Origin of the sequence: Oleidesulfovibrio sp., assembly GCF_047973035.1 — a bacterium.
Lineage (GTDB): Bacteria > Desulfobacterota > Desulfovibrionia > Desulfovibrionales > Desulfovibrionaceae > Oleidesulfovibrio.
In genome coordinates this window covers 1-57,671 of sequence record NZ_JBKEBF010000031.1, presented here as the reverse complement: position 1 = coordinate 57,671, position 57,671 = coordinate 1, and the positions used below count along the sequence as shown (strand labels likewise).

Genomic DNA, 57,671 nt, shown 5'->3' with positions numbered 1-57,671 from the left:
GTTTGACAGAGCCTCGTTGACTCTGGCTGTGGAATATTCGGAGTCAGAAGAAGCGGAAGGTTCTGTAGGTGCAGAAGGCAGCGCCAGCACAACCAAGCGGTGGCGCCCAAGCCTGCGCGGCACATACGAGCTGTCTGAGCGGGCCGTGCTTACCAGCGGGCTTGTGTATGACACTGAAGATACTGACGATGGTGAAACCGAGCGTTGGTACTATGACGCTGCTTTGTCTTACGAGATGTTGGAAAACATCAAGGCGACGCTTTCGTACAGATACAAAAGCGTGGATGAACCGGGCAGCAACCCGTGGAATTCAAACAGGATCATGGCCGAAGTCGGCGTTACGTTTTAATGTATGCGTGACACCTTCTTTCGGTAGCTGTGCAAGCTGAAAGGAGGAGGTCGCATGCGCAACGCACTTACAGTCGATGTGGAAGATTATTTCCACGTCAGTGCGTTTGACAAGAGCATTCGTCCCGAAGACTGGGACTCTCTGCCGTCTCGCGTTGAAGCCAATACGCTGCGTATTCTCGAATTGTTCGACGAACATTCGGTACGCGGAACCTTCTTCATGCTCGGATGGGTTGCAGAACGCCATCCATCCCTTGTCCGGCGTATTGCAAAAGCCGGACATGAGCTTGCCTGCCATGGATACGCGCACAGACGTATCACTCAACAGACTCCCGATATTTTTCGTAATGATGTCAGCAAGGCCAAAAAAATGCTGGAAGACATCAGCGGCAGCCCCGTGACAGGTTTCCGTGCTCCCAGCTGGACTATTACCCGCCAGACCATGTGGGCACTGGATATCCTGAAGCAACTTGGATTTGTATATGATTCCAGTATGTTTCCCATTCATCATGACATTTACGGTGTGCCCGACGGTGAACGTTTTCCGCACATTGTGTACTGCGGTGGTGGTGCAATGGCGGAGTTTCCGCCCAGTACCGTGCTGCTGAAGCTGGGAAAGCGTACAGTTAATGTTCCTGTCGCCGGAGGCGGTTATCTGCGTTTGTTGCCGGCACAGCTTATAGGACAGGCTTATCAAACGCTTAACAGGCAGGGCCAGCCCGCTGTGCTGTATTTTCATCCGTGGGAAATTGATCCCAATCAACCCCGCATAACAGGGCCGGTGCCTTTCAGGTCCCGTTTCAGGCATTATCTGAATCTGGGCCGGATGGAAAAGAAATTGCGCTACCTGCTAGTGCATCACTCCTTTGCTCCGATGAGAGAAGTGCTTGCAGAGGTGCTGGGTGAGGGCCGCATGGCGCAAGCCTGCAAGCTGGCAGAATCTGTAAGTTCCGGAGACGAAGCCCGTGTCTGATTTCATCGCTGCCGACGCACCGCGTAACAAACCTGATTTGTTTTCGTACATTGCCAGACATGTCGTTGCTCCTGCGTGGGCAGTGTACGAGCATACTCCTTATCTTAAGCATCTTAAGAAACTTCAGGTTTCTCCGTATCGCCCCCTTGACGACGTCAGGCAGGAACAATGGCAACGGTTGCAGACGATGCTGCATCATGCGGCAGACCATGTTCCCTATTATCGTGACCTGTGGCGCGAGCGCGGCATTGAGATCAGCTCCGTGCGCACGTGGGAAGACTTTTATCGTTTGCCAGTGCTGGAGAAAGATCATATCCGCCGGCACGGGCGCCGGATGCTTGCAGACAACGTACCCGCTGAAAAACTGGTTTGGACCAAAACATCAGGCTCTACAGGTGTCTCGCTGGAAATTGCAAAGGACGAAGCCAGTCAGCAATGGAAGCGGGCATGTACAGTACGGCACGACATGTGGTCGGGCTGGCGACTGGGTGAGCGTATCGGCGCTGTCTGGGGAAATCCTGAAAGCCAGCAGCATTGGCGCCTGTGGCTGCGCAATCTGTTGCTGCAACGGATGACCTTTCTGGACACGCTGCGTATGGATGAAGAGGCCATGCGTACGTTCCACAGCAAGCTGCTGCGCGAAAAGCCCATTGCGCTCTTCGGGCATGCTCATTCTTTGTATCTTTTTGCGGCCTTTATGAAGGCCAATAGTCTGGATGGCATTTACCCGCGCGGCATTATCAGCACTGCAATGGTGCTGCATGACTTTGAGCGGGCAACCATTGAAGAAGTCTTCGGGTGCAAAGTGACCAACAGGTATGGCTGTGAAGAAGTCAGTCTGATTGCCTGCGAGTGCGAAGCGCACAGCGGCCTGCATGTAAACATGGATACGCTTATTGTTGAGTGCGTGGATGGCGATGGCTGCCCTGTACCGCAGGGCGAATCCGGTGCTGTGGTTGTGACAGACCTCAGTAACATGGGCATGCCCATCATCCGCTATCGCGTGGGCGATGTGTCTCGTTTTCTTACAGAGCCTTGCTCCTGCGGGCGCAGCTATCCACGGCTTGCTGCTGTAGAGGGGCGTATAGCCGACTACGTTCGTACGCCGGAGGGTGAGTTTATCTCCGGCATATCGTTGACCGAAAATTTTGCCATGAAACTGACAGGCGTCAAGCAGCTGCAGATTGTACAGGAGGAACTTGACCATCTGCTGTTCCGTATTGTGCGCGGTGAAGACTGGCAGCCTGAGTCAGAAAAGGTGCTGGGTGGTCTAGTGCAGGAACGTTTCGGCGGCTCCATGCGCTTTGATATGGAGTTTACAGACTCCATTCAGTCTGAAACCAGCGGCAAGTTCCGGTTCTGCATCTCAAAACTGGCTGACAAACCGTTTTCACCAAGGGGCTGATGATTGTGCTCTCTGTTTTTTTCAGCCTGATACTTTTGTTTTCCAGCCTTGCTCTGGCGTGGTTGTTTTTGCTGTGTGTTACTGGTTGGCGCCGGTTTGTCCGTCGCCCTGTGGCCGGTCTGGATGCCGCAGGCGAAATGCATCAGGCAGAGAAAACAGGGAAGAGTGAGCAGCCCGTGCGCTTTGCCGTGGTGATTCCTGCTCATAATGAAGAAGCAGATATTGTGGCAACTGTTAAGGGTGTGCTGGCGCTGGATTATCCGGCAGAAGACTTCTGTGTTGTTGTAGTGGCTGATAACTGCACCGACAATACTGCTAAAGTTGCATACGAGGCTGGTGCTTCTGTGCTGGTACGCAACAACGATGTGCTGAAAGGTAAGGGATATGCTTTGCGCTATGCCTTTGATGCCTTGCTGGGAAGCCGGAAGCATGACGTTAGCTCCAGCCATGACCTTTCTGCATGTGTTGCCTTATCTGGTCTGGATGCTGTTGTAGTACTGGACGCCGATACACTGCCCTGTGCTGATATGCTGCATATATTTGCAGCCGGACTGCATCAGGGAAAGCAGGTGCAGCAGGCTGAATACGGTATTCTGAATCCTGATGCGGCAGCGCTTACATGGCTGCTGCACGTGGGAAATGTCATGGAGAATATTCTTTTCCATGAAGGACGCATGCGGCTGGGACTGCCTACCGTGCTGCGCGGTAACGGAATGTGTTTTGCCGCCGAAGTGTTGTGTAACCACCCGTGGCAGGCTTTTTCGATTACGGAAGATACCGAATACACACTGGAACTGCTTCGAAACGGCATCCGTACAGAATATGTTCCGCAGGCGCAGGTTCTGGCAGAGAGTCCTGTAACGGTTGAACAACTGCGTATGCAGCGGCTTCGCTGGGCTTCCGGCAATGCCGGACTTTCACGGCGCGAAGCTTTTGTGCTGATGCGTAACGGTATGAAGCAGCGCAATGTTGCACTCTTTGATGCAGGCTGGAGCATGATTGTGGGTAGTCGCCCGTTGCTTTTGCTTTCTGCGTTGATACCGTTTGCCGGTGGTGTGCTTACCGGCAGCGCTTTTATTGCATGGTGGGGCTTTTTCCTGCTGGCTGGTCAGGGGGTACTGCTGGCGGCAGGCATGGTGAGTGCGGGGTTGAACAGCAGACGTATGCGGTGGTCGCTGTTTTTACCGGTGGTTGTTTTTGAGCTTGTTTCTGCAACGCTCAAAGGTATGCTAGGGGTAAAAAGAACAGTCTGGCAAAGGACAAAGCGCATATGATTGTTTCCTGCGGGGCGATGTTTGCCACTACTTCTTCAAAAGGCGCTCAGAAATCCGGTGTGGTTGGAACATCAGACTATGACAGGCCGCTGACAGTAGCTCATTGCATTGCAACAAATTTTTACGGCGGGCCGGAACGGCAGGTGCTTACGCATCTTTCGTGCCTTCAGAAAGCCGGTATCCGTCCTTTGCTGATTCCTTTTTTTGAAGAAGGCAGACGTAACGAACTGTATCATAACGCTGTTGAACTTAACGTTCCTGCGGTGCCCTTGCTAAAGCAGGGGGCCTTTAATCCCGCGTTGATATCAGAGCTGGCAGAACTGCTTTGCAAGCACGGCGTACATGTGCTTGTAACGCATGGTTACAAGGCTAACGTCGTAGGGCGGCTTGCAACATGGTGGGCCGGCATACCGGAAGTGGCAGTCTCGCGCGGGTGGACTGCAGAAAGTCGAAAAATCCGTTGCTATGAATGGCTGGATAAACGCTTTTTACGTCTGGCACAGCACGTTGTGGCTGTTTCCGCAGGCCAGCGTGAAAAGGTCGTGGCCTGCGGGGTTCCGTCCTCTAACGTCAGCGTTATTCACAACGCCATTGATCTTGATTCGTATCCGGAGGCCCACGGTAAGTTACGCCGTGAACTTGGAATTTCACCGCAGGCTCCTTTTGTGATTTCTGCAGGCAGGTTATCGCCCGAAAAGAATCATGCCGGTATGGTCCGTGCGGCTGTGCAGGTCCTTAAACACCATCCCGATGCTGTGTTTGCTGTATTTGGTGAGGGGCCGTTACGTCAGGCGCTGGAGCAGCAGATTCGTGATGCCGGACTTGAACAGCGTTTCCTGCTGCCCGGTTTTCGCAGTGACATGCGCAGCATCATGCACGAGTGCGATGTATTTGTGCTGCCCAGCTTTACAGAAGGTCTGCCCAACGTTGCTCTGGAGGCTGCCGCCAGTCGTAAGCCAGTCGTATGCACCCGCGTAGGCGGCTCGCCGGAAGTTGTGCGGCATGGGTATAACGGCTTGCTGACAGAGTCAGGCGACGATGCGGCACTGGCCGATGCCGTTTGCCGTTTGCTCGGCGATGCAAGCCTGCGCGAACGCATGGGGCGGAGTGCCTATGAGCGGATGCAGAATGAATTTTCTTTTGCCAGCCAGACAAGCCAGTATCTGAACCTGTACCAACGTATTACAGGTATCGGTTGTGGTGGCGGCGGTTGCCGGTTTGAAGTCGCGCACCAGTCTGCCGTAGCTCCTGCTGAAATGCGCGTAGCCACTGTGCCGCAAGCGTCACCTGACAGCGAAGGAAATAATATCTGATGGTGCAGAACAAAAAAAATACGTCGCAGCAGGAAGAGACGCATAGCGCGCTTGATCCGCAGTCTGACTGTGCCTCGGAGGCTGTGGCGGAGCAACTTTCCGGCAGTGCCGGTGATGGCAACAGCGGAGCGGGGCTGAGCGCTGATGCTGTTGCGTCTGAATGCGAAGAACTGAATGGACAGGTTGCAGCTGAGCTGATTTTAGCAACAGAAGCCAAAACTGAGGCAGGCTTTTTTGAAAAAGGTTTGCCTGATGATGCAGATGGGGCTGTGTCTTCAGCACATGAGGCAATCAGTCTGTGCGATTTGGACGATGTTGATGGCGGCGACACCGGCGATGCCCAAGTTCTGCCGGAAACACCTCCATGGCTGTCTGATGGCCCGTGGCCATTCATAACGGTTGTCATGCCGGTACGTAATGAAGAGCGCTTTATTGCTGATACGCTCTGCCAGCTTGTCCGGCAACAGTACCCGACGCAACGATACGAAATTCTGGTGGCAGACGGTATGTCTACTGATGCCACGCCGTCCATTGTACGGGCTCTTGCAAAGGAATTTCCGCAGATACAGTATGTTGAAAATCACGGCATTCGTTCTGCGGCAGGACGTAATGCGGGGTTCAGGCAGGGCAGGGGCGATATTTTTTTGGTGGTGGACGGGCACTGTCATATCCCTGATGCCAAACTGCTGCATAATGTCGCGCAATGCATGCACGAATTTGAAGTGGACTGCCTTGGCCGTCCGCAGCCTCTTGATGCGCCGGACCTTTCTTCATTTCAGCAGGCGGTTGCACTGGCGCGGGCATCGCGTATTGGGCATGGGGCGGATTCACTTATTTACAGCGACTATGAAGGGCCCGCCAGCCCTGTCAGTAACGGTGCTGCGTATACACGTGCCGTATTTGAAAAGATCGGATACGTGGATGAACGTTTTGATGCCTGCGAAGATGTTGAATTCAACTACCGTGTGGAGCAGGCAGGCTTTCAGTCTGCCACCAGCCCGCGACTGACAGTGCGGTATTATCCGCGTGAAGACGTGAAAAGCCTGTGGCGGCAGATGGTACGCTACGGTGAAGGGCGGTATCTGCTATGGCGGGTGCACCCCGAAACCTTATCGTGGGCGGCTCGGATGCCTGCGCTTTTTACTGCGGGCGTTTTGTCATTTCCCTTATGTGTGCTGTTTGCTTTTGCAGGTTGGAAGCTGCCCGTTGGTCTGTGGCAGGTGGGGGTGGTTTTGTATGCTCTTGCCGTGTTTGCCGCCTCCGCCATCGAGGCTCAGCACGGGGCTCCTGTCCTGCTTAAACGCTTACCGGTGATTTTTGCCACAATTCATCTGGGGCTTGGTTTTGGCTTTTTACGTAGTGCCGCACGCGAACTGCGAGCAGCGTATGGACCCTGGAAGGCCTCCAAGGCTGCGGGATTGCGACACAGGATGCGGAAGATGCTGCGTGTGCCGGAGCAAAAGCCGCGAAGCGATGATCGGATCAGAGTGGGGATGATCATAGACCGGATTGAATCTCCCACTGCTGGTACCGAAAAACAGCTTCTTATGCTGATTGAAGGACTGGATCGTTCGCGCTTTGCCCCTGTGCTGTATGTGTTGCAGGACTCACAGTGGTTACGCAGTTCATTTTCTCTTTGTCCTGTACGCGTGGCGGATATTCCTTCTTTCAAACCCGTTGGGGCATGGCGCAATGTCCGCAGAATGGCGCAATGGTTTGTAGAGGATGAAATAGATATTCTGCAGATGCATTTTCGTGATGCCACAATTGCAGGCAGCGTGGCTGCAAGGCTGGCACGCGTTCCACGAGTCATCAGTATGCGTAAGAATCAAGGGTACTGGCAGAACTATGCAGAGCGGATACTGCAACGGGTTCTCAACCGTTGGGCGCATCGGTTTGTAGCGAATTCTCATGATACCGCCCTTCGTGCGCAGAAAAGCGAAAAGTTGCCGGAACAGATGGTTACTGTGATTCCCAACGGGTTTGCGATGGACGTTGTTTTGCCCCCCATTGGTGCACTTGAAGGTTCTGCCGCATCCGGAATTAGTTGTGGTGAAGAGAAGCCGGCAGGGCAGCATGAGGATGCTGTATCCCCACGCGAGGCGGAACGGCAAACACGGAAACGCGCCGCGCGGGAATTGCTCGGGCTGTCTTTGGATGTTCCTGTGGCAGGTATTGTTGCCAACCTGCGACCGGTAAAAAGCCATGAAGTTTTTTTAAAGGCGGCTGCAAAGGTTCGGAAAAAGCTTCCTCAGGTCCGCTTTGTCCTTATCGGTGACGGAGACAGAGCGCAGGATCTCCGGTTGCTGGTGCGTAAGCTGAAGCTGAATGATTCCGTACTGTTTGCAGGGCGTCGTCCGGATGTGACTACACTGCTCCCCGCCTTTGATATCGGGGTGTTGTCGTCGCGTTCTGAAAGTTTTTCCAATGCGTTGATAGAATACATGGCCGCGGGCCTGCCTGTTGTTGCCACGGATGTGGGTGGCGTGCGCGAAGCGCTGGCAGAATCTTCTGCCGGTCGGATTGTGCCTGTCGGCAACGTGCGTGCTCTGTCGGCCTCGATGCTGGCACTACTGACAGACGAAGCTGCTGCGCAGCGTGCTGCGGAAGAACACCCGCGAATTGTCCATGAGCGTTTTTCGGCGGTGGGCTATGTGGCCGCATATGAAAGTTTGTATGCGCAGCTCATGAATGAGGCCGCCGCAGAAGCGGAGAATGGTTGCAATGTTGCGGCATCAGACCATGGCGAAGACGTTAGCTCTGACCGGCAAGCGAGGGCTGATGTGCATGAAGGCGCTGACAGCGCTGTATCTGCAGGAGAAGCCAGTCCGGGGCCAGATCTGTCCGAAAGCGGGAAGACGCGCGATGCAGGTTGTGGCTCCAGGATTTTTGATAATGCTGAAATTCCGGCTGACCGCATGACTCCGTCAGGTCAACCCGTTGGTAATGATGCTGCAAAAGGCAGTGGAAGAAAAGGGAGCTTGAAAGGATGATGCTTAACAAGCAAGTGGCCTGCCTGTTGGCAGCAGCAATATTTTGTACGGCTATAGTGACCTGCGGTTTTGCTCCTTCTGTTTCGTATGCGGCGCCGCAGCCTGAGCCTGTATTCACGGCCGGTGAAGTACATTCCGGCGATGGAATGGCAGAACTGCTCTGGCAGTGGAACGATGAAGTTGTGAAGCTGGAAGGCGTAAAAGGGCTGAAAGTCTACCGCCTGCGTACAGGCGACGAGATGGCGTTCCGCGTAGATCCTATAGTGCTGGTCAAAGACTGCGGCATGGATACCTCGTTGCGGATTGAAGACCTGCAAAACGGCAGACAGTACGTGTACTTTTTGCACACATATAATGCGGAAGGAAAAGAACTGCCGCGTGCCATGCTGCTTGCCCGTCCGGGGCTGGACCCGCAAGGTGTGCCGCAGGCGGTTAAGAATTTGTATGCAGTATCTGGTAACGGTGCCGTGGGCATTTTCTGGGATATTCCCGAAGAGCGCGATGTGGTCGGCTACGAGTTCTCGCGCAAAGCCCGTGGTGATGCAGACTACACCCTCCTTGCCCGCTTCCCGCTGTTTGTGAAGGGCAAGATGGGGCAGGGCGATAAAGCTGCTCCTCTGCCGATTCAGCGCCCTGGCTTTTTTCGCGATGTGACTCTGGCTGACGGGCATGATTACTGGTACCGCATCCGAGTGGCAGATTCGGAAGGCAACCTTAGTGTCGCCGCTGAAGTCGGCCCTGTCCGTACCTCCGCTGCCCGTCCTCCGCTTGCGGAAGATGTGCTTTTGATTGCCCGTAAAGGAGACGATGCTTCCCTGCGGGTGGCCCGTCATTACGCTGCAAAGCGTAACATACCGGAAAAGCGCATCCTACAGGTATCCATTCCCAAAGGTTCCCATCTGTATCGTAATCATCAGGTCTTGAATCCCGTACGTGAGCATCTGCTGAACTCTACCGAAAACGGTATTCCGCTGGCTGCGCAGGTGCGGGTAATTGTGCCGTGTTACGGCATCCCGCTGCGCGACGGCAAACGTGGTATTGATTCAATGTTGACGGACCTTTTCGATCGCTACACCTGGGGACGGCAGATGGGCACGCCCAACCCCATGTTTCAGAAAGACGGTAATTTTGACCCCAGCCATGGATTGTATCTTGTGACCCGCCTTGATGGTGAAAGCGAAGAGGCAGCCAAGGCTCTGGTGGATAAAGCTGTTCAGGCAGAAAAAACAGTAAAGGTAGCTGAAACATTTGCAGTGGTTACAAAAGAAAAGCTGGTAACAGGTATTGAAGAGGCAGCAAGCCGTCACAACGTTGCTCTGGACTTTAAGCCCCTTGCATATACGCGGGATAATGATCTGCCGGAAAACACCATGTGGTTTTATGGTTCGGGTCATCCGTACAGAGCGTTGCGCAAAACCCAGTGGCCTGTGGGGGCTGTTGCGGCGTTTCTTAAGTCCGATACCCTTGCCCGCCTTAGTGCTGATGCGGACTACTGGGTTCCCGGACTGTTGCGCGAAGGTGTGACGGCAACCTTTGGTGCTGTGGCAGAACCCTATGTGGAAGGCTACACACGCGGAGATGTGTTTTTTGATCGCTTCTGGAGCGGGAAATATTCATTCGCCGAAGCTATGTTTATGGCAACTCCCACTGTGCGCTGGATGATGTGCGGAGTCGGTGATCCGCTGTACAGACTTTCCGGTAACGAGCAATAAAAACGGGGAAAATATATGAATGATCATGGAACACGCCACAGAGTAGTGCTTGAACCGCGAAGCGGGGTACGCAGCATTAACGTAAAAGAACTCTGGGAATACAGAGATCTGCTTATGTTTCTGGTATGGCGCAGTATTCGGGTACGGTATGCCCAGTCTTTGCTGGGAGTCGGCTGGGCCGTTATTCAGCCTCTGTTTTCCATGGTTGTTTTTACTGTGGTGTTCGGCAATCTTGCAAAGGTTGATTCCGAAGGTGTTCCATATGCTGTGTTCAGCTTTACCGCGTTGGTGCCGTGGACATATTTTTCAAACGCACTTGTGGAAAGTGCGGGAAGTCTGGTCGGCAATGCCAACATGATACGCAAAGTTTACTTTCCGCGTCTTGTCTTGCCGCTCTCTGCCGTAATTGCCAAGCTTGTGGACTTCGGTATTGCCATGATCATGCTGCTTGCCATTATGGCGTGGTACGGCGTGGCTCCCACCTGGGGTGTTATTTATCTGCCTCTGCTGGTGTTTTTTATGATGGCTACTGCCACGGGCATAGGCATGTGGCTGACTGCGCTTTCCATTCAGTACCGCGATGTTCATTACTCTCTTAACTTTGTAGTGCAGCTGCTTATGTACGCCGCTCCGGTTGTGTACCCCGTCTCACTTATTCCGGTAGAGTATCGTCTTTTGTACGGTTGCAATCCCATGGTCGGCGTAATCGAAGGGTTCCGTTCCGCGTTGCTGGGCACCGTTCCCATGCCTTGGGACTTGCTGGCACTTGGAGGCAGTATCGCGTTGTTTCTGTCGTTCACCGGTGCTCTTTACTTCCGCAGCAAGGAAAAAATCTTTGCCGACGTGGCATAGCGAATGGTTGTCAGCTTTGTGGTCTTTTATTTTTAACCTGTCAGTTTGAAAGAATAAAACGGCGACTAGCTCTATGCTGAACGCAACATTGGGTCATGAAGCTATCCGGCAATGCATGACGCAACCTGTTTTTTTGCTGGCTCGGAGCGGGGCCGCGGGGCTGGCGCAGCTGCCGATGCATGTGCGCAGCGCGCTGACCTATTGTGATCCTGCTGGAGCGAAAAAACAAAGTGAGCGTGCCGGAGGCAGCCATGTGCCGCTTCTTGCGTCGGGGCAATCGTCGCATGAGCGTGGGTACAGGTTGGAAAACGGCGGCGGGGTGTATGCGGGCTGGCTCTGGGATGGAGAAACCTTGCACCTCTATGCTGATCGCTATGCCCTGCACCCGATGTACTATTTTTATGCTGACGGAGTAATGGGTGTATCGCATTCGCTACCGGCACTGCTGGCTGCCGGGGCCCCGGCAGAGCTGAATATGCGCGGCCTTTCGGTTTTTTTACGTATCGGTTTTTTTCTGGGACAGCACACGCCGGTTCTCAGCATTAAGGCGTTGCCTGAAGGAGGAGCCGTAACGTGGCAGCCTGCCCGTAATGACGCAGAACCGCGGATTATGGCAACCCCGCTGCTGATTTCTGCGAATGATCCGCAAACAGGCAGACCGGCTGCGGATACGGATAAGGGGCGTAAGGATTACATAGACGGGTATATTGATCTGTTCAGGCAGGCCGTATCCCGCTGTGTTGCAGTTTCCGGAGAACGTATCGCGCTGCCGTTGAGCGGAGGTAAAGACTCCCGCCATATTTTTCTGGAACTTTGCAGGCAGGGGCGCAAGCCTGATTGCGCGTTGACTGTACTGCATTATCCGCCCCGGGCTAATGATGATGCGGACCGTGCTGCGGAACTCGCAAGCAGGGCGGGCATACGGCATGAAGTTTTTGCACAGCCTGAATCGCGGCTGACAGCATGGTGGTGCACCAGATTGATAACCGGCTTCTGCACGGATGAGCACGACTGGGCACATGTGATCAGCACCCATCTGGCGGGACGCTACGATACGGTATTCGACGGGCTGGCAGGGGATACACTGTCAGAGTCGCGCTTTGTTACTGCTGAACGCCTCGGGATGTTGGGCCGCAGGCAGTACGATGAACTGGCACTGCAACTTGTCAATACTCCGGCTGTGTTCAGTGAACAGGCAATGAGGGTGTTGCTCCTGCCTGAACTAATGGACTTTATGCCGCGGGAACTCGCCGTAGGCGACCTTTCTGCTGCAATAAGACAGTGTGCTGATGACAGGCATCCGATACAACGGTTCTTTTTTGCCAACAGGATGCGCAGGGAAGTCTCTTTGCTGACGTTCGGCGTTTTCGGGGCGCAGTGTCAGGCGCTGACACCGTATCTGGATGCGGACCTGTATGATTATCTGAGGATGTTGCCGCCGGAAGTGCTGTACCCGCAGGGGTTTCATAAAGAGGTCATAGCTACGGGGTACCCCGACTATGCGGATATTGCTTACGAGCGTAAAGTGGCTCCATCTGTCAGTGACGTGCAACACAATATTTCGTTGTTTAGAGAGGTTGCAGCTGTCGGAGTGTTCCGCAAGTCACACCTTATGCGTAACCCAAGCCTCTGGCTTCGGTTTGCCAGAGGCGGGTTGGACAAACGATATGCCGCAACTACCCGCTGGTATGTTTTAATGGCTGCGTATTTGTATCAATTGGAAGAATTTATCACTGCCTGCCGGAAGGGAACTGTCCGGCTTTCATACTAGTTCGCTCCGGCAGCTGGCCGGAAAGGATTTCAGGTTGTTATGACACGTACTTCTGTTTTTACAACTTCTTTTACTGCGCAGGACGATGTGCGGGGTGTTGTGGTTGTGGACTCCATTCTGAACGGTACGAGTTCGGGAGGTGTGCGCATCACACCTGATGTTGATGAGCGTGAGGTGGCAGCTCTGGCTGCCGAGATGACATATAAATATTCTTTTTTCGGTTTGCCCCGGGGCGGAGCAAAGTGCGGCATTACCATGCCTGCCGCTTTGCAGGGACCGCAGAAACTGGCTGCTCTGGAAGACGTCGGCCGTCATCTGGCACCGTTGATAAGAGCCAATATATACAACCCCGGCATGGACATGAACTGCGGGCCGGATGATTTGCGCGCCATCTACCGTGGTGCGGGAATTACCCTGGGCAGACTGACGGATACTTCTTTGTACACTGCCGTATTTGCAGCAAACGCAGTTATTGCTTGCCGCAACGTGATGCAGGGGCAGGATGCACCACCCACTACCATTGCCATAGAGGGTTTCGGTAATGTGGCAACGCATCTGGTGCAACTGCTACCGCAAAAAGATTTTCGTATTATCGCCGTGTCGACAGCCTCGGGAGCTGTGGTGAATGAGCAGGGATTGAACATTGATGAATTGCTGACTATGCGCGCCAAGCATGGCGATGCTCTTACCGCACACGTTGCAGGTACGCAGCTTACGCCCAAGGAAGCTCTGCTGCATCTTGATGTGGATATTCTGATACCGGCAGCCCGCGTGGGCAGCATTGATGCTGATAACGTTGCGGGTGTGCAGGCAAAGCATATCGTTCCTGCAGCCAATGCACCATGTACGCCGGCGGCATTGGATAATCTGTTCGAACGGGGTGTGACTGTGCTGCCCGGTTTTGTCTGCAACGCAGGCGGGGTGCTGGGGTCCTCGTTATTTGACCGTGGTGTACCACATGCACAGGTGCAGGATATTGCTGCCGGCCCATACCGCAATGTTATTGAAACGTTGCTGCGTCAGTGCCTCCGGACAGGGCAATCTGCCGGAGAGCTGGCAACTGCAGTGGCTGAAGCCCGCTATCAACGCGCAGCAACACGAACTGCTTCCATGAATTTTTCAGACAGATTGAAGCGGCTTGTCATTCGTAAGTTTGCGTACCGTATACCAAAGGTGCGCCGCTGGCTGGAAGGTGATGTGGCAGCCGTCTGTATTGTCGACCTGACTGCTCTGGCAGATGAACTGGCCTCATTATAGCTGAAAATTGCATGTGGTTTTATATGGTTTTGTAAGGAGTACACATCGTGGAGCCCGTAGTCAGTGTGATAATGCCTGTATACAACACCGAAGCCTATCTGGCTGAGGCCGTTCAATCTGTATTGGATCAGGATTTTACAGATTTTGAATTGCTTGTGCTGGATGACGGTTCTCCCGGTGATGCCGGTGCCGTACTTTCACAGTTTGATGATGCGCGCATCAGGTATCTGCGGCATGAAAACATGGGCCCCGGATACACACGTAACAGAGGTATACGCGAAAGCCTCGGTCGTTATGTGGCCTTTCTGGACTCTGATGATGCATGGATGCCGGATAAACTGTCCAGACAAGTGGCATTGCTGGATGCACAGCCGGAGTATGACGTTGTGTACACGCAACGTCGGAATATGGATGCTGAAAGCCGCCCTGTCCACGGGCATACCCCGCGCCTGCATAGCGGCTTTGTGTTGAACGAACTCTACGTTGATAGTTTTGTGTGCATGTCCTCCACCATGGTGCGGCGCAGTATTTTCGAAGACGTCGGCTATATAGATGAAACGCTACGCATGAGTGAGGATTTTGAATTCTGGCTACGGGTGGCATGCCGCCATCGATTCCTGGCAATTGATGAGCCGTTGGTCCGTTATCGTGTGCATGGCGGGCAGGTTTCGCAAAAAGTAGCCGAACGTGTGCGCGTTGTGTGGGAAATCCGGGCAGATTTTAACAAGCAGTCCGGTCAGTTTGTCAGCAGGCGTGCGCGGATGCGTGCCCGGGCTCTGCATTTTGCCGGCAGAGCTACAAGAGCTGCTGCGGCAGGCAATAAAGGGCAGGCCGTCTGGTTGTACTTGCGCGCCTTGGCACATTACCCGCCTGATGAACCGGCATGGCGGGGCCTTATTAAGACCCTGCTGCCACAGGTGATGCTGCGTTCGATGCGTAAAACACTTAAACGTGAGGGCTCGGTATGATCTGCGCAGCTTTGCCTGCGGCAGCTGCTTCATTGCAGGCCACAGATGAAAGCAGACGTATTACCGTGATTCTGCGTTATGATGATTGCAGTGCTGTCAGCCCGACTGACATTGAACTGCGTGTACTTGAGAGTGTCAGACGGCACGGGCTGAATTGCGTTTTTGCTGCAATCCCGCAAGTCCATGTACATGATAGCGGCTATAAAGGTGTGCAGGCGGCGCAAGGCGCTGACGAACAGGAAAACTGCGCGGAAGAGGTCACTGACGTACGTCCTCTGCCGCAAGAAAAATCTGCCCTGCTGAGAGAGTTTGTCCGGTCCGGAACCTTGGAGATAGCTCAGCACGGTTATGAGCATCGCAGGTTACAGAATGCTTCTGTGCGAGGTGGCAACACGGAGCTGTTTGGCAGAGGGCTTGAGCTTCAGCGGCAGATGCTTGCCAGCGGAAAAGCCGCTCTTGAAGAGTGGAGCGGCCGGAAGGTTACTTCCTTTGTGCCCCCGTTCAACAGTTACGACAATGACACTCTGGCAGTGCTGGAAGAACTTGGATTTTTGAATTTTTCTGCGGGGATGCTTGATGCTGTTCCTGAATATTGCAAGTTGTCTGTGCTGCCGCATACATGCAACTTGCTGCAGTTGAAAGACGCAGTTGCAAGAGCCCGTGTATCTTCATCTGCACAGCCTATGGTAATGCCGTTATTCCATCCGTTTGACTTTACAGAATATGACAGTCGCAAGGGCTGCATATCGCTGGATGAGTTTGATTCGCTCATGGCATGGCTTGCCGCTCAGCATGATGTTGATGTGGTTACCATGCAGCAGGCAACAACACAGGGAAAGAACGGCACAATGACCGGCAACGCGGTGCAGACAGATGCCTCTGCTGTGTCACTGTATGATGTGACACGACATATGGCGCACAGGTGCTTTATGCTGTTTTCGCTGCACCCGCGGGTTGCTGCCTCTGCTGTTCCGGTCGGTGCGAGGCTGGTTCTGCCCCAGCCGGAAGAAGCTGCTTTTTTAAGGCTGCGCCTGCTGCTTGCCACTATTGCGGGGTATCTGGTTGCATTTGTTATGGGGCTTGTTGCGGGCAGGCTCAGTGGTACGCAGACTTTGTTTGAGCCGCAATGGGTTGCAGGGATATTGATTGTTGTTGCCGGCCTCTGGTGCCTGATGCTGTTACGCCGTCGTTCTGAAATTTATTACAACGCTGCACGGCTTACTGTGTTTTTTTTCAGTTGTATTGCCGGAGTACTGTTATGAAAACAGCACCCGCTATCAGTGTGATTATTCCCGTTTATAACTACGCTCACATGCTGTCGCAGGCATTGGACTCTGTGAAGGCACAGACTTGGAATGATTACGAAGTGATCGTGGTGGATGATGGTTCGACAGATAATACTGCTGACGTTGTGAGCGGGTATGGGGACAGCGTACGATACATCTACAAGCAGCGCGGCGGTGCTGCCAGTGCACGGAATGAAGGCATCAGGCAGGCAACGGCCGGAATTGTAGCATTCCTTGATGCTGACGACGAATGGGTGCCGGAAAAGCTGGCTGTGCAGATGGCTTTTTGGGAAGCTAACCCCCAGTATGATATGATTTACTGTGACATGCAGCATGTTGTGCGTGGTGAAAAGGTACACCACTCGTATCTGCATGAGCGTGATTACAAGTACTTCGGCAGCGGCTGGAAATACACTGACCTGCTGCATGAAAGTTTTGTGTTTACTCCGTCCGTGCTGGTACGCAAACACTGTTTTGATGTCGTAGGGTTGCATGATGAGACCCTGCTGACATGTCAGGATCTGGATATGTGGCTGCGTATTGCGCGCAGTTTCCAATTAGGTTTTGTGGATGAGCCTCTGGTTATCCGGCACGAGCATGGCCACAATAATACGCTGAATGCCGAGCGGTTTCATCTGAACCAGATTAAAGTTTTTTTGCGTAACGAGGCGGAAAGCGCGGATGAAGAAGTGCTGGCTGTGCTGCATAGCAGACTGTACATGCAATATTTCGGACTGGGGTATTTTTACTTCGGTCAAATGAGAATGACAGAATGCAGGACAGCGATGCAGCAGGCTATACACTACGGTGGCTTTAGACGGCAGGCACTGAAGTATTATGTACTCAGCCTGATACCGAAGTTTGCTTTGCGCATTCTGGGCAGGGCTACAGGCAGGGGGCCCTGTGCGTAATATGGTGCTGCCTGCAATGCTTGCGGGCTATCTTTTTCTTTTGATTTTTCGTCCGTACGAATTCTGGCCCATTCTGGGAACGTTACGCATCGAACGTGTATACATGCTGGCCTTTATGGCTGTAGCTTTTCTTACTCCGAACAAGCGTTTTATCAGCAGCCCTGTTAATTATGCTGTAGCCGGATTTTGTATGGCACTGCTTGTTTCCGGCCTCGGGGCGTATAATGGAGAAGCTGCCTATAAACTTATTGAAAATTATCTGAAATTCATCATTTTTTATGTAATGGTGATTTTATCTGTCCGTAATGAAAGAGATTTTCGTTTTATTCTGTTTGCGTTCATTGCCATTATGGGAGTGTATGTAGGCAAGTCTATGTGGGAATTCTTTCTGCATGACAGATATGTGTATCGCATGGGCATCAAACGTCTTGTGGGCGTGGACATAACGTATGGAAGCCCGAACGCCTTTGCTGCCAGCATCTGCTATTCGCTGCCGCTGCTCTGGGCTTTGTTGCGCAGCCAGCTGGGAACCAAATGGTTGCGCAGAGGATTGTGGGCGTATGGCGGCATGGCGCTTGTGGCGATTCTGTTCACCGGTTCCCGTAGCGGTATGGTTACTGCCATTCTGTTTTTTTTGCTGGTTCTGCTTGGTTCTTCCCGCAAATTCATCGGCATATTTGTAATGCTGGCAGGTTTTGTCGTCTCATGGGATTTTATGCCCGATTATCTGAAAGAGCGCTTTCTTTCTACTTTCGGATACGGCGATGTTACCGGCGGGGCTGTGGAGTCTGCCGAGGGACGAATGGAAGGTTTTAAACAGGGGATGCTGCTTTTTAAAGAGAATCCGTTGATCGGCTTTGGACCGGCTAACTTTCCTTTCGGGTGGCCGGGCGAAGAAGTGGGGCATAACGCGCATAATATATACGGACAGCTTGCAGGCGAGTTGGGGCTCGCCGGAATTCTCTCTTTCGGTTCATTGCTGCTGATTATTTATCTGACAACCAGACGTATCCAAAAAAGGTTTCCCAAGGTGATGCACGCACTTGCGCTTCAGGCTGCCGAGGATGGTATTGTGCAGAAAGAACGTGCGCACTCTTCGGCCGCGCAATCTTCTGTCTCCAAGTCATCTACCTTATCTCGGAAGTACCGGATGAAGGGAGAGCCTCCTGCAAGTCGGAAAGACGATGATACCGAACCGGAACATGATCGGAGTAGAGAACACTCCGTCAGTCCTAAGCAAAGAGAATATGCTTTGCATGACGAGGCGGCGGATGGGCAAAGACATGCTCCGCGCTATAGAATGAAAGGTCAGGGGCAAGGCGAACAGGCTTTGGCAGATGACGCTGCTACATCTGAGGTTGCAGGAAATTTACGGGGGACTGCAGCAACTGTGACTGTATCCAAAGACCGTCGTAAAAAGCGTAAGCCTCTGGGTGCTCCTTTGGTTGCCATGCAGCATCTGGGTTTATACCCGCTGGTGGCACGGGCAATTACGCAGACCATAATTCTGATGCTTTTCAAGGGGTGGGCTGACCACAACCTGTACAGGTACTCTTGGCTCTGGCTGGCGGCATTAACTATTCTTACAGCACACTTTTTTACGCAGGAGGTTCGCCGTTATGCCAGGTCGTAAGCAGCTTCTTACTGTTGTCCGGTGGCCTGTAGGTGGCATCCGCACTTATATGCGTTATGTGTACGGTCACATGAGTGATGCATGGCGTGTAACTATTCTTGCTGTCGACACACAAGAGAGCGAAGCCTTGAAGCATGATGCACAAGCTATGGGCGCGGAACTCATTTTTTGCGGGCACGGTTGCCACCATGCAAAAGGCCATCTGCCGCTTTTGCAAGCGACCTGGAAACTGCTGGCGCAGCGTCGTTTTGACCTTGTGCAAAGTCAGGGGTTTACAGCCGCCACAATGGTTGGTGCAGCAAATATGTTTTTCAGAGTCCCTCATGTACTGACTGTGCACGGAGTGCTGGAAGAGCGTCTGCTTACTGGCTGGAAAGGGCAGATTAAGAGGACAATAGCTAACCGTACAATTTTGGGAGCGGATATGGTGTACGGGGTCGGGCGTGATATTCTGGAGCATCTGCATGAGCAGGTGCCGGGGTTTGATCCGGATGGCCCCAAGGCCACAGTAATTCCCAACGGCATTGAAACTTCATTGTATACAGTCACCGATGCAGTAAAAGGGGCTTTTCGTAAAAAAGCCGGACTGGCGACAGGGCAGTTTGTTTTTGGCTCGCTGGGGCGTTTTATGCAGCAGAAGGGGCTGGATTGCCTGATAGAGGCTGTAGCAACACTTGACGCCATGCGAGGCGGGGCTGACGCATATTCGGTAGTTGCAGTGGGCTCCGGAGATTACCAGCATATGTATCAGGAATTGGCAAACCAGAAAGGGGTGGCGCATCGTTTTGTGTTTATGCCCTTTCAGGCTGATGCCGCAGAAATTTATTGTGATCTTGACGCGGTTGTGATGCCGTCCAGATGGGAAGCATGGGCACTGGTGCCGATGGAAGCCATGTGCAGCGGAGTGCCTTTGATTGCCTCAGACTGTATGGGATTGCGGGAAGCAACGGCAGATACGCCATCCCTACAGTTTCCTACGAATGATGTGGAAGCGCTGGCAAATGCAATGGCTGCACTGCTGGATGATGACGGTTCCATTAGAAAATCTTTCTCAGACTTCAGGCCGGAAGCCGTACGGCGGTTTGATGTACAGCAGACTGCCCGATGTGTGGAGGAGCTGTTTGATGGAATGTTGAAGGGTTAAAAAGCCCGGCAGCATGAATTAGTTGCAAACGGCTTGTATGATCTGAATTTGCGGCACGGCACGATACGCATAAACGAGGGGAGCACGCCTTCGATCAAGGGGAACAGGATGGATGCTATACGTGAAATACGCGATACCCGCTGGTATCTGCTGTTGTTTCTGTTGCTCATTGCAGCGGTATACCATGGCATAATCTATGACATGGTCATGGACTGGGAGCGCGACCCGAACTACTCCCACGGCTTTCTTGTACCTTTTATTTCCGGCTACCTGTTGTGGTTGCGGCGGGATTTGGTGCGTACCAGTCCTGTGGCTCCCGCAAACAGCGGTATAGCTATTCTGCTTTTCGGCATTTTCATGCTGCTTCTCGGGTACGGGGCAACAGAATACATGACTATGCGTACTTCCATGCTGGTGATTACGGGAGGCATGGTTGCCTTTGTGTACGGGTATCCGTTGCTCAAAGCCGTGCTTGTGCCATTGGGGTATCTGTTTTTTATGGTGCCCATTCCCTACATCCTGTACGACGCGGTGGCTTTTCCCCTGAAGCTGTTTGTTGCCAAGGTGGCAGTGTTCGGTCTGAAGCTGTGCAACCTTCCCGTACTGCGTGAAGGCAATGTGATCATTTTTCCCAACATTACGCTGGAAGTTGTGGATGCGTGCAGCGGTATGCGCTCATTGATGAGCCTGCTGGCTCTTTCCACTGCATACGGGTTTATGTTTTTGAAAAAGCCGTGGCAGCGGGTGATTATTGTCATCGCCGCCGTGCCTGTGGCCATTGCTACGAATGTGTTCCGCGTGTTTGCCACGGGTTTTCTTGCCCGGCATGTGGGGAGAAAAGCAGCGGAAGGATTTTTCCATGACTTTGCGGGACTGGCTGTTTTTGTAACGGCAATGGTGCTGATTGCCGCCATCGGCTGGCTTCTCGGCAAGGGAGGGCGCAATGCGGGTTAGGTTTTTAGTAGTCTATCTGCTGGTGGCGCTGGCCGGTGTTTTTATTCACACGCATGCGACCAACTCTGTTCCGCCACACAGGGCTCTGTCTGAAGTGCCTGTTGCCATAGGTCCTTGGCGGCTTCTGGGGCAGAGTTCCTTCAGTAAGGCTGTGCTTGAACTGCTGCGTCCTACTGATTATCTGGTCCGCCGTTATCAGGATGCTTCCGGCGGAACTGTGGACCTGTACGTGGGCTACCACGGAGGCGGAAAAAATGACGGTGGTATTCATTCACCCCGCAACTGCCTGCCGGGTTCCGGATGGTATGAAGTTTCGTCGTACCCCATGCAGGTGCAGACTTCTGTGGGAACAATTGATCTGGTTCGTGCGGAGTATGCTTACGGAGAATATACGACATCGTTTTATTATTGGTTTGACGTTCGCGGGAAAAGTCTGACTGACGAGTTTGTGCTGAAATGGGCGGAGCTTTCCGGCGGGCTGCTGTACGGCAGAAAGGATGCCTCTTTCATCAGAATTTCCGTACCTCCGGATGTGCCGGAGCCGGATGCTGTGGCAAGCCGTTTTATCAAGGACGTATATCCTGTGCTTAATACCTTTCTGCCGCGATGATGGTGTACTGCTGATGGTGATGATCTAGGAACAGCTACTATGGGACTTGTTCTTTTTTCTGTTCTGGGAGTGCTGCTGGCGGCGGCGTATTCCGTTTTTGTTGTCCGTACGATGGGCGGTAAAGCCGCGTGCTCTGTGCTGCCCGCCGTCGGGGTTACCGTTGCCGCTGCCGTTATCGAAGGCTGGATGCAACATGCTCCTGATTATGGATACACGCTGCTCCATCCTATGATGATAGCTCAGGCGTTGCTTTGTCCTGTATGGCTTTTATACGGCTTGTCATATGCACGCGGTTTTTCGTGGGGCAGTTTGTCTGCCCTAAACAAATTGATGTTGCTGTTCTCATGTATCCCCCTGGTGCTTGTGCTGTTGCTGCCTGTGTCGCGCTTTTTGTTTTCGCCGGACTATACTCTGGAGCAGGTTCTTTATCTCGAGCCGCTGGCATTTTCGTTTTATCTGCTGCTGGTGCTTTTTTTACTGGTAGCGCTGGGCAACCTTGAAGCAACGTTGCGCAATGCGCGTCATAGCGTACGCTGGCGCGTAAAGCTTGCGCTGGTCGGCGGGGGCACTGTGTTGATGGCACATGTGCTTTTTTACAGTCAGGGGTTGCTGCATCGAACGCTTGATATGAACTACGCGGGATTACGCACCGCAGGCACCATGCTTGGCATTGTTCTGCTGCTATTTGCAGAGCTGCGACGCGACAGCGCTCGCGTTACAGTGACGGGGCGTTTTGCATTACGTTCTACTGTGGTGCTGCTTGGTGGCTTGTATCTGATCGGGCTTGGGGTGGCGCGCGAAGGGGTCCGTCAGTTCGGTTCCGCCTTTGAACGACATGCAGGAATCGGGCTGCTGTTTGCTGTCGGTGTGGCTGTTGTGCTGGTTCTGCTTTCTGAACGGATGCGCAGACGTCTGCGTATCTGGATGCAGCGCAATTTTTATCAGGACAAATATGATTATCGCAGCCAGTGGATGGAATTTACTGCCAGACTGTCGGATGTGCGCGATACCCGTACGCTGATGCGCAATGTTCTGCTGCATTACTGCGAGGTCTTCGGCTTTGTGGGCGGAGCATGGCTGGCTGTTGATTCGGAAAACCAACATCGCCTGATTGCAGGACATTATTACGAGATGGATGAGCCGGAAATACATCTGGATAATGTTGACTTTTCGCGGCTTACCAGCCTTAGCGTACCGCTTCCTGTAAATTCGCTTGATATGATTCTGCTGCGGGAAGATTCCGGCTTAGAGGACACTACAAAGCTACGTGAATTTCTGGAGCAAAGCCGTGCAGAAGTTGTGGTGCCTATCACGGCAGGTGGAACATTTGAGGGAATAATTCTGCTTGGGCCTGCCATTGACCGGTCGGAAGATTACGATACGGAAGATTTTGAGCTGATGGATGCAATGGCGCATGAGGTCGGACTTACAGCAAAAAGCTTTCGATTGGGTGATGAGCTTGCTGCCGCCCGTGAGATGGAAGCAATGGGCAAAGTAGCCGCTTTCGTGTTACATGACTTGAAAAATCAAGTGTACACTCTGTCGCTGATTGCTGACAACGCCCGCGACTTTATCAGCGAGCCGGATTTTCAGGCGGATATGCTCGAAAGTCTCGAGAATACAGTCACTAAAATGAAAGTGCTTATTACCCAGCTTAAGCACTTGCCTGATGCTGCAAGTCTCCGGCTGGCCCCGGTGGAACTGCAGGACCTGACGCATAAAGCCTGTAGTCAGGTGCCGGGTATCAATCTGGTTGTTCAGGGCGAGCCTGTTACTGTTTTGGTTGACGAAGAACAGATGGAGAAAGTGCTGGTTAATCTTTGTCTGAATGCAGTGGAAGCCGGAGGGCAGGCACCCGTAGTTGTGACGACCGGTTCGCATCCGCAACCGTTTTTTTCTGTTCGCGATGAAGCTGGCGGAATTGATGAAGCCATTTTGCGCAAAGGACTTTTCAGGCCGTTTCGCAGCACAAAACGCCGCGGAATGGGTATCGGTCTGTATCATTGCAAAAAGATTGTTGAAGCGCATAACGCTGTGTTGCAGGTTCAGAACCGGCAAGGCGAAGGCGCAGAATTTACCGTGTTTTTTTCTGGCGGCGCAACGACTCAGGATGCCGGAGGCAGAGTCGGTGACAGTCAGCATGATGATATGTAGCCCGCGTTTTGCGACGGCCCGGGGGTTGTCCGGCGAGCGGAGATAGAGGGATTTATGGGGAAGCTACTGATTGTTGATGATAATGAAGATGTGCGGCGCCAGTTGCGTTGGGGGTTGTCGCGTGAGCCGTATGAGTTGTTGCTGGCAGCCGATGGCGAAGAGGCTTTGAAGATTTTCAGGGAGCAGAAGCCGGGGGTTGTCACGCTGGACCTCGGACTGCCGCCAGACCCGGAAGGTACAGACGAAGGATTTCGATGCCTTGAAGCCATGGTGCAGCAGAACCGTAGCGCACAGGTTGTCGTGGTGACGGGCCATCATGATAAGGAAAATGCGCTTCGGGCTATCCGGGGCGGTGCTTTTGACTTTTGCCGGAAGCCGGTTGATCTGGCCGAACTTAAGGTTATCATTAACCGGGCATTTTATTTGAGCGACCTCAAATCAGCCGATCAGCAGGATGAACCTCCTGCGGGGTATACATCGCCGCAGGTTCCCCATTTTAACGGACTGGTTGGTGACTGCCCGGCCATGCGCAGCGTCTATGCGACCATTGAAAAGGTTGCAGGCTCTGATGCTCCGGTACTGATTACCGGAGAATCCGGTACCGGTAAGGAACTTGTTGCGCGGGCTTTGCACAGCCTCAGCTCTCGTCGTAAAGCCTCCATGATTGCAGTGAACTGCGGCGCCATTCCCGAAAATCTTATCGAATCCGAGTTGTTCGGCCATGAAAAAGGCGCATTTACCGGTGCGACAAACCGTGTGCAGGGCAAGGTTGAATACGCCGACGGCGGTACGTTGTTTCTGGATGAAATAGGGGAACTTCCTGCCCCGATGCAGGTGAAGTTTCTGCGGTTTTTACAGGAAATGGTTATTCAGCGGGTAGGCGGGCGTAAAGATATTCCTGTTAACTGTCGCATCATTGCCGCTACGAACATTGATATTGAAGAGGCAATGAGACAGGGCACGTTCCGTGAGGATTTGTATTTCCGCATAGGCGTGGTGACAATCAAACTTCCTCCGTTACGTGATCGTGGAAGCGATGTCATGCTGCTGGCAGAACACTTCCTGCAAACCATTTCTGCTCAGCAGGATACCAAGGTGCAAGGATTCTCATCCGCAGCGGAGAAGGCCATGTTGCATTACACATGGCCCGGTAACGTACGCGAACTCGAAAACAAGGTTCGCAGAGCCATTATTCTGGCAAGCGGGCAACGTATCGGGCCGGAAGATCTGGGCATAGAGACCGATGGCTGCGAGTCGACGGCTGAATCCTGTGCAGGGGGCATCGGCGGCAGTAACAGAAAAACGCTGAAAGAAGCGCGGAATGCTGTTGAGCGGGAAATGGTTGAAAATGCATTACGCGTCTTTTCGGGCAACATCGTACAGGCGGCCAAATCCATCGGGGTAAGCAGGCCCACATTCTATGATTTGCTAAAGAAGCACGGCCTTGACGGGTAATTACGTGAGCTTTGCCTTGTTCTGGCATGCTACGTACCGCATTGAATCCGGACCTGTTTTACTGACAGGCTGGCTCTGAAACATGAACGTCTGGCAGGTCGTTGACCTCCGGTGGGGATATACACGTGGAACCGATTATTACCGTCGAAAATCTTAGCAAGCTTTATCGTCTGGGCCTGAAAGGCGAAATGCATGACTCACTGGCGGAGGCTCTCATTTCGTGGGTTAAGGCTCCGGTAAAGAACTACAAGTTGCTCCGCTCGCTTAACACCTTTGGTGATTCTGTGGTTGATGACGATGAAAGTGTTTTGTGGGCTTTGCGGGACGTTTCCTTTGATGTGCGGGAAGGTGAGGTGCTGGGAATAATCGGTCGTAACGGGGCTGGCAAAAGTACTCTTTTGAAAGTTCTTTCACGCATTACCGAGCCGACCAAAGGCAGAGTGACTATCAATGGCCGTGTTGCAAGCCTGCTGGAAGTTGGCACGGGGTTTCATCCCGAGCTGACGGGCCGCGAAAATGTTTTCATGAATGGCAGTATCCTTGGGATGAAAAAACACGAGATCAGTGACAAGTTTGATAAAATTGTCGAATTTTCCGGTCTTGAGCGGTTTATAGACACACCGATCAAGCGATATTCATCAGGCATGGTCATGCGTCTTGCCTTTGCCGTGGCAGCACATCTTGAGCCGGAAATTCTGATAATTGACGAAGTGCTGGCTGTCGGGGATGCCGCATTCCAGAAAAAGTGCCTTACAAAGATGCAGGAAGTTGCAACCGGCGGGCGTACAGTGTTGTTCGTCAGTCATCAACTGAATTCTGTAAGTGCCCTTTGTAACAGAGTAATTCATATGGATGCCGGTTGTATTATCAACAATGGTGATACCCGTGAAGTTATCGACAGTTATCTTACCAGTTCCGGCTTTGGTGTGACTACGGAACTGCATAATCGGAAAGACCGTTACGGCGCAGGACATGTCCGCTTTGTAAACTCATGGATTGAAGATGCTGGTGGTGGAAAACTGGCCTCAGCAACTGCAGGAGAGATGGTACGCATCGCTCTTGAATATCAATCGTTTGTAGATGAGAACTTCAAAGACGTAAAAGTGTACTTGTGGTTGTATAATATGCTTAATAATCCTGCAGGATTCTTTAGTAATGTATACTCTGATAACTATTTTGATATAGCTGCGCATGAAAATGGTGTACTTTTCTGCTCAATACCGCGTATAATGCTTAATAACGGACGCTATTACTTCAACTTGAAGCTGGAAGCTCAGGGGCGTCAACTGGATTTCATTGAAAATGCCGGCTACATGGAAATTGAGGCCGGCCATGTTTACGCAAATGGCAAAATGCCTGCCGACAAGTGGCTATATCTGCATGAATACGACTGGGGCGGTAAGCTTCTGAAGTAAGTCAGAAAGGCCTCCGGCGGCATAACTGCTCCGGAGGCCCTATGTTAAGTTCTGTATACAGACTTATTGGGGGGGGCTTTCGATTAGTTGCCGGACACTGCGTCCGGCTTTTGCGTTTAGTACGGTGCAGTGCGCGTGACGTGCTTGTGGTTGCACCTGCTTCGCCGGGTAGTATTGGTGATGAGGCTATGCTGCATGCGTTGTGCAGCGCACTTTATCGTAAAGAGTTACGACCTGTTGTCGGAGTAGCGTCGGAAGGAGATAGCTACAAAACAATAGGCGTTCATGATACGTATCCGCTTTATCGTTACCATAGCCTTGGCAGTATTTCTGACCGCCTGCGTCTGGTCTTAAGTCTTACGCGGTTTCGTGCTGTATATCTGATCGGTGCGGACTGTATGGATGGCTTTTACAGCGAGTATGACAGTCTTCGGCGGTTACAGATTGCCGGCCTTGCTTCTGTAAGCGGGGCCAGTGCTGTTATAACGGGTTTCAGCTTTAATGCTCAGCCTACTCCGCAAATAGTTGCGGAAATGGCGGGGCAGCCGGAAGGTGTAACTCTCTATGCCCGTGACAAAGAGTCACTGAACCGCCTGCATTTTCATGGGATAACCAGAGCAAGGCTGGTTGCTGATCTTGCATTTTTGTTGGAAGCCGGAATTACAGAAGCGCATACTCAGGCGGCTGTCGACTGGAGCCGTGAAAGGCGATGTTCTGGTCGTACTGTCATAGGTGTAAATATTTCCTTTATTCATACTCTTTCCAGTGACGTATATTCTCCGCAGCGCATAGTCGACTGCTCTACGCAGTTGATTGAAGCAGTTGCTGCTAAATTTCCTCTGACTTCTTTTATTCTTATTCCGCATGACGTGCGGGGTGAACACAGCGATGCAGCCTTGTTGCAGCGGGTGTATGAACGCGTTTCTGCATACGATGTGTTTATGTACCCGCCGCCTCTCCATGCCTGTGACATTAAAGCGTTGGCTGCCCATCTGGATATGGGGCTGACAGGCAGAATGCATTTCGCCATTGCCTGTCTTGGAAGTGGTGTGCCAGTTTTTTGTCTGGAATATCAGGACAAGTTTTCTGGTCTTCTTGGTTTTTTTGGTCTTGAAAGTGAAGCGTTGCCTGCTGCAACAGCTTTTAAAAGCGAGGTGTTGGCTGAGAAATGTATGAATATGCTTGAGCGCCTTCCTGAGGTGGCAGCTCAGGTAACCTTGCACCTTGATGAAGTGAAGCAACTGTCCCGCCGAAACATGGAGGGCCTGCGATGAGGTCCCTTCTGATTGTCCCTTCATACCCTTTTCCTGCCACAAAAGGCGGAACACAGCGCTCTGCCTGCTTTGCCAATGAACTTGGGCGTTATGGTCCTGTTGATTTGGTTTACTACTATCCATGGGATGATATAATAGAGCTTCATCCGGCAGTTAAGAATATTTACTACTTTCCTAAGGCAAAGTGTGATGTCGAGGGAGGACTATGCAACCTGCCTTTGGCAAAGAAAGTACGTCGCTTATTGAATTTTCGTCCATGGAACCTGGACGAATATACAGTCTCAACAGGGCAGTCTCTCCTCCGAATGATTCTGCATGAAAAGTATGACGTGGTTGTATGCAGGTATATCAATTCTGCTTGGGGATTATGGAGTTTGCCGTCTTCTGTTCGTAGCAGGGTCGTTGTTGATGTTGATGATATTGTTTCTGTCTCGCTACATGCCGCACTGCACGGCAGAGAGCGCGGAATGAAAGCATTAAAAAATGTTGTAGATCTTTATTTTTTAAAGCATCATGAAGAGCGTTGCAGAAAATATGGAGCAACGTTTGTCTGCTCAGAGCAGGACAAGGTGCATCTGCAGCAGAGAGGCGTTTTTAATGTGCATGTTGTGGGCAATACGTTGCCGCCACATGCGTTGAACCCCGTGGAAACGGAAGGCTATCCGCGTAGGCATTCTTTGCTTTTTGTCGGAGTACTCAACTATCAGCCCAATATTGAAGGCATCAGATGGTTTGTTAATACCGTTTATGAACCACTTAAGCGTGAAGAACCAGATCTAACGCTGACCATTGCAGGCAGGGACCCCGTCCAGTCTGTAAGAGAACTGGAAGCGTATAACGGTGTTCGGGTGCTGGCAGATGTGCCTGATTTGCGTCTGGTGTATGAAGAATGCGGCGTTGTCATTGTACCCTTGTTCTCCGGAGGAGGGACTAGGATTAAAATTTTGGAAGCCGGAGGACTGGGCCGCCCTGTAATTTCCACTCCACTGGGGGCGTTCGGACTTGGATGCAAGCATCATAAAGAAATTTTGGAATTTGATTCCGCGGCTTCTTTCAGAACTGCGTGGTATTCTCTTGCTGATGAGAATCTGTACCAAGCCTTAGTCCGTAATCTCTCTGCTCATATTCTAACTCACTTCTCGCCGGAGACATTCCGTAAGCAGTTTGAAGCCTGTCCTGTAATAGCAAAAGCCATCAACAAGGGGCTACATCTTGATACCGGTAAGTGTGATCATTCCCACATACAATCGTAAAAAGACTCTGTTTCCGGCCATTCATTCTGTATTAAGCCAATCCGCACCTGCTGTTGAAATAATCGTGGTGGACGATGGTTCTGTTGATGGTACCGCTCAGGCTTTTCAAGCCGCGGGACTACCAGATAATGTCCTCTACATCCGGCAGGAAAATGCCGGTGCGGGTGCTGCACGCAACAGAGGCTTACAGGAAGCATCCGGCGAGTGGGTGGCCTTTCTTGATTCTGACGATATCTGGCGTTCCGATAAGTTGAAGCATTTTGTTGAGGAGTTGGAACGTACCCCGGATATGGATTTTTACTACCATGCCAGCTCGTACGCCGTGGATGCACCGGTAGCGTTAAGTCTTCCGGCGCAGACGCTTGCTTCGCGAAGGAACAGGTTGGATTTGCTTGCCGGTTTTTACAGCCGCACCCCGACAGTGATGGTTCGCATGCAATTGCTGAAGGATTGGGGGTTGCAATTCGGCACAAAAAAAACATGTGAAGATTACTACCTCTTTTGGCGCGCCGTGGCCGTCGCAAAGCATATCGGGTATTCCCCTGCGATAGATACCATCACAATGTTCGCTGATAACAGCATCACAAAAAGTGCTGATTTCAGCAGGATCGTGGCAGACCAGTTTGATACAATAAAAGCTGTAATCGGCTGGATGTGCGATAAGGAACTGGAAAGCGAGCTTATTGAACAGATGCAGTGGCTGGCACGTTGGCAGTATAAAAATTTGCTCTCGTACCTGCTCCTTTCTGGAAGAATGTTTCAATTTTTCGAAGGATTATTCCGGCCTCCCCTAAACTTGGGAGGGACAATATGGTTGAAAACTGTTGTTCGTGCAGTGCTGGACTGTAGTGTTAGTGAAAAGCGAGACTGGATAAGGCGGTATGCAACGCGATGACCTCCCGATATTCTACCGACCGGAATTCTCCGTTTTTTTCGGTTATTATTCCAACCTATAATCGCAGGCAGTTTTTGTGCGATGCCATCGATTCCGTTCTGGAGCAGACTTTTGTTGATTTTGAATTGATTGTGGCTGATGACGGCTCCACCGATGGAACGTACGAAATGATTTGCAGCAGTTATGATGATCCGAGGTTGCGTATTCTGCGGTTACAAAACAGTGGCGCCAGTGCAGCTCGTAATGCAGCTATGCAAGAATCCTGCGGCAGGTGGTTGGCATTTCTTGATTCCGACGACACGTGGCTGCCTCAAAAGCTGCAACACGCTGCAGAATTTATTGCAGATGATCGGGGCGATTTTTTGTATACCGGTGTTGCTCCTTCAACTGACTCGGCACAGCAGGACTATTCTCAAAATGAGATAACAGCGCGTTCAGCCAAGGAGTATCTGTTCAGCGGATTTGCCATTAAAACCTCTACAGTTGTGGTTCGGCGTGACAGCATTGCAAATCCGGCAGCTGAGTTTGGCGTACAGAAAACCTGTGGCGATTACGTTTTTTTTTGGAAGGCGCTTTGTCTGTGCGAGCGGGTGGCGTTTATGCCGTACAGAGATACCGTTATCCGTGTATCCGGAGACAACCTGACGCTTTCACATAATCCTTCAGCAATGCTTGCAGATGAGCTGAAAGCAATTGACGCTGTTTCGGCATGGTTTGTTGAACATGCTTTGTGTACTGGTTACCGATTAAAGCTTGCTGATTTGCGGTATTGGCAGGTCAGATCACTGTTAGCGGCATGTCTGTTGTTCGGGCAGTTTGGTTCTTTTGTCCGGCATACTGGTGCTGCGTTACGGTGTTATGGCCTGGGGAAAGGTTGCGGGCTGGTTGCCCGCGCCGTCTATCTGACTTTTTTTGCCGGGCAGAGAAGGTGGCTGAAAGGCTACGGGAGAAGGCAATATGGTTCTTGACGGGGGACTCGGCGCGTTACCTGCCGTTTCGGTTATTATTCCTGCGTATAATGCGGCGCTGTTTATCAACAAAGCAATTGATTCTGTATTGAGGCAGACTTTTACAGACTACGAGCTTATTGTCGTAGATGATGGTTCTGTGGATGGAACTGCTGAAGTTATACAGGCTTATGGCTCGAAGGTTCGCTATGTACATCAGAAAAACGGCGGCGTTTCGTCTGCCCGTAATAAGGGGATACATCACGCAAAAGCCCCTTTTATAGCCTTTTTAGATGCAGACGACTACTGGCACGCGCAGAAGCTTGAGAAACAATATGCTTTCATGACACGTAATCCTCATTTCGCGCTATCATATACTGATATGGAACACCACGCTGAGGGGAAGGTTATCTATCCATCCTATTTACATAGTGGAAGGTATTCGCATCTCGGAAGTGGGCGGCTGTACCGGAATCTGATGTATGAAACATTTATTTTTGTGCCCACTGTTATGGTAAAGACGGAATGTTTCAATACTGTCGGGCTGTTTGATGAGTCGTTATCTAATGCAGAAGATAAAGATATGTGGCTTCGCATTGCAGATAAGTTTGAAATAGGATTTCTGGATGAGGCGTTAACCGTGCGAGTGGAAACCGGGACGGGAGCGACCTCAGATGTTCTTGATTTTTTAAAAGGCCAGATTACACTTTTTGAAAGAATATTAGATAACTCTAGAGATTACGAGCGGATAAGTATTGCGCATAAGCGGCTAAGTGTTCTGTATTGGCACCTCGGGTATCATTGTTTTACATCGTCCAATATGTCCGGATGCCGCAATTGTATGAAAACAGCTCATAAATTTGGCTATGGATTTTGGCCTACAATGAAATACTGGGGATTATCATTTCTGCCTGAGCGTGTTTTGTCCCGATTACGGGGCAAAGATTGAAAAAGCGTGAACGCCATTGCCGGGATGTGGAGAATGCAATGAACAGAATCATAGCTCTGTTTGTCCTTGTTACAGTGGCAGTTTTTTTTGCTTTGCAGGCTGTTGCAGCTGAATACGGTCCTGCGCAGCCTTTTTCTGTTGAAAATCTGGAAGCCCAATTGCCGGTGAAGGTGACGCCTCCCAATAAGTTCGGCTTGTACGGCGATGACACATGGGTAGGGGCAGGGCAGAAGTATGTGCCTGTTAAGTCGCGAAAAAATGTTGTGGAAATTACAAAGCCAGGTGTTCTCAGCAAGGGGGATACGGAATACAGGCTGATGAATGATGTGGTTGCGGACGATACTGCTTTTGTCATTAAAAATCACAATATCACGTTGAATCTGAACGGGCACACCGTTACGTATGCTAAAAATCCCTCAACGGACGAAAGTTACGGCGTTCATATAGCAGTATGGAACTTTAAAGATGTTGCTGTGCTGAACGGCCGGATTATTCAGGCTGAACCTTATGCCCCCGGTGCGCAGGGGAAACGCTGGGAGACTCCGTATGGAACCGGCTGCAGTGCTGTATGGGGGCGTTCCACCCACAATTATGAGATTGCGGGCCTGTATGTGGAATACGGTGGGGATGACACCGCCGGAATTAATCTGTTTGGCGGGGGGCATCACATCCATCATAACACCATTGTTGATCGTGGAACGGTGATCTCAAACAGGCACAGGGGGTTGGCAGCCATCGAAGGGGTGGGGCGTACAGGCTGGCGCATGCATCATAATTTGATAATCGGAGCGCGGCATAACGGTCTCAGGGCCGGAGAACGTGCTGAAATTTTCAATAACATTGTGTACCTGGATAGTCATGAGACGAACTCTGCGGGTGCATCCGGCAGAGGGCCAATCTATAATAATAAAGTGATCGGAACAGGAACGCACCCCATTGGCTTTTATGTGCATAGCCAAAGCGAGAATCAACTAGTTCAGGTCTATGACAACTATGCACGCGTCCAGTGTACCCGTGAAAGTGGAGAATACGGAATAGCCGGTGCCGCGGCCTTACGCTATCAGACTCACGGCAGGCTTGAGGTACGCAATAATACGTTTATCCTGCATGCCGATTCAAACTATGGCGGAACGGGGTTTAATAGCTGGGGCCGTACCGTGTGGGCCAGCATTATCAAGCCTGAAGGAAAAGCTTTGTTCGAGGGTAATCTCATTCTGGGACTTGCCCGTGAAGGAAAAGGCAAGGCCCCCGGAGTGGCGGTTGTCGCTTCCAACGTGACGCCTGAACTGGTTTTTAAGGGAAATACCATTTCAAGCACATGGGCCCCTGTACTGTTGGCAGACAAATATGGTCATGCTGATGGGTTTGCCACCTTCGACAGCAATACCATCATTAAGCCCGTGTATACGCCGGAGTATGCCACTGTCCGTAGCGAGTATTCTTCCAGACCAAGTACAGCTTCTTTTTTTGATACCAATTTTTTAGGCGGGGCTTCGTTTGCTGATATGGAGCTTGAGCTAAGCGGCAAGGCTTTGAAGGAAGTGCGCATAGGATGGAGAAATACATTTATTGTGCAGGATGCAGCTGGCAAGCCACTGACAGGAGCGCAGGTTCGGGTGCAAGATGCAGCGGGGAATACCGTGTTTGCAGGGGCGACAACCCGTGATGGCAAAGTCGAAGCACCACTTGTTGGTTATGCAGTTACCAACAGGGATCGTAATGCTGTTACTAAGGTTGCTGGAAGCTTGTTCGATTTGGAACAATGGAAGGAAGACTGGCCGCCTTATTCCGTAACTGTAACGATCGATAATCATAGCAAAACATTGTCCGTTGCGGCAAAGGAAGGTGCAGTGCATACTGTGGTTATGCCGTAGAGAAATTTATGGCTGCAAACTTTAGTTTGCATAAGAAAGCGGCTCATCGTTGCGATGAGCCGCTTTCTTATGCGACTGTGTGAAATAAAGAGCGATTTTGAGGGCATCCACTTGAGCCAAAAAAGAAGGAGTCTGTAAAACAGACTCCTTCGTAGCACTCAATGGTGCCGGGGGGGAGACTCGAACTCCCACGGGGGAACCCCCACTAGACCCTGAACCTAGCGTGTCTACCAATTCCACCACCTCGGCATCAGAAGCGAGCAAGCATTGAACTTGCGTCGAGGAAGTGTGTTTATATGGATTGGAATCTCTTGGCAAGCATTTTTTTATAAAAAGTAAAAAAAGGTTTAAGTGGGACAAAAGCTGCCTGCTATGCTAACTGTAGTTGTCAGTTGCCAACGCCGGTATGCGCAGTTTGCGTTGTGGCTGAAGCTAAGAGTGCGCTCTGTAGGCCGATTCTGTTAGGGCAGCAGGTCTGGCACGCTTCTTGTTACAAAAGTCACAACGCCTTTAGGGTGCATCCTGGGGGGTAACCCTGTTGGACGTTCAGAGGCGAGTCACCAAACAGTTTTAAGGAGGATTAGGCTCTCATGGCGGATCAAAACAGCAATGTGGTTGTAGACAAAGGTCAAAGCCGTTTGTCTGACCTGTGGACCAAGGAAGATTACTGGGCTATCTGGCTTGGTTTTCTGGTGATTTTTGTATGTCTTTTTGCATACTTCAACTTCGGACCCAAAGAAGAATTTTCTCAGAAGATTGCAAAGTACAATGCAATCCAGCAGGAAGAAGCTGCTAAGGCACCTTTCAAGACTCTGGAATGGTACAAGGCTCAGGACGGCAAGAAAAAGCTCAAGGCTTCTTCTTCCGGCTTCGGTAAGTTTGTAAAAGAGTGGACCGCTCGTCCCAACTCCTGGAAGACTAACCCCCTTGACGCATTCATGATGAGCGAGGCAGCCGCCAACGCCAAGAATGAAAAGGGCAAGCCTGCTTACGAAAAGGCCAAAGCTGCTACTGCTGCCGCTTTTGCTGAAGCCAAGATTGCTCAGGAAGCCGCTGCAGCAGCCAGCTTCCAGAGTGCAGATCTGAACGCTGCCGCTCAGGCTAAGATTGCTGACTGGCGTGCAGTTGCCAAGAAAGAAAGCAGTGCCAAGAAGAAAGTTTCTCACAAGCCTTACAACGTAATTCCGACTCTGATCGGGCTGTGCGCATTCTTCATCGTATTCTTCGGCATCGGCATTCACTTTATGGGCAAAAGTGTTTCCGGATTTGCCAAAGGTTTCGGCATCGTATTCCTTGTGTCTGTGCTGGCGTACACCCTTGGCGCTCACAGCATTTCCAAGCAGTACGGTTTCGGCGCAGAAGCATGGGGCGTTCTGCTGGGTATGCTGATTGCTAACACCATCGGTACCCCCAGCTGGGTTAAGCCCGCATGTGAAGTTGAATACTTCATCAAAACCGGCCTTGTTCTGCTTGGTGCAGAAGTTATGTTCAACAAGATCGTTGCTATCGGTATCCCCGGTATCTTCGTAGCCTGGGTAGTTACCCCTGTTGTTCTGATTTCTACCTTCATCTTCGGCCAGAAAGTGCTGAAGATGCCTTCCAAGACTCTGAACATGGTTATTTCTGCGGACATGTCCGTGTGCGGTACCTCTGCTGCTATTGCTACTGCAGCTGCCTGCCGCGCAAAGAAAGAAGAACTGACCTTGTCCATTGGTCTGTCTCTGGTGTTTACCGCTATCATGATGATCGTTATGCCTGCCTTCATTAAGGCTGTGGGCATTCCGGAAATTCTTGGCGGCGCATGGATGGGTGGTACCATCGACGCAACCGGCGCTGTTGCCGCTGCAGGTGCATTCCTCGGCGAAAAAGCCCTGTACGTTGCTGCTACCATTAAGATGATTCAGAACGTTCTTATCGGCGTAACCGCATTCGGCGTTGCAGTGTACTGGTGCACCCGCGTTGAAGTGGAAGCTGGTAAGCAGGTTGGCGCTGCTGAAATCTGGCACCGCTTCCCCAAGTTCGTTCTGGGCTTCATGGCTGCTTCGGTACTGTTCTCTGTCCTTGATACCAATCTGGGCAGCGACCTTGGCTACTCCATGCTTGATCAGGGCGTAACCCGCGGCGGTAGCCGTCTGCTCCGCGGCTGGTTCTTTGCTCTGTCCTTCGCGGCTATCGGTCTTGCTACCAACTTCCGCGAACTCGCCCACTACTTCAAGGGCGGCAAGCCCCTTATCCTGTACGTATGCGGTCAGTCCTTCAACCTGATGCTGACCCTTACCATGGCGTACATCATGTTCTACGTAGTATTCCCCGAGATTACCGCGCAGATCTAACGCCGGCATCGTACTGACAAGAGAATCCGGGGGGAGAGGTTTCTGCCTCTCCCCCTTTTTGTAAAGGACTTCTGAAATGACTGAAAAAAGTTTTGCCCAAGGGTTGCGTCAATTAATTTTCTGCCTTGCTGCAGCCTTGTTGTTCGTATATGGCTTCTTGCCGCTGCTTACCGACTCGGTGCCGATTTTGGGCAGAATGTCGCATTACCTTAATGAAAACGGTATTGATCCCACCCGTTATTATTTTACCGACATCGAAGCAGTGACGGATGCGGAGAATCACATGGAAGAAGTCATGATGAATGTGAAAAAGCCTGCTTTACCCGGTGAAGAAGACTAGCGGATGGATGCTTTTTGGCGTGAAAATAGTGACCGCTGAAAACTGTTGAACATAGCTGCGTCAGCAGCTAATAAACCGGCCACTCTGTCGACATTGATCCTTTTAATAAGGCAATGGCGGCTGCCACGGACACGCATGCACATTCACAAACCGACTAGTCTGCAAGCTAAATTTCTTACAGGTCTTGCCGCGGCATCCCTGATTCTGGGGGTTCTTTTTGCCAGCGGTTTTTACCTGCACATGCGCAACGTGCTGGAAGAAGAGGTACGCGATAAAGCCCGCCTCATCTTTATGCACGTTGATTCCGTTCAGAACTACGTCCGTCAGGTTCTGCGGCCTACCATGTACGAGCGCCTGCCTGAAACGTTTGTAATTCAGGCCATGTCGTCTTCTTTCATTTCTCGCAGTGTCATGAGCAGGCTGAACGACAGTCAGGACGGAACCATCTACCGCCGTGTAGCCATAGATGCCCGCAACCCCGAATATGAAGCTAACGAACGAGAGCTTCAACTCATCGACTATTTCAGAATGAATCCGGAAAGCGGCTTATGGCACGGTTACAAGACCATTGACGGAGACAAATACTACGTCATGGCGCGCCCTGTCCGCTTTGTGGAAAGTTGCATGTACTGCCACGGCAGCCCCGAAAATGCTCCTGCTGACTTAGTCCGTATGTACGGTAACAGAGGCTTCGGCAAAGAGCTGGGAGCTATTGACGGTGTGGACTTTGTGGGGCTTTCGGTTGACGGCAGCGTAGGCCGTCTGCAAGGAACCATTCTTACCTATCTCGGCTTTTTTGTTGTCGGGGCTATCATTTTCTTTTCTACTACCAATCTGCTTTTCAAGGTGCTGGTTGTGAACAACCTGAAGCGCCTTACCAGTGTTTTCCGCCGTAACGTGGCAGATGCAGAAGGAACCGCTTTGCTGCGTAAGCTGGAGCAAGGCGACGAGATTGAAGAGTTGGTGGAAGGCATGGAGCAGATGGGCGAACATCTGTATGAGGCAAAAAGCCAGTTGCAGCTCTATGCCGAGAACCTTCGCGGCATGGTAGAGCAGCGGACTCATGCGTTGACGCGTGAGGTCGATGCCCGTCGGGCGGATGTTTCGCTGTTTGTCAGCCTGCTGTCTGATATGCGCAGCAGTGCTTCCCGTGCCGAACTGTGGCGACTGGCACTGCCGCAGATATGCAGGCGGTTCAGAGCGCAGCATATCGCGTATGTGTGCACGATGGCGTCGCAGAATTACTTTTCATGGCCGGATGGAATGGGCAGGCCGGAACTGCCCACTGATCTGGTTGGTGTTCTGACGTCCGGCGCATGTGTGGTTCAGGGAAACAGAGCATATATTCCTGTTGAATCGAGCGAGGGAAATGCCGAGGGCATCCTGTGCATCTTCTGGGATACCGAAGCAGAAGCAAACACTCATGACCGCGCTGTGTTGCAGGCATTGGGGCGTCAGCTGGGAACTGTGGCAGAAAATATGACTGCCATTGACAGCCTGATGCGTCAGATGACTGTCCTCCAGACCATTGTTGAGGGTATCTCGGACCCGCTGGTGCTGATGGATTCAAATTGCGCAGTGCTGACTGTGAACGATGCCGCGCGCAAGCTGACGGCCGAGCTCACCGGCGGTAAGCGGTCTGACGGCAATCTGCTGCCGCTTTTCTTCGGCGTCGATCGCGAGTACTGCCCCATGGTGGAAGCAATCAAACGCGGCACACCTGATTTACGTGAAGTTACCTTGCCGTGCGCACGGTCATTTTCGTTGTCCATGTACCCTGTTCAGGCAAAGGACGATAAGACAGGACGGGTGGTTGTCTACGTACGTGAGACCACCATGGAAAAGCGAATGATGGTGCAGGTGCGTCAGGCAGAAAAAATGGCCACGGTAGGCAAGCTTACCGCTGGTCTTGCGCATGAAATCAACAACCCGCTCGGTGTTATTCTGTGCTATGCCGAGTTGCTTAGACAAAATATTTCAGACCCGCAGCAAGGGGCCGATCTGGATGTGATTGTACGCCATACGCGTCAGGCTCAGCGTGTTCTGCGGGACCTGCTTAACTTTGCACGCCCCAAGGCCGCCGGATCAGGTCTTGCCGATGCGTGCGCCGTTGCGGCTTCTGTAACAGAAGTGTTTTCGGTGCAGGCTTTGAAGAAAGGCGTGACCCTGTCACTCAATTGTTCGGACAATCTGCCCAAAGTGCGCATCGGCCTGAACGAGCTTGAACAGGTGTTAGGCAATCTGGTGCTTAATGCGCTTGATGCTGCACCGGCACAGGAAGGCGAGATTATGGTTTCCGTAAGCCAGCGTGAAAATACCATGATTGCCATTGAAGTGGCGGACAACGGCTCGGGAATCGACGCAGAAGACCTGTCACATGTGTTTGACCCGTTTTTCTCGACCAAAGAGACAAATGCAGGTACCGGACTGGGACTGACAGTTGTATACGGCATGATTACAGACGTAGGCGGTACGGTTGAAGCCGGTGAATCCGAAGAGCTTGGCGGCGCTTTGTTCACTGTGTTGCTGCCATCGGAAAACACCGTGGAAGCACCGGAGGCTTAGGCAAGCCTTTGCACCGTGCCCGTTTTAACAGGAGCAGCAAAAGACATGTCGGAAAATTCATCTCGCACCGCTTTGGCAGACACAGGCAGAATGTGCCTGCTGATTGTCGATGATGAACGCGACTTTGCAAGTGGATTGGCGCGACTTATTTCCAGTCGTTTTCGTGATATTGACGTTGTTCCCGTATTCAGCGGGCGCGAGGCTCTGGAAGTTCTGGGTGAGCGTACCGTTCATCTGATGATGACAGACTTGCGCATGCCGGAGATGGGCGGGTTACAGCTGCTTACACAGGCTCTTTCCGTACAGCCTCAGCTCAGTATGGTTGTGCTGACGGCGCATGGCACTATCGAAACGGCTGTCGAGGCGCTTCGCCTTGGTGCATACGATTTTCTTACCAAGCCCATTGAGCCAGACCAGCTTTTCAGCGCGGTTTCAAAAGGGCTGGAACGCAGCAGGTTGCTGGAAGAAAACAACAGGCTGCGGCAGATTCTTTCATTGGGGGGCGAACCCGGGGAACTGGTGGGCGAAGGCCGCGCCATGCAGCAGCTGAAGCGTACCATTGCGGCAGTGGCACAGTCTGACTACACGGTGTTGGTACGGGGTGAATCAGGTACCGGCAAAGAACTGGTTGCACGCCTTGTGCACCGGCTCGGCAATCGTGCAACCAAACCGTTTATGGCGGTAAACTGCCCGGCAATTCCAGAAAATCTGCTTGAGAGTGAGCTCTTCGGCCATGTGAAGGGTGCTTTTACCGGCGCAGACCGTGACCATAAAGGTCTGTTTGCGGTTGCCAGTGGCGGCACGCTGCATCTTGATGAAATCGGTGATATTTCATCTGCGATTCAGACCAAGCTGCTTCGTTGCCTGCAGGATGGTGAAATTCGTCCGGTAGGTGTCAGCAAGGCAGAAAAAGTTGATGTGCGTGTTGTGGCATCCACAAACCAGGATCTGGAAGCCCGTATTGCAGACAAGTCGTTCCGTGAAGATTTGTATTACCGTTTGAACGTCCTGACCATTACCTTGCCTCCGTTGCGTGACCGCGTTGAAGACGTTCCTTTGCTTGCACATTACTTTTTGCGCAAGGCTTGTGCCGAAATGGGACTGCCGGAAAAAGAGTTGCAACCGGAGGTTACAGAGTGGTTGTCGCATAGGGGCTGGCCCGGCAACGTGCGTGAGCTGCAAAACTTCATACGCAGGCTTACTGTGTTTTGTAGCGGGGCCGTTGTGGATATGGACTGCATCAGAATGGTTGAACAGGGAAGCGGAATGCGATCCCCTGCAGCCGCAACCGGACTCACTTCAAAGATTAATTTTCGCAGCGGTGAAGGTTTTGTACCGTATAAAGATGCCAAAGCCACAGTGGTGGACGATTTTACAATGGCGTACCTGCGTGACCTGTTGACCTTCTCCGGCGGTAATATATCAGAAGCTGCAAGGCTTTCCGGCCTTTCACGTGTTGCATTGCAGAAGATTCTTTCAAGGTTGGATGTGAACGTAGCACGGTTTAAGTAGCTCTGTCTTTTAAGTCGGTTGTCCTGATGAAAAGTAATAGAGGCTGAAAAGCAATAAAACGCCGCCGCCGGAGTGTTCCAGAGGCGGCGCTTTTGTTTGTAACAGCAGGATGTTAACCAGACAAAAGAGCCATGGCGGCTGAGACTGTAAAGAACGAAAAGATAGTGGTCAGCAGTACTGAGGCTGAAGTGTTCGCGCAATCTGTATTGTACGTTTCTGCCAGCACAAAGGCCAGAGTTCCCATCGGCATGGCTGCCATAAGGACACCCATGGCAATCCATTCTCCTTCTACACCGAAAAGCTTCATGCCTGCCCATACAAGAGCAGGATGAACTATAAGTTTGATGCATCCGGAAACTGCCTGATAACCCGCGTCCGGCTTTGGCCCTCCGGTCATCTGCGCCTGTAATGCCAGCACCATGCCCACGGCGATAAGGGCACAGGGTGAAGCAGTGTACCCCAGCATGTTGCACACGGACTCCAGCCATTGTGGCAGTGCCATGCCGGAAAGGGATAAAATGAGACCACCGCCCGTCGCCAGCAGAATTGGATTGCTGATAAGTGACCGGAAGACTGTCCGCCAGATTGCTCCAGTGTCAGTACCGTTTCTTTGCTGCCTGCCCAGTTCAAGCATGGCAATGCCCATAAGTACAAAAGGCATGGTAAACAGCGTGTATATACCCATGACAAGCACTACGTCCGGATTGTCGGGGAACAGTGCCATAAGAATCGGTAACCCCAGAAACGCAGCATTGGCAAAAGTGGCGGTAAATGCCTGAAAGCCAGCCAGCGGTATCGAAGCCCGATAAAACAGTCTGAAAAGTGCAAAGGACAGCCCGTAACAGATTGCCAGGCCCAAAAGCAGTGCGCCGATGAATGAACCTTTCAGCAGTCTTTCAGGCGAGGCCTGTGCAATTGCGCCAAACAGAAGCGCAGGCAGGGCAATGCGGTAGACATATTGGTTCAGGGCGGCTGCGCCGTCTTTGGGTAGCCAGCCTGCACGTTGTACATATCCACCCACGATGATGAGCAAAAAGACAGGCAGAATGGTATAGAAAATAGTAAGCATGAAAATCCTGAGTGTGAAAAAAGCAGATTGTGACGTACGTGTTGCGTAAGTTTTTCGGCCCGTTTGCAGCTTGGACTCCGCTGGGAGCAGGCATTCGCAAAGGGCTGGCTGTTACATAGGCGTGCCCGCCGGCAGGCAACGATAAAGCCCGGCGGGCAGGGCCGTTTTACCCCGTTATTCAGGAGCAGCAGCTACGCAACCACCGGAAAGTATACAACTGTGAAGGGAAGTGAGCAATACGGAACGGGTGGATGAAAGCGGGCACGAAGGCTTGTCATATGGTTCCGGAGCCAGCTTGATTGTTGTGTAACAAGGTACAATACAGTAAGGGCAGATGCATGCGCATACTCCACCTGCTTAGCCAGCGGCCTGAAATGACAGGCAGCGGTGTATACACTCTTGCCATGATGAGGTGCTCTCTGTCAGCAGGGCATGACAATGCCATAGTGGCTGGTGTGCCTGCAGAATTTGTGGTGCCTCGGGAGCTGGCGGTTCAGGGGCAGGTGATTCAGAATCAGGCGCCTTCCGGCAGTAAGGACGCGGAACAGGTTTCGGGGCTCCTGCCAACTGAGGACTCAGGTGCAGATGCCGATGGGGTTGTTGTATCTGAAGATGCGGGGGGCAATGTGTTGCCCGTTGCGGTTATAGCTGAACAATGTCTGCCTGTGCAATAAGGGGAGGCTGCGCAGGATAATTTCTCAGCCGGTTCTGTCTGCCTGTGTTCATTTGCTTCGTTTGTCCGGTTCGGCAGTGAGTTGCCGTTTCCCGTAACAGGTATGAGCGATGTTATGCCCTATGAATCCAGCCGCTGGTCTGATCTTGATGAAAGCCAGCTGGCTGCCTACGAAAACTGCTTCAGCGGCTGTCTTACCCGTGCTGTCGAGCAGTTCCGGCCGCATATAATTCACAGTAACCACTTGTGGGTTGTCACTGCTCTGGCAAAGAGGCTGTATCCGCATATCCCCGTGGTTGCATCGTGCCACGGCTCTGATTTGCGCCAGTTTCGCAGCATACCGCGCATTGCGGAGCATGTAGCGGGTGACTGCCGCTCCCTTGATGCGGTACTGGCCCTTTCTGGGGTGCAGAAGCAGGAACTCACCGGTCTGTATGGTATTGACCCTGATCGCATTCACGTGACGGGGGCGGGCTTTAATGGCAGCCTGTTCGGCAGTGAGGGGCCATGGCAGGCCAATATCGCAGACGGGCCTTTGCGCATTGTCTACGCGGGGAAGTTATCCCGAGCCAAGGGTGTGCCGTGGTTGCTGAGCGCGTGTGCCGGTCTGCTGAACAACGGGCAGAACTTTGTGCTGGATATTTGCGGTGGAGGAACAGGGGCTGAATACGATGAGTGTATCCGGCTGGCTGCACTGCTGGGCGACAGGGTTCGCCTGCATGGCAATGTGGCACAGCCGAAACTGGCGGAATTGTTGCGGGCTGCCAATGTGTTTGTTTTGCCGTCTTTTTTTGAAGGCTTACCGCTTGTTCTGCTTGAAGCTCTGGCCTGCGGATGCAGGCTTGTTGCTACCAGGCTGGATGGAGTGGACGAGGTGTTTTCAGCATTGCCGCAGGATGTTGTGTCATTGGTTCCGCTGCCACGTATGCAAGGCGTTGATACACCGGTCTCGGACGACGAAGCCGTATTTGAAATGCACCTTGCGGATGCGCTGGCGGTTCAGCTGAGGAATACCGCAGTGCCGACTTCAGACGAAGCATGTCATAAGGTTACTACGCTGCTGTCCATGTATTCGTGGGAGAGAGTGTTCAGGCGGGTGGAGCAGGTCTATAAGCAGATTGCTGACAGTTAATTTCTGTTTGTCTGTTTCTGCTGTTTGCCAGACTCGGCAACGCCGCGGGCGAAAGTCATATAAGGACGTTGTCGGCAGACAGGTTGTCGGGCTTATCAGTTCGACCACGTTGAAGTACAACAGGTGCGTTGACTGTGCTCCCGTGCAGAGCATGGAACGCAATGCGGGCGGACAGAACATGACTGGAAACACTCCGGCTTGCCCTATCCGCCCTGTTTTATGGAGGTATGAATTTCTCCTGCCTGATTATCAAGCTAAATGTCTGGCCGCTTCTTCCCAGTTCACAAGATGCTCCAGAAAGTTCTTTACGTAGTCTGCTCTTCGATTCTGATAGTCCAGATAATATGCGTGCTCCCACACGTCACAGACGAGAATCGGCATTTTGCCGTCCACCATGGGGTTGGCAGCATTTGGCGTGGCGACTACTTCCAGCATCTTGTCCTTGTTTTGCACCAGCCATGCCCAGCCGCTACCGAATTGTCCTTTTGCAGCTGCAGAGAATGCATCGCGGAAGGCTTCGTAACTTCCGAATGATGCGGTTATCTGTTCCATAAGCTTGCCGCTAGGAAGGCCCCCACCGCTGGGCTTCATGCCGTTCCAGTAAAAAGTATGGTTCCATGCTTGTGCTGCGTTGTTAAACAGCGCTTGCTGATCTTTGTTTTTTGCGGCGTTCAGAAACACATCATGCAATGGAGTACCTGCCTGACCGACTGCCAGTTTGCCGGTGTTGGCATAATAGGCCCTTGTGTGTTTGCCGTAGTGGAAGCTGATGGTTTTGACAGAGATGTACGGTTCCAGCGCATTTTCAGGATAAGGTAAGGCGGGGAGCGGGAACGCTTCAGCTGCAAAGGCAAACGGGGAAATGCCTATGATTGAGGCTCCTGCCAGAACTCCAGCTCCGGCGGCAAGTTTCATGAATTGCCGCCTGTTCAGGGCCAGTTTGAATCCTGCATTGCTTGGTTGCATGATGTCCTCCTGCGTTATGCAGTTTTAAATGCATCATAGAGAAATATCAGTATGTAACTTTGTAATAATGCGTTGATATAGTCAATCGCTTAACGATGCTGAACGGAAAGGAATTGATGTAGTGCGTTGTTATCGTAAGGTGTCTTTTTGCATCCTCTGATTATGGCATTTACTGCGCACTGTGTTTATTGCTCATGTCGTTCGCTGCTCCGGCATATGACAGAGGCGTTCCAGTTTTAGTACGATATCAGATTGTTATATGGGGCAGGTCTCGCCTTTTGTACAGAAACAAAGGAGGCATCCGAGGGCGGAGTTTTATATGTTCCCGCCGGTGGGGAAAAAGGGAAAGCTGCTGCAAGCAGGAAAACGGCACTGAACACTATGGCAGGCAACTATGTTGCGCCGGAAAAACTTTCTTAAGGCATGGTAACCATCTGCTATCCAATCAGGATACAGTTTTTTGGGGCGGAGTTTTGGCTTGTCGGGCTGTGATAACGTGATGATGCAAGAGCTGTGGTGTATGCAGGCAGTGGTTAGCGCTTGTTTTCAGAAGAAACAGATAAGGCAATGGCAGCGGTATCGTCATGGCATTTAAAGCGGGGGTACATAGTGCACGCGGGATCGCTGGCCTGTATTTGCGTAATCGTGTTGTGTAATTCTGAAAGGCCGCCGCGAAGGTACGCATCGCACAATGCGGTATAGTCAGTGCCTTGTCGGGGTTCAGCACAAGGCATGGTCAGGCCGTCAGTAAAGATAAGAATATGCGCGATGTCATTTAACGGAACAGCGCCGGTTTGCAAAAATGAGGACATGGCTTGTTCGCCGTTAAGAACCCCGAATGTCCTGTTCATCTGCAGCCGTACCGATTCTATGTCGCTTTTCAGGGCAGTACGGATGTCTGTTATGCCTTGCTGCGAAAGTTCCTTCCAGTGGATCATGGTCTGTCTGTCATGGTCTGCGTTTTTTGCGGGCATATACCAGCTGCCGCCATTTTTGATGAAGACGATCTGGCTGTCCCCTATCTGCATCCACTCGGCATGACTGTCGTTAATCCATACGGCTGCCGCACTGGCCGACCACAGACGCAAACGTTGTTTTGGATCTGCTGTTTTGCAGTTGATGCCGTAAGATAGCATGTGTTCGGCCAGAAGACTGTTGGCAGAATGTGCAGCCTGCGATAGAGGCAGGTGCTTCTTGTTGCGGACGCGATCCTGATAGTACGCAGAGAACTCCTTATAGATGCATTGTGCGGCTTGTTCTGCCCCCGTGCGTCCGTTATATAATGTATCTACCAGGCTGGATGCACCGTCCACTACGGCGTACAGAGGGGCGCTGGCAAAAAGCCTGTCCTCGTTAATGCCGGTTGAGCCTGTCTGGTAGACCGTGCAGGCTGTATGCGAGAAGACCTCGGAGCAGAGCGGTTCTGAGCGCTGCGGTATTCCGGTTTGTAAAGGGGCTGCTTGAGACATCATAGAAGCATAATGCAGCTTTGGCGGGTTGTCGCATTGAAAAGCCTGATGCTTTGTTAGGGTATTGATAGCCTTCTTTGATTGAATAAAAAAAGGAGCGGAAAACCGCTCCTTTGTGTCCATCATGGCCATTGTTGAAAACGCAACTATTCAACGGGTGCGTAGTAACAACGTTTGGGAGAGTGGATCTTGCCTGCTTCTTTCAGGGTTTTGATCGCTTTGGAAACTTCTTTGCTGTCTACGCCGAGCTTATCGGCAACTTCACCGGGGCGAACAGGCTTTCCTGCTTCTTTCATTGCATCAAGAACTTTATCTTCCATGGATATACTCCTAAATTTGATAGTAGCTATTATTAGCACTTAAGGCGATGCTTGTCAATATATTTCGGAATAATTCCTATTAAGTGTCAGGAGGTGTAGTCTCTGCCCATTGTTCGCAACGGTTTCTCCCGTTGGATTTTGCCATATACAGGGCTTTATCCGCTTTGATCAGCATGTCGTCAAGCTTGGTTGAGCCAAAAGTAACATTCGGGGCAAGTAACGCAACACCAGTGCTGACGGTAATGTTGAGGCTATTTTCTCCTGCGGTGATCTTTTTTTGCTCAATTGCGGAGCGGATGCGCTCTGCAAGTGTCATGGCTGCCTCTTTGTCTGTATGAGGCGCAAGGATTGCGAATTCTTCACCACCCATACGTATGGCAATATCACTTGCGCGGAGCATGGATGAAAGGGTTCTTGCCGTGTTTTGCAGAACTATGTCACCAGTGTCGTGGCCCCATGTGTCATTAACATTTTTAAAATGGTCGATATCAAGTATCAGACAACTGCAAGGGGTGTTACCCCGTTCACATAAGTTGATAAGCCTTGGCCCCTCACGGGTAAGGTAGCGGCGGTTACGCATACCTGTAAGCGTATCACAGTATGAAAGGTATTCCAGATCCGTTACCTGCTGTGACACTCGCTCCGCCATAAAACAAAAGTTTTCATACAGTCGTTTAATTTCAACCGGCATGTCTTCTGTATCCAGCAGCGGGCACTCATTGTCGTATTGGCCGTGGGTGATTTCTTCAGCCATTACGGTGAGTGATTTTAAGGGCAGGGTGATACGCCTTGCCAGCCGGATGAGGAAAGGCGTCAACAGTGCGATAGAAATCAGTGCACCTGCGATAGTCATCAACAGTATCCAGCCGTATCCATAGAGGAATTCATCAAGGGGGCGTTCCTGAACGAGCACCCATTCGTCATTCTTAAGGGGCTGGCTGGCCCCCAAAACGAAATTGCCAGCGTCATTTTTATAAAAAGTAGGCTTATGAAGCGAGTTGGCAGGGGGTAATGTTGTTTTAAGAGTGGCGTGTCCCTGATTGTCGTATTGCGGATGAACCACTTGGCCGTTGATCAGGCGCGTTGTAAGCAAAAATCCTTCGCGGGTAGCCATATAGGTTTGATCGTTTTGGGTGCGGCGCAGATGTGAAAGGATTTCGTTAATTCCCTGCAACCCCAGACTGCCAATTATCAGGCCTTGAAATTTGCCATTTTTGAACGGTAACGGCGCGGCAAATACCACTGTAGGCTGCCGCGTGTATCTTCCGGCAAGCAGGTTGGATATAGTGGGAATTCCTTGCTGTGCCTGTTTGAAATACTCTCTGTCTGCAACATCAAGGCTGCTTTTGTCGTATGGACCGACTACAAAGCTTCCTTCGGGTGGAATAAAAAAAACAGTGTCAAAAGAGCTATGGAAGGTTAAGAAATTACGCAGGCCAACTTGTAACATATTAATGTCACTTGTTTTTTGTATTCTGTTCTGCGCAAAAAAGAATACATCCCGCAGACGATAGTTAAGCCAGTCTTCGGCCAGAAATTTATGATGCTTCAGTTCGACAACGATGTCGCGATGACTGGAATCAACAACAATTCCACGAATTACCAGCAGGAAGGTTATTACAGAGACACATAGTGGAATGGTTACAAGGAGTATGGAAAATGCTCTGAGGCGAGCAGCTATAGACTGAGGGCCTGCCATGAATGTGCGTCCTGCTGGTTTGGTTGCTACATAATTCCATTGAAAATGCTTAGGTATTTTACGCAGAGAATGTTTTTTTGTCTATTCTCGCAAAAGAATAAGTGGCAAGTCTACGTGAATTAGGTGGCAAAATGAAAAAAGCTCTGATCTTACGATCAGAGCTTTTGCTTCCATGGTGCCGAGGGCGGGACTTGAACCCGCACGGACGTAATCCACTACCCCCTCAAGATAGCGTGTCTACCAATTCCACCACCTCGGCCCCTAATCGCGTCAACTTTTTTCGTGTCGGCGCGGAGGCAGTATGTATACGGAACTCAACCTTCTTGGCAAGAACTTTTTGTAAAAAAATAAAAAAAGTAATGAACGGATGCAGAAAGCAGGCACACGCCGTGCAGGTTCTGCTGTCTGGAGTGAATCTAAGTTTGCAGGGCTGAAGAGCAGATATTTTTTCTCAATGGGGTTGCCGGTTATCTGCTGCACATTGCGCTGGATACCGCTTGCGGATAGGATGCCGCAGACGGCAACCACAGGGTGCCGTTTCGAAACGCCAAGGAGCACTATTCAATGACTAAGTCCACTGTTCTGTGTCTGGATATCGGCAGCGGAACACAGGATGTGCTGTTGCATATTCCCGATATAGAGCCTGAAAACAGACCCAAATTTGTATTGCCTTCGCCTGCCAAGATGGTAGCAAAGCGCATCGCCGCGCTGACTGCTGCCGGAAAGAATGTCTATCTGTACGGCAGCAACATGGGAGGCGGTTTTTTCGGGGCTGTAAAAAAACATCTGGAAGCAGGGCTGTTAATCTGTGCGCATCCCGATGCCGCGCCTGCTATTCATGACAACCCCGAGCGTGTCAGGCAGATGGGCGTTGCCGTGGAAGCTGCCTGCCCGCAGGGATATGTTCCGGTGCATCAGACCGATTATGATCCTTCTTTCTGGCAGTCTATGCTGAGTACAGCGGTGCTGGAGTATCCTGACATGGTCATGGCTGCGGTTCAGGACCACGGATATTTTCCCGACTCTTCCAATCGTGAAGGTCGTTTTGTGTTGTGGCGCCGTTTTCTGGCAGAACACGACGGAAATCCGGCGTCTTTGATTTTTAATGATGTGCCGCAGGAACTGACCCGTCTTGCAGCGCTGCAGAAAGCCATCGGCGGTGGTCCGGTGTGTGATTCTGGTGCGGCGGCGGTTCTCGGGGCCCTTTCCATGCCGGAGATAGCACAACGCAGCCACAGACACGGTGTTACCGTAGTAAATGTGGGCAACAGCCACACTGTGGCGTTTCTTGTCTACCGCGAGCGCGTTTACGGCGTATATGAGCATCATACCGGTATGCTGGATACGGATGCCCTGTTGCATGACTTGATGGAGTTTCGCCGTACATGGTTGCCGGACGAACAGGTACGGGCCAGCGGCGGTCACGGCTGTATGTTCAATGATGTGCCGGAAGAAGCCGAAAGCTTCCGTCCGACGTTTATTCTGGGACCCAGACGAGCCATGCTGGAAGGGCACGGACAGTTTATAGCACCCGGCGCGGATATGATGCTCGCAGGCTGCTTTGGCATGTTGTACGGGCTAGGCCTGTAGCGTCATTTTTTGCCATATTCCGGCTGAATCGAAGGTTATTATCATAACCCGCCGGTGAATGCGTTATCCGGCGGGTTGCTTTGTTTGTGTATGTTTTTTTGTACTACCGCAGTTGTTGTATTTGACATTTTCGTTACTCACCGTAAAATCGCCACGTTTTCCCGCGTAATGCGGCAATTATGCATACAGAGCCCGTGGCTTAAGAGAGGACTGGAATGGAGTTTTTTGATAAGGCCGAAACATGGAGCCGTGAAGAGATAGAGCGCGTTCAGTTGGTACGTTTGCGCAACACAGTGCAACAGGCCGCAAAATCTCCTTTTTATGCAGAGCAGTTCAAAGAGGCGGGAATCACTCCTGACTCCATCAAAACTCTTGACGATCTGCGCCGTATTCCTCCCACTACAAAAAATCATCTGCGGGAGCAATATCCGGCTGGTCTGGTGGCTGTGCCTGCCAGAGACCTTGTCCGCCTGCATGCTTCCAGTGGCACTACAGGTGCCCCCACGGTTGTGCATCATACGCAGAACGACCTGAATTCGTGGGCAGACCTTGTGGCGCGCTGTATGCACATGGTCGGCGTACGACCTGAAGACGTATTTCAGAATACATCGGGCTATGGCCTGTTTACCGGCGGCCTTGGTATCCATTACGGCGCAGAGCGCCTCGGGTGCCATACCATTCCTGTAGGCCCCGGTAATACAAAGCGCCAGATCAAGTTTATTCACGATTTCAACGCGACTGTTCTGCATATCATTCCGTCATATGCTTTGTATCTGGGTGCTGCACTGGAAGAAGAAGGCCTTGGCGGCGATGCGCTGCCGTGCAGAATTGCACTTATCGGTGCAGAGCCGCATACAGAGGAAATCAGGCAACGTATTGAAAAAATGCTGGGGCTGAAGGCGTTTAACTCATACGGGCTTTCAGAGATGAACGGTCCCGGTGTTGCCTTCGAGTGTGAACATCAGGACGGTATGCATGTATGGGAAGATGCGTTTATCGCGGAAATAGTAAATCCCGAAACGCTGGAACCCGTAGCGGATGGCGAAGTGGGCGAGCTGGTAATGACCACGCTGTGCCGCGAAGGAATGCCGATTCTGCGCTATCGCACGCGCGACCTTACCCGTTTCTTGCCCGGCACCTGCGCATGCGGTCGCCGGCATCGCCGCATTGACCGTATTCTGGGCCGTGCTGATGATATGATGATTATCAAGGGCGTAAATATTTACCCCATGCAGATTGAGCAGATTCTTATGGGCTTCCCCGAAGTTGGCCAGAACTATGTGATTGAGCTGACGCGTGAAGACTTTATTGATCAGCTCAGAATTAAAGTGGAAATCCGCGACGGTTACTTTATCGAAGATATGCGCGTTCTGACCGGCTTGCAGAAGGCCATTGTACGGCAACTGCGCGATGAAATTCTGGTAACCCCCCGCGTGGATCTGGTGCAGACAGGATCGCTGCCCAAGAGCGAAGGCAAGGCCATTCGTGTGGTTGATCTGCGCGAGAAGGAGTAACAGTGGAAACAGCTATCGCTATATTTGTAATCATCCTTATGGTGCTTACTCTGGGTCTGCATATTTTCGGCTTGCCCGCTAACTGGGTAGTGCTGGGAATTGCAGGGTTGTGGAAGTGGCTGCATCCCGAAGCAGTTTCCATGGATATGACGTTTTTTATTATTATCGGCGGGCTTGCCGTAGCGGGTGAGGTGTTGGAATTCGGTATTCAGATGCTGGGCGCCAAACGCTACGGCAGTACAGGGCGCGGTACTCTGGGCGGCTTTATCGGCGGTATTGCCGGTGCCATATTAGGTGCGCCTTTTTTCCTTGGCCTCGGGGCGCTGCTTGGTGCTCTTGGGGGTGCGTATCTTGGCTGTCTGGTTATGGAGCTTGGCCTTGGCCGCTCCGGAGACGAAGCACGCAAAGCGGCGATGGGTACTTTTCTGGGGCGCTTTCTGGGGCTGTCGCTTAAATTCGGTATCGGCGTGTGGATAGTCAGCATGACTATCCCGCATCTGTGGGCGTAATGGTTCCCGCTGTGCGGTGCTGACAGACTGATTGCATCCTGTTACTGAAATGAATATGACTACGGCGCAAGGCAGTGATGCTTTGCGCCGTGTTATTTTTTTGTAACGTAAGGACAGCAGACAATGCTTGAGAATGTAGCTGTGGTGCTTGTGTCACCGCGCTTTCCCGAAAATATAGGTATGGTGGCACGCGCCTGCGCTAATATGGGCGTTTCTGAATTGGTTGTAGTAGCGCCGGAGCGCTGGAATCTGGAAAAGTCTATCCCGCTTGCTACGCCCAAAGGCGTTCCCGTGCTTGAAAACGTACGCCTGACAGACACGTTGGAAGAGGCCTTGGCTCCGTATACTGCTGTTTTTGGTACTACTGCCCGCACGGGCGGCTGGCGTAGACAGATTTTGTCTCCTGAATCTGCGGCTCCGCTGGTGCAGAACGAGATTGCCGCAGGCGGCAAGGTGGCTTTTGTTTTCGGGCGCGAAGATCGTGGCCTGACGAACGAGGAAACTGAAATCTGCTCCCGTCTTGTCACCATTCCGACAAGCGAAGCCAGTTCGCTGAACCTTGCGCAGGCCGTACTGATTCTTTTGTATGAATGCTTCAAGCTGTCTGATACCAGACCTTTTCATAAAGACGGAGGGTCAACCTCGCGGCTGGTGACGCACAAGGAGCAGGAAGTGCTGTTTGCAACACTTCAGGAAACACTTCTTGCGATTGATTATTTGCGAGATGACAATCCTGAATACTTTATGTTGCCCGTTCGCCGCTTTATGCAAAAAACTTCTATGCGCAGGCACGAGTTTGATATGCTAATGGGCGTTTGCAGGCAGGTGAAGCGCCTTGTACGCATTGCCGGTGAAAATGTACCGCAAGATGCAAAGCAAGTTACTGAGGATGCAGGCAGGGAAGCGCAACAGAATAAGTCCGATGCATAGCCTGATGAAAACGGACATGTTTGCATGAGCCGTTTAAGCTGGCTGTAGCTGATCTTGTAACGGTGAGCTTTAGTGAATAATTAGAAAATAGCACAGGGCCTGTTGCCACAATGGTAACAGGCCCTGCGCAGTTTGTGCCGGGGGGCTTAAACTATATGCCATTCAACAGTAGCGCCACAGCGTAAGAAAAAATCTTTCCAGAAGTTGTTCAGTTGGAACGTTTGCTTGGAACGATTGTTCTGTGTTGTGCGTGTCACCTGATACACTGTTACGTGGATGTTAGAAAAGTCAGGCCAGATACTGTGCTGCATATCGCTGAAGAATAACTCGTTTTTGTAGACACTTACGATTCTGCTGTTTTGCAGCATGTCAGAAATGATAATCAGCTCTCTTCTGGGTATTGCAGCAGAGTATTCCGGCAGATCTTCCAGCCGCTGCGTTGTTTCCATGATAGGTGACGTTTCGATTGATTCTGTCACTGCTGTTGTCAGTTGCTTCGAAAGCGCGTCTATCCTTTGCTCCCATGTCTGCTTATAGTCAGAAGCTATCTTTTCCACATTTTCTGTTGTCATGGAGCCTATGCTTCTGGGCTTGCGCAGCTGAATGAGCGGCTTAAGGTTGCCGCCTGAGGTCGCATTAATTTCTGCCACTGTTAGCATTGCTCCCGTTGGCAATTTTTGCTTCAGCCTTTCCAGACGTGATGCAACCAACGCATTGATTTCCGGCGGAAGCGGGTCCGTTCTGTCCAGCAGAAGCACCGTGTGATGCAGCAGTGGTGGCGGCGGTGCACTTTGGGTGTCGGCCACATAGGTAACGACGCTCGCAAACAGAATCAGGACACCGATAAGAATGGCAATGCCAAGGACAGTGCTCCTGTTACGTCTTGAATACGGAGTGCAGATCGTTGTACCTGTGCAAAGGATGGAAGACCGGATCGCCGCTTTTCGTTTCAGCAGTTCGCGAATCATACTTCCCGCCTTTGCACTGCGGAGCTTTCTCCGAAGCTTTGTCCTGCTTCGTACCCTGCTTCAAAGGTTGTCCCGGCAGACTCAAACTCCTTGCTTAACAGTCCGGCCCGATCTTGTTTTTCTGGCAGTCCTGCTGCAGCGCGGTTTCTTGCATCGTTTACCTCCCGCTGCAACTCATCCAGCTCTCTGTCCACTTCTTCTTCAAGATCCTTTAAGACAAACTTAAGGCGTTCCAATGCGTCTTTTTCGTTAACAAACGTTGCATTGGTTGCTTCGTCAGCCTTTGCCACAATGACAGCTTTCTGCTTTATCATTGTCTGCAATTGGCTTTCTTCGTTCGAAAAATCCACAGGCGTGTATCTGGCCTCAGTAGTCAATGTATCGCTGTGTTCAAAATAAGCCGGCACCGGAACTGTTCGAACTTCTTTGTTTATTTTACGATATTCTTTGAGAAGGCGATTATACGTTGCGTCAATTTGCTCTGCTACAATGCCCGCGGCCTGATTCACCCCTTTGGCATCTTCAAGTAGCTGCCTGTATTTTGAGCATTTTTCGCCTGCAGTTTTGGTAAGTTCTCTAATGAGGGTACGCTGTTCATTCATCAACGTAATGATAGTGTCCTGAAAAGAAAGCTTGAAAGATTCGTATTGATTGAGAGCATTCGAGTACTGCTTCAGGCGTCTTCCGTATCCGGGGTAGATATCGCCTATGGACCTGTACCCTTTGTAAAGGCCAAGTAATGAAAGCAGCACCCCGATAGCTATAAGCATAATCGAATTCATGTTGGACAGGTTGAGCGGGCTTGCCATGAAGTGCCCGAATGCCTGCTGCATTGCCTTTTCAGGCATCGGCCCTTCCATAAGCTCCCGATAGTGGCCGACCATCAGGTTAAAACAGAAGTTTATGAACAGGTATGTAGCAGTGAGCATGCAAGCTACCCAGCGGTAGAATTTATCAACATGGTTTTTATAACGTGTAACGAAGTAGCCCACGCTTGCCGCACTGACAACGTTCAGGCAAGAGATGGCCATTGCCTGAATAAGCCCGCCGACCAGCCCGAGAGCATTACCTTTAAGAAAAAGCCATGAGTTCAACAGCGACTCGATGAGGATAATCAGGGTGATAAGTGCGAATTGTAACAGCGATGATTCGGGGACAATCGCGTCACGGGTCAGGTCGTTGCGGGCTTTGAAGGAGGCCAGCTCACGCATTTTCTTGCGTTCATTGCGGCGTAAAGGAAGCATGGTCATTTTTGCACGCTCGCGTTCCCGCATCAGAATATTGCTTACAGTATTTTTTACGGTTTCAATTTCTGCAAGAGAACTGTCCAGATTCTGCTTTTCGCGCTCATCTGCTAACCCTTCCTGAACTCTGGCCGACTCGAGAATCAGGTTGTTCATAGTTTCGAGCAGATGCGCCCGGATTTTTACTTGCGGCTGATCAAAAGCGGTTGAAGACTGTTCCGGCAAGTTGTTGTCACCTTGTGATGCGGCGCTGTTCACGATGGCCAGTCTTTCTTTTAACAGGTCGAAATTGGGTTTGAGTGCTTGAATGCGTGCAGCATGATCTGTGCGGGCCATGGTGTACTCCTGTTGTTATTCGGTATTTGTTATTCGATATAGAATAATGTGGCAGAAGTAAACTGTGTCGGGAGAAACGATTGTCCGGAAAAAATATAAATGTTTACACCGAGAAGATATGAGAGGGTTGCCCGCTATGACGGGCAAAGGCTTTTCAACGCTGCTGCCCATTGGTCCCATAGGGGCCAGCGGGGAGGACAGATGCATGAGATGCCTTTCATTTCAAATTTGAAATGATGCAGGTACATAAGATGGGGATCATTCTGGGCGGCTGCAGAGTTGCCGTATACCTTGTCACCTACAATGGGATAGCCCGCATGGGCGAGATGTGCGCGAATCTGGTGACGGGCACCGCGGTGTATTGAAGCCAGTACCAGCGTTGTTTTGGGATTCGCCTGCGGGGTGTCTGTAAACTCAACCGGCCCTAAGGGGAGCACGGACGTGTGCCGCAGCTGGTCCTGTTCCTCGCGGGGCAGAGCCGTTGTAATCGTCCGGTTGTCGGTGTTCAGCTCCCACGGACAAAGCAGGGGGGTGGTCAGTTCACCTTGCACCACTGCAAGATACAGCTTTTCTGTTTTTCCTGTGCGCTCATTGTGGCGGAAGACTTCAGCCGCCTGCTCGCCAAAGGCGACAATGAGCATGCCCGAGGTTGCTTTATCCAGCCTGTTCACAAGCAATGCAGGACGTGCTTCTTCAGGCTTCGGAGCACTGTTCTGCCGGTTGCTGAACAACTTCGGCAGCATGTCCTCAACACAGGGGCTGGGAGAAGAGGCTATGGCAGCAGAATGCAAACCTGATGGCTTAAAGACGGCAGCGTAATTTTTTTCAAGGCAAAGAATGCTGACCTCAGTCTGTAGTGCCAGCGCTCCGGTCAATTCCGATGAGGCTTCTTCCTGTTGAAGGGGGGTCAGCCTCACCTCGTCGCCGTTGCGTACGCGGAATCCTGCAGGACGGTTATGACCATTGACTGTAACCTTGTTATGATCCCAGAGGCGGCGGCGTGCGCGCACGCCGATTTCAGGAAAAGCAAAACAAAGAGCTGCGTCCAGACGGTCTCCGTCGTGCTCCAGAGGTACGGTGAATGAAAATTGTGGTGAGCGTTTCATAAAAATTTCAGGCCTGAAAAGTATGCTGCCTAGTTATCATGCGCAAATGCCGCTCAGCAACCTGAGTTATTTACAGTCGTTTGACAAGTTGTTTCGACTGCCCGCAGTTGCGGATAAAAAAGCAAACCGGACTGGCATAGTGCCAGCCCGGCTCGGGTTGCGTTATGCATTGGTCCGCACTGCGTGCAGGCAACATGCATGCAGGCGGTCTGCGTATTAAGCAGACTCTGCCTGTTTGGACTCGGTGGCTTCAGTTTGCGCACCACCGGGGGTGAGTTTATAGCCAAGCTCTGCGGCCATATATTCCAGCGCGCTGATGTTGTTGGTTACTTTCATGATTTCCAGAAGCGTGTCAGCCCCGAGCTTCGCGCTCTGGTCATAAGGGTTGAGCTCTCGCATCATGGTCGGATACGGCTTGCCGATACGTTCGGCGACCCACTTGGACTGTTTCGCGTTGAGCACCATGGATTGCGTGATACGAGTGACGGAATCTTGCATGATCTCCTCCTGTCCTTGTTGAGATTACTGCCGGTGGGGTGGGGCCGATTCACAAGATGAGAAAAGAACTCCATGGTATGTACTTCAGCACGATATGAATTTTACGTAAATTAGGTGGCGCTGTATTTTTACGATGGAAACAGTAGTATTTTTGTGGTAGGGGTTATAACTGGTATAAATTTCGACAGAGGATGCATTTGGCAGTCTTACCCGACTGTTAGCGACGTTATTAATTAGCGAGGATGGTAGGGTGCCGCCTTGCGGGATAGGTATGTCAACAATGGGTGATGGGTATTCGCTGATCATTGCAGAAGATCATACCCTCTTGCGTGAGGGGTTGAAATCTTTGCTTCAATCTGTTCCGCATCTGGTTGTTGCCGGAGAAGCCAGCGACGGTCAGATGGTTGTTGAGCTTTGTGACAAGCATCGGCCTGACCTTGTTCTGATGGATATTTCCATGCCTCGTATGGATGGAGTTCAGGCGACAAGGCTGATCAAGAAAAAACATCCGGAAATGCGTGTTCTTGTGCTTACCGTGCATGGCGCAGGCGAGTATGTTTATGCGGCGTTAGCCGCCGGAGCAGACGGCTATGTGCTTAAGGACGCCAGCAATGATGAGTTTATTCTTGCAGTAGAGTCTGTCTTGGGCGGTAAGATATATTTGAGTCCCGGCGTTTCAGACGAAGTTGTAAAAGGCTATCTGAATGATGCCCGTGGGCAGTCTGTTTCTTCCAGCTGGGAAACGCTTACTCCGCGTGAGCAGGAAATATTTCAGCTTGTGGCAGAAGGATATAAAAACCGCGAAATTGCCGAGATGCTGGTTGTGAGCGTGAAGACTGTAGAAAAGCACCGCTCCAATCTGATGCAGAAGCTTGGTGTACATTCCGCGGCAGAGTTGCGCGCGCTGGCACTGGAACGGGGTATAATTCTGCGTATGCGGTCAGATGCCTGAGCCTTCTGTTTTTCAACCGAGCCAAAATTAGAAAAGCCCGCTTCTTACAGAAGCGGGCTTTATTGTATGCAGAAAACCCCCCGCTAGGCGGGGGGTTCCGTAAAGCTTAAAGCTATAGAGATATTAGTAAAACTCCTTTTGATTTGCTAACTAATCCCTGCGGTCTGGCAACTGCAGGTGGCAAATCAAAAGGAGGCCACAATGGGTGACACTAAGAGTTTAGCCCACACAAAATGGAACTGCAAATACCACGTAGTGTTTGCGCCAAAGTATCGGCGGCAAGTTTTTTACGGAGAGAAGAAGCGCGCAGTGGGTGAGATATTGCG

General features: G+C 51.5%; 47 protein-coding genes and 2 tRNA genes (1 of these 49 running past the window's edge). 38 read left to right on the top strand and 11 right to left on the bottom strand.

Annotation, left to right across the window (positions count from 1 at the left end):
• The 26 genes from ACK5LI_RS09070 to ACK5LI_RS08945 all read left to right on the top strand — a co-directional run.
• Positions 1 to 349, top strand: partial view of a TIGR03016 family PEP-CTERM system-associated outer membrane protein gene (locus tag ACK5LI_RS09070; protein WP_416948433.1) — the final stretch only. 908 nt of this gene lie to the left of the window's left edge; the window shows 349 of its 1,257 coding nt (coding positions 909–1,257); the start codon falls outside the window, past its left edge; the stop codon is at positions 347 to 349.
• A gap of 54 nt (positions 350 to 403) precedes the next feature.
• Positions 404 to 1,321 (top strand): XrtA system polysaccharide deacetylase, encoded by a 918-nt coding sequence (locus tag ACK5LI_RS09065; RefSeq protein WP_416948430.1) that lies wholly within the window; start codon positions 404 to 406, stop codon positions 1,319 to 1,321.
• Positions 1,314 to 2,726 carry a phenylacetate--CoA ligase family protein gene (locus ACK5LI_RS09060; protein ID WP_416948428.1) on the top strand — a complete coding sequence of 471 codons (1,413 nt, stop codon included), beginning with the start codon at positions 1,314 to 1,316 and terminating at the stop codon, positions 2,724 to 2,726. Before ACK5LI_RS09065 ends, ACK5LI_RS09060 begins: the two co-directional genes overlap by 8 nt.
• A 5-nt stretch (positions 2,727 to 2,731) precedes the next feature.
• The gene (locus ACK5LI_RS09055) at positions 2,732 to 4,000 is read left to right on the top strand and encodes a glycosyltransferase family 2 protein (protein ID WP_416948426.1); all 1,269 of its coding nucleotides are present in this window, start codon (positions 2,732 to 2,734) and stop codon (positions 3,998 to 4,000) included.
• A complete protein-coding gene (locus ACK5LI_RS09050; protein ID WP_416948424.1) occupies positions 3,997 to 5,313 on the top strand; it encodes a glycosyltransferase family 4 protein in 1,317 nt (438 codons plus the stop codon). Before ACK5LI_RS09055 ends, ACK5LI_RS09050 begins: the two co-directional genes overlap by 4 nt.
• Positions 5,313 to 8,306: a glycosyltransferase gene (locus tag ACK5LI_RS09045; protein WP_416948422.1), complete on the top strand. Its 2,994-nt coding sequence runs from the start codon at positions 5,313 to 5,315 to the stop codon at positions 8,304 to 8,306. Before ACK5LI_RS09050 ends, ACK5LI_RS09045 begins: the two co-directional genes overlap by 1 nt.
• Positions 8,303 to 10,018 (top strand): TIGR03790 family protein, encoded by a 1,716-nt coding sequence (locus tag ACK5LI_RS09040; protein ID WP_416948420.1) that lies wholly within the window; start codon positions 8,303 to 8,305, stop codon positions 10,016 to 10,018. Before ACK5LI_RS09045 ends, ACK5LI_RS09040 begins: the two co-directional genes overlap by 4 nt.
• Before the next feature lie 15 nt (positions 10,019 to 10,033).
• The gene (locus ACK5LI_RS09035; RefSeq protein WP_416948418.1) at positions 10,034 to 10,870 is read left to right on the top strand and encodes an ABC transporter permease; all 837 of its coding nucleotides are present in this window, start codon (positions 10,034 to 10,036) and stop codon (positions 10,868 to 10,870) included.
• A gap of 73 nt (positions 10,871 to 10,943) precedes the next feature.
• A complete protein-coding gene (locus ACK5LI_RS09030) occupies positions 10,944 to 12,641 on the top strand; it encodes an asparagine synthase-related protein (RefSeq protein ID WP_416948416.1) in 1,698 nt (565 codons plus the stop codon).
• A gap of 39 nt (positions 12,642 to 12,680) precedes the next feature.
• Positions 12,681 to 13,898 carry a Glu/Leu/Phe/Val dehydrogenase dimerization domain-containing protein gene (locus ACK5LI_RS09025; RefSeq protein WP_416948414.1) on the top strand — a complete coding sequence of 406 codons (1,218 nt, stop codon included), beginning with the start codon at positions 12,681 to 12,683 and terminating at the stop codon, positions 13,896 to 13,898.
• A gap of 47 nt (positions 13,899 to 13,945) precedes the next feature.
• Complete coding sequence (locus ACK5LI_RS09020; RefSeq protein ID WP_416948412.1) at positions 13,946 to 14,866, top strand: glycosyltransferase family 2 protein; 921 nt, start codon at positions 13,946 to 13,948, stop codon at positions 14,864 to 14,866.
• Positions 14,863 to 16,128, top strand: a complete 1,266-nt coding sequence (locus ACK5LI_RS09015; protein ID WP_416948410.1) for a DUF2334 domain-containing protein — start codon at positions 14,863 to 14,865, stop codon at positions 16,126 to 16,128. The genes ACK5LI_RS09020 and ACK5LI_RS09015 overlap by 4 nt, the downstream gene beginning before the upstream one ends.
• The gene (locus ACK5LI_RS09010; protein WP_416948408.1) at positions 16,125 to 17,063 is read left to right on the top strand and encodes a glycosyltransferase family 2 protein; all 939 of its coding nucleotides are present in this window, start codon (positions 16,125 to 16,127) and stop codon (positions 17,061 to 17,063) included. The genes ACK5LI_RS09015 and ACK5LI_RS09010 overlap by 4 nt, the downstream gene beginning before the upstream one ends.
• A gap of 1 nt (position 17,064) precedes the next feature.
• Positions 17,065 to 18,696 (top strand): O-antigen ligase family protein, encoded by a 1,632-nt coding sequence (locus tag ACK5LI_RS09005; protein ID WP_416948676.1) that lies wholly within the window; start codon positions 17,065 to 17,067, stop codon positions 18,694 to 18,696.
• Complete coding sequence (locus tag ACK5LI_RS09000) at positions 18,683 to 19,840, top strand: glycosyltransferase family 4 protein (protein WP_416948406.1); 1,158 nt, start codon at positions 18,683 to 18,685, stop codon at positions 19,838 to 19,840. The genes ACK5LI_RS09005 and ACK5LI_RS09000 overlap by 14 nt, the downstream gene beginning before the upstream one ends.
• Before the next feature lie 108 nt (positions 19,841 to 19,948).
• Positions 19,949 to 20,794 carry an exosortase A gene (gene xrtA / locus ACK5LI_RS08995; RefSeq protein WP_416948404.1) on the top strand — a complete coding sequence of 282 codons (846 nt, stop codon included), beginning with the start codon at positions 19,949 to 19,951 and terminating at the stop codon, positions 20,792 to 20,794.
• A complete protein-coding gene (locus ACK5LI_RS08990; RefSeq protein WP_416948402.1) occupies positions 20,784 to 21,404 on the top strand; it encodes an exosortase C-terminal domain/associated protein EpsI in 621 nt (206 codons plus the stop codon). The genes xrtA and ACK5LI_RS08990 overlap by 11 nt, the downstream gene beginning before the upstream one ends.
• Before the next feature lie 39 nt (positions 21,405 to 21,443).
• A complete protein-coding gene (gene prsK / locus ACK5LI_RS08985) occupies positions 21,444 to 23,558 on the top strand; it encodes an XrtA/PEP-CTERM system histidine kinase PrsK (protein WP_416948400.1) in 2,115 nt (704 codons plus the stop codon).
• 54 nt (positions 23,559 to 23,612) lie between these two features.
• On the top strand, positions 23,613 to 25,013 hold the full coding sequence (gene prsR, locus ACK5LI_RS08980; protein WP_416948398.1) for a PEP-CTERM-box response regulator transcription factor: 1,401 nt from the start codon (positions 23,613 to 23,615) through the stop codon (positions 25,011 to 25,013).
• 125 nt (positions 25,014 to 25,138) lie between these two features.
• Positions 25,139 to 26,428, top strand: coding sequence for an ABC transporter ATP-binding protein (locus ACK5LI_RS08975; RefSeq protein ID WP_416948396.1), 1,290 nt, complete (start codon positions 25,139 to 25,141; stop codon positions 26,426 to 26,428).
• A gap of 41 nt (positions 26,429 to 26,469) precedes the next feature.
• On the top strand, positions 26,470 to 27,702 hold the full coding sequence (locus ACK5LI_RS08970) for a polysaccharide pyruvyl transferase family protein (RefSeq protein ID WP_416948393.1): 1,233 nt from the start codon (positions 26,470 to 26,472) through the stop codon (positions 27,700 to 27,702).
• Entirely contained in the window at positions 27,699 to 28,955 is a 1,257-nt protein-coding gene (locus tag ACK5LI_RS08965; protein WP_416948390.1) for a glycosyltransferase, read from the top strand. The genes ACK5LI_RS08970 and ACK5LI_RS08965 overlap by 4 nt, the downstream gene beginning before the upstream one ends.
• Positions 28,915 to 29,850, top strand: coding sequence for a glycosyltransferase family 2 protein (locus ACK5LI_RS08960; RefSeq protein WP_416948388.1), 936 nt, complete (start codon positions 28,915 to 28,917; stop codon positions 29,848 to 29,850). Before ACK5LI_RS08965 ends, ACK5LI_RS08960 begins: the two co-directional genes overlap by 41 nt.
• Positions 29,847 to 30,818 (top strand): glycosyltransferase family 2 protein, encoded by a 972-nt coding sequence (locus ACK5LI_RS08955; protein WP_416948386.1) that lies wholly within the window; start codon positions 29,847 to 29,849, stop codon positions 30,816 to 30,818. The genes ACK5LI_RS08960 and ACK5LI_RS08955 overlap by 4 nt, the downstream gene beginning before the upstream one ends.
• Positions 30,808 to 31,746 carry a glycosyltransferase family 2 protein gene (locus tag ACK5LI_RS08950; protein WP_416948384.1) on the top strand — a complete coding sequence of 313 codons (939 nt, stop codon included), beginning with the start codon at positions 30,808 to 30,810 and terminating at the stop codon, positions 31,744 to 31,746. The genes ACK5LI_RS08955 and ACK5LI_RS08950 overlap by 11 nt, the downstream gene beginning before the upstream one ends.
• A 38-nt stretch (positions 31,747 to 31,784) precedes the next feature.
• Positions 31,785 to 33,620 (top strand): hypothetical protein, encoded by a 1,836-nt coding sequence (locus ACK5LI_RS08945; RefSeq protein ID WP_416948382.1) that lies wholly within the window; start codon positions 31,785 to 31,787, stop codon positions 33,618 to 33,620.
• 162 nt (positions 33,621 to 33,782) lie between these two features.
• On the opposite strand, the gene ACK5LI_RS08940 is transcribed toward ACK5LI_RS08945, so the two are convergent.
• Positions 33,783 to 33,869: transfer RNA gene (locus tag ACK5LI_RS08940), tRNA-Leu, on the bottom strand.
• 341 nt (positions 33,870 to 34,210) lie between these two features.
• Between ACK5LI_RS08940 and ACK5LI_RS08935 the strand changes: the two genes are divergently transcribed.
• The 4 genes from ACK5LI_RS08935 (at position 34,211) to ACK5LI_RS08920 (ending at position 40,370) form a co-directional block, all read left to right on the top strand.
• Complete coding sequence (locus ACK5LI_RS08935; protein WP_416948380.1) at positions 34,211 to 35,953, top strand: YeiH family protein; 1,743 nt, start codon at positions 34,211 to 34,213, stop codon at positions 35,951 to 35,953.
• A 76-nt stretch (positions 35,954 to 36,029) separates the two neighbouring features.
• Complete coding sequence (locus ACK5LI_RS08930) at positions 36,030 to 36,293, top strand: hypothetical protein (RefSeq protein WP_416948377.1); 264 nt, start codon at positions 36,030 to 36,032, stop codon at positions 36,291 to 36,293.
• Positions 36,294 to 36,428: 135 nt separating this feature from the next.
• Positions 36,429 to 38,858: a c-type heme family protein gene (locus tag ACK5LI_RS08925; RefSeq protein ID WP_416948375.1), complete on the top strand. Its 2,430-nt coding sequence runs from the start codon at positions 36,429 to 36,431 to the stop codon at positions 38,856 to 38,858.
• 45 nt (positions 38,859 to 38,903) lie between these two features.
• Positions 38,904 to 40,370 carry a sigma-54-dependent transcriptional regulator gene (locus tag ACK5LI_RS08920; RefSeq protein ID WP_416948372.1) on the top strand — a complete coding sequence of 489 codons (1,467 nt, stop codon included), beginning with the start codon at positions 38,904 to 38,906 and terminating at the stop codon, positions 40,368 to 40,370.
• A 112-nt stretch (positions 40,371 to 40,482) separates the two neighbouring features.
• Here the strand turns inward: ACK5LI_RS08920 and ACK5LI_RS08915 are convergent, their stop codons facing one another.
• Positions 40,483 to 41,439: an AEC family transporter gene (locus ACK5LI_RS08915; protein ID WP_416948369.1), complete on the bottom strand. Its 957-nt coding sequence runs from the start codon at positions 41,437 to 41,439 to the stop codon at positions 40,483 to 40,485.
• Between the two features lie 338 nt (positions 41,440 to 41,777).
• Between ACK5LI_RS08915 and ACK5LI_RS08910 the strand changes: the two genes are divergently transcribed.
• Positions 41,778 to 42,113 carry a hypothetical protein gene (locus tag ACK5LI_RS08910; protein WP_416948367.1) on the top strand — a complete coding sequence of 112 codons (336 nt, stop codon included), beginning with the start codon at positions 41,778 to 41,780 and terminating at the stop codon, positions 42,111 to 42,113.
• Between the two features lie 114 nt (positions 42,114 to 42,227).
• The gene (locus ACK5LI_RS08905) at positions 42,228 to 43,244 is read left to right on the top strand and encodes a glycosyltransferase family 4 protein (RefSeq protein WP_416948365.1); all 1,017 of its coding nucleotides are present in this window, start codon (positions 42,228 to 42,230) and stop codon (positions 43,242 to 43,244) included.
• 249 nt (positions 43,245 to 43,493) lie between these two features.
• On the opposite strand, the gene ACK5LI_RS08900 is transcribed toward ACK5LI_RS08905, so the two are convergent.
• The 5 genes from ACK5LI_RS08900 to ACK5LI_RS08880 all read right to left on the bottom strand — a co-directional run bounded on the left by ACK5LI_RS08900 (position 43,494) and on the right by ACK5LI_RS08880 (position 47,957).
• Positions 43,494 to 44,210: a superoxide dismutase gene (locus ACK5LI_RS08900; protein ID WP_416948362.1), complete on the bottom strand. Its 717-nt coding sequence runs from the start codon at positions 44,208 to 44,210 to the stop codon at positions 43,494 to 43,496.
• Between the two features lie 533 nt (positions 44,211 to 44,743).
• Entirely contained in the window at positions 44,744 to 45,805 is a 1,062-nt protein-coding gene (locus ACK5LI_RS08895; RefSeq protein WP_416948360.1) for a protein phosphatase 2C domain-containing protein, read from the bottom strand.
• Positions 45,806 to 45,825: 20 nt separating this feature from the next.
• Positions 45,826 to 45,999, bottom strand: a complete 174-nt coding sequence (locus ACK5LI_RS08890; protein WP_416948358.1) for a transcriptional regulator — start codon at positions 45,997 to 45,999, stop codon at positions 45,826 to 45,828.
• A gap of 79 nt (positions 46,000 to 46,078) precedes the next feature.
• Positions 46,079 to 47,698 (bottom strand): diguanylate cyclase, encoded by a 1,620-nt coding sequence (locus tag ACK5LI_RS08885; RefSeq protein ID WP_416948356.1) that lies wholly within the window; start codon positions 47,696 to 47,698, stop codon positions 46,079 to 46,081.
• A 173-nt stretch (positions 47,699 to 47,871) separates the two neighbouring features.
• Positions 47,872 to 47,957 (bottom strand) — tRNA-Leu (locus ACK5LI_RS08880).
• Positions 47,958 to 48,262: 305 nt separating this feature from the next.
• On the opposite strand from ACK5LI_RS08880, the gene ACK5LI_RS08875 reads away from it, so the two are divergent.
• The 4 genes from ACK5LI_RS08875 (at position 48,263) to ACK5LI_RS08860 (ending at position 52,241) form a co-directional block, all read left to right on the top strand.
• A complete protein-coding gene (locus ACK5LI_RS08875) occupies positions 48,263 to 49,288 on the top strand; it encodes a DUF1786 domain-containing protein (protein ID WP_416948354.1) in 1,026 nt (341 codons plus the stop codon).
• Between the two features lie 215 nt (positions 49,289 to 49,503).
• Positions 49,504 to 50,802: a phenylacetate--CoA ligase family protein gene (locus tag ACK5LI_RS08870; RefSeq protein ID WP_416948352.1), complete on the top strand. Its 1,299-nt coding sequence runs from the start codon at positions 49,504 to 49,506 to the stop codon at positions 50,800 to 50,802.
• A gap of 2 nt (positions 50,803 to 50,804) precedes the next feature.
• On the top strand, positions 50,805 to 51,311 hold the full coding sequence (locus tag ACK5LI_RS08865; RefSeq protein ID WP_416948350.1) for a DUF456 domain-containing protein: 507 nt from the start codon (positions 50,805 to 50,807) through the stop codon (positions 51,309 to 51,311).
• A 123-nt stretch (positions 51,312 to 51,434) separates the two neighbouring features.
• On the top strand, positions 51,435 to 52,241 hold the full coding sequence (locus ACK5LI_RS08860; RefSeq protein WP_416948348.1) for an RNA methyltransferase: 807 nt from the start codon (positions 51,435 to 51,437) through the stop codon (positions 52,239 to 52,241).
• A 146-nt stretch (positions 52,242 to 52,387) separates the two neighbouring features.
• On the opposite strand, the gene ACK5LI_RS08855 is transcribed toward ACK5LI_RS08860, so the two are convergent.
• From ACK5LI_RS08855 to ACK5LI_RS08840, 4 genes are all read right to left on the bottom strand, one after another.
• Entirely contained in the window at positions 52,388 to 53,209 is an 822-nt protein-coding gene (locus ACK5LI_RS08855) for a hypothetical protein (protein ID WP_416948346.1), read from the bottom strand.
• Positions 53,206 to 54,789 (bottom strand): hypothetical protein, encoded by a 1,584-nt coding sequence (locus tag ACK5LI_RS08850; protein ID WP_416948344.1) that lies wholly within the window; start codon positions 54,787 to 54,789, stop codon positions 53,206 to 53,208. The genes ACK5LI_RS08855 and ACK5LI_RS08850 overlap by 4 nt, the downstream gene beginning before the upstream one ends.
• Positions 54,790 to 54,923: 134 nt before the next feature.
• Positions 54,924 to 55,895, bottom strand: coding sequence for a pseudouridine synthase (locus ACK5LI_RS08845; RefSeq protein ID WP_416948342.1), 972 nt, complete (start codon positions 55,893 to 55,895; stop codon positions 54,924 to 54,926).
• Positions 55,896 to 56,111: 216 nt separating this feature from the next.
• Complete coding sequence (locus ACK5LI_RS08840; RefSeq protein WP_416948340.1) at positions 56,112 to 56,393, bottom strand: phage regulatory CII family protein; 282 nt, start codon at positions 56,391 to 56,393, stop codon at positions 56,112 to 56,114.
• A 271-nt stretch (positions 56,394 to 56,664) separates the two neighbouring features.
• Between ACK5LI_RS08840 and ACK5LI_RS08835 the strand changes: the two genes are divergently transcribed.
• On the top strand, positions 56,665 to 57,345 hold the full coding sequence (locus tag ACK5LI_RS08835) for a response regulator (RefSeq protein ID WP_416948338.1): 681 nt from the start codon (positions 56,665 to 56,667) through the stop codon (positions 57,343 to 57,345).
• Between the two features lie 201 nt (positions 57,346 to 57,546).
• Positions 57,547 to 57,671: transposase (locus ACK5LI_RS08830; protein ID WP_416946413.1), on the top strand; the 125-nt coding region annotated here is incomplete at its 3' end.

What these genes read in the sequence shown, in the direction of transcription:
- prsK (WP_416948400.1), top strand. Translation starts at nt 21,444, where the DNA reads ATGGGACTTGTTCTTTTTTCTGTTCTGGGAGTGCTGCTGGCGGCGGCG.
- ACK5LI_RS09045 (WP_416948422.1), top strand. Translation starts at nt 5,313, where the DNA reads ATGGTGCAGAACAAAAAAAATACGTCGCAGCAGGAAGAGACGCATAGC.
- ACK5LI_RS09065 (WP_416948430.1), top strand. Translation starts at nt 404, where the DNA reads ATGCGCAACGCACTTACAGTCGATGTGGAAGATTATTTCCACGTCAGT.
- ACK5LI_RS08840 (WP_416948340.1), bottom strand. Translation starts at nt 56,393, where the DNA reads ATGCAAGATTCCGTCACTCGTATCACGCAATCCATGGTGCTCAACGCG.
- ACK5LI_RS08875 (WP_416948354.1), top strand. Translation starts at nt 48,263, where the DNA reads ATGACTAAGTCCACTGTTCTGTGTCTGGATATCGGCAGCGGAACACAG.
- ACK5LI_RS08915 (WP_416948369.1), bottom strand. Translation starts at nt 41,439, where the DNA reads ATGCTTACTATTTTCTATACCATTCTGCCTGTCTTTTTGCTCATCATC.
- ACK5LI_RS09005 (WP_416948676.1), top strand. Translation starts at nt 17,065, where the DNA reads ATGGTGCTGCCTGCAATGCTTGCGGGCTATCTTTTTCTTTTGATTTTT.
- ACK5LI_RS09035 (WP_416948418.1), top strand. Translation starts at nt 10,034, where the DNA reads ATGAATGATCATGGAACACGCCACAGAGTAGTGCTTGAACCGCGAAGC.
- ACK5LI_RS09000 (WP_416948406.1), top strand. Translation starts at nt 18,683, where the DNA reads ATGCCAGGTCGTAAGCAGCTTCTTACTGTTGTCCGGTGGCCTGTAGGT.
- ACK5LI_RS08855 (WP_416948346.1), bottom strand. Translation starts at nt 53,209, where the DNA reads ATGATTCGCGAACTGCTGAAACGAAAAGCGGCGATCCGGTCTTCCATC.
- ACK5LI_RS09010 (WP_416948408.1), top strand. Translation starts at nt 16,125, where the DNA reads ATGAAAACAGCACCCGCTATCAGTGTGATTATTCCCGTTTATAACTAC.
- ACK5LI_RS08870 (WP_416948352.1), top strand. Translation starts at nt 49,504, where the DNA reads ATGGAGTTTTTTGATAAGGCCGAAACATGGAGCCGTGAAGAGATAGAG.
- xrtA (WP_416948404.1), top strand. Translation starts at nt 19,949, where the DNA reads ATGGATGCTATACGTGAAATACGCGATACCCGCTGGTATCTGCTGTTG.
- ACK5LI_RS08935 (WP_416948380.1), top strand. Translation starts at nt 34,211, where the DNA reads ATGGCGGATCAAAACAGCAATGTGGTTGTAGACAAAGGTCAAAGCCGT.
- ACK5LI_RS08895 (WP_416948360.1), bottom strand. Translation starts at nt 45,805, where the DNA reads ATGATGGACACAAAGGAGCGGTTTTCCGCTCCTTTTTTTATTCAATCA.
- ACK5LI_RS08950 (WP_416948384.1), top strand. Translation starts at nt 30,808, where the DNA reads ATGGTTCTTGACGGGGGACTCGGCGCGTTACCTGCCGTTTCGGTTATT.
- prsR (WP_416948398.1), top strand. Translation starts at nt 23,613, where the DNA reads ATGGGGAAGCTACTGATTGTTGATGATAATGAAGATGTGCGGCGCCAG.
- ACK5LI_RS09050 (WP_416948424.1), top strand. Translation starts at nt 3,997, where the DNA reads ATGATTGTTTCCTGCGGGGCGATGTTTGCCACTACTTCTTCAAAAGGC.
- ACK5LI_RS08845 (WP_416948342.1), bottom strand. Translation starts at nt 55,895, where the DNA reads ATGAAACGCTCACCACAATTTTCATTCACCGTACCTCTGGAGCACGAC.
- ACK5LI_RS08885 (WP_416948356.1), bottom strand. Translation starts at nt 47,698, where the DNA reads ATGGCAGGCCCTCAGTCTATAGCTGCTCGCCTCAGAGCATTTTCCATA.
- ACK5LI_RS08905 (WP_416948365.1), top strand. Translation starts at nt 42,228, where the DNA reads ATGCCCTATGAATCCAGCCGCTGGTCTGATCTTGATGAAAGCCAGCTG.
- ACK5LI_RS08990 (WP_416948402.1), top strand. Translation starts at nt 20,784, where the DNA reads ATGCGGGTTAGGTTTTTAGTAGTCTATCTGCTGGTGGCGCTGGCCGGT.
- ACK5LI_RS08920 (WP_416948372.1), top strand. Translation starts at nt 38,904, where the DNA reads ATGTCGGAAAATTCATCTCGCACCGCTTTGGCAGACACAGGCAGAATG.
- ACK5LI_RS08890 (WP_416948358.1), bottom strand. Translation starts at nt 45,999, where the DNA reads ATGGAAGATAAAGTTCTTGATGCAATGAAAGAAGCAGGAAAGCCTGTT.
- ACK5LI_RS08925 (WP_416948375.1), top strand. Translation starts at nt 36,429, where the DNA reads ATGCACATTCACAAACCGACTAGTCTGCAAGCTAAATTTCTTACAGGT.
- ACK5LI_RS08850 (WP_416948344.1), bottom strand. Translation starts at nt 54,789, where the DNA reads ATGGCCCGCACAGATCATGCTGCACGCATTCAAGCACTCAAACCCAAT.
- ACK5LI_RS09015 (WP_416948410.1), top strand. Translation starts at nt 14,863, where the DNA reads ATGATCTGCGCAGCTTTGCCTGCGGCAGCTGCTTCATTGCAGGCCACA.
- ACK5LI_RS08900 (WP_416948362.1), bottom strand. Translation starts at nt 44,210, where the DNA reads ATGCAACCAAGCAATGCAGGATTCAAACTGGCCCTGAACAGGCGGCAA.
- ACK5LI_RS09025 (WP_416948414.1), top strand. Translation starts at nt 12,681, where the DNA reads ATGACACGTACTTCTGTTTTTACAACTTCTTTTACTGCGCAGGACGAT.
- ACK5LI_RS09040 (WP_416948420.1), top strand. Translation starts at nt 8,303, where the DNA reads ATGATGCTTAACAAGCAAGTGGCCTGCCTGTTGGCAGCAGCAATATTT.
- ACK5LI_RS08835 (WP_416948338.1), top strand. Translation starts at nt 56,665, where the DNA reads ATGTCAACAATGGGTGATGGGTATTCGCTGATCATTGCAGAAGATCAT.
- ACK5LI_RS09030 (WP_416948416.1), top strand. Translation starts at nt 10,944, where the DNA reads ATGCTGAACGCAACATTGGGTCATGAAGCTATCCGGCAATGCATGACG.
- ACK5LI_RS08955 (WP_416948386.1), top strand. Translation starts at nt 29,847, where the DNA reads ATGACCTCCCGATATTCTACCGACCGGAATTCTCCGTTTTTTTCGGTT.
- ACK5LI_RS08860 (WP_416948348.1), top strand. Translation starts at nt 51,435, where the DNA reads ATGCTTGAGAATGTAGCTGTGGTGCTTGTGTCACCGCGCTTTCCCGAA.
- ACK5LI_RS08930 (WP_416948377.1), top strand. Translation starts at nt 36,030, where the DNA reads ATGACTGAAAAAAGTTTTGCCCAAGGGTTGCGTCAATTAATTTTCTGC.
- ACK5LI_RS08970 (WP_416948393.1), top strand. Translation starts at nt 26,470, where the DNA reads ATGTTAAGTTCTGTATACAGACTTATTGGGGGGGGCTTTCGATTAGTT.
- ACK5LI_RS08965 (WP_416948390.1), top strand. Translation starts at nt 27,699, where the DNA reads ATGAGGTCCCTTCTGATTGTCCCTTCATACCCTTTTCCTGCCACAAAA.
- ACK5LI_RS08910 (WP_416948367.1), top strand. Translation starts at nt 41,778, where the DNA reads ATGCGCATACTCCACCTGCTTAGCCAGCGGCCTGAAATGACAGGCAGC.
- ACK5LI_RS08945 (WP_416948382.1), top strand. Translation starts at nt 31,785, where the DNA reads ATGAACAGAATCATAGCTCTGTTTGTCCTTGTTACAGTGGCAGTTTTT.